Below are 55,218 nucleotides of genomic sequence, written 5' to 3'. Positions count from 1 at the left end.
CGGGTACGGGAGTTCCACTCCGCCCGGGTCGTTCGGTGACCTCCTCTCGACGACGTTCTCGGAGCGTGGCCAATCGTACAACGTCGTGTTCAAATACCGAACGAACGACTCGAATCGGACCGGGACGGTCCCGTTCGCGTACCGCGGTGAACCCTCGGACGACGCGGTGACCGCGACGTACACGGTGACGCTGTACGACAACATGACCCTCACGGCCCCGAACGCGACGGGCGTCGAAATCTGGCGGTACGACACGAACCAGACCAACAACGAGCGCGGCTACTACCCGATTCCCAACGCCATCGACGGTCCGGTGTACAACGTCGTGGAGGTGCGATTGACAGTATGGTGACCCCTGATACAGCCGCCGACGACTCGGACCGGGAACGCGGACAGCTCGTCCTCACTGCGGCCATCGGGATCGGACTCGTCATCGTCGGGCTCGTCGTCGTCATCAACACGGTGCTGGTGTCCGAGAACCTCTCGACCAGCGAGTCGCTCGAAAGCTCGGACGAGGTGACGAAGTTCAGCACGAGCGCGCAGCGGAACACGCGCTCGCTGGTCCTTCGTCTCAACCACTGGCAGCGCAACCAGACTGGACCGCAGATCGGCCGCAACGTCCGCCACAACGTCTCGAATTACAGCCGTGCGCTCGGCGAGAGCTACGCTGAAACCGGTATCTCCGTCGTGAACCTCTCGTACAACAACGACAGCTCGACGTGGGGGACCCGGATCGTCCAGACGAACGACAGTTGGATCACGGACGCCGCGAACGACTCCGACTGGACGCTCTTCGAGTCGAACGATCACGCTAACGCTCGCCGATTCGTCTTCAACCTGAACACGAGCCACACGTCGACGGACCAGTTCAACGTCACCTTCGACAACGGGACCGAGACCGTCGAGATCGGCATTCAGCGGAAACGCGAGTCGATCGCGGTGAGTTCGGAGCGCAGCCTCGGCGGGGACGTCCAGGACGTGATGTGTGATCCGTCCGGCAACCGCGTGCTGATCGATCTGATGACCGGCGAGGCGTTCACTGGTGACTGCGAGTTCAACGGCGTTCTCAATCGAACGGACCCTGAACGCACGCTCGAGCCACCGTACACTGTCTCCGTCGCCGACGGCGAGCACGGGTTCGGGAAGTTCAGCGTCGTCACGAACAGCTCGTTGGACACGTCCAGCGGGCCGTTCGGTCCCTGTGACCCACAGCAGGCTGACGATCTCGGGGTGAGCAGAACGAATCCCCACGACCCGTGTCGGTCGCCGATCGTCTGGCGTGCGAACATCACGACCACGTATCAGTCGACGTCGATCGACTACTGGCAGCAACACAACGTGAGTGTCTATCCATGAGCAGGCGCTTCCTCGACGACCGACGCGGCGTTTCGACGGTGGTGAGTCACACCCTGGCGATCGGTATCACGAGCATTCTGATCCTCGGACTGCTCTTTGCAGCCAACACGTATCTGGCCGACCAGGAGACGTTGGTGACCGAGGATTCCCTGGAGACGGTCGGGAACCGACTTGCCTCCGAACTGTCCCAGCTCGACCGGCTCAGTACCCGTCGTGCGAACGTGACGATGTGGGCCACCCACCAGGAACGCATCGCCGGGGCGTCCTACGACGTTCGGATAGATCACGGGCCAGAGTGCGACACGAACACGATCACTGCCGAGACCTGCCTCGTGGTGTACTCCGCCGAACTCGACGTCGAACGGCGCGTCCCGATCCAGAACGACAGCGATCTCGCGATCAATCAGACCAGTCCGGGACGGTTCCAACTCGTCGCGCTCGACACCGGGACGCGGTCCGGTCGGTCCTCACTCGCTGGCACGAGCGACCTCGTCGAGTCGAACATGCGAGTCGGGATCGGGGAAGACGTCAAGCGAGACAACATCGGAGAGGCGCGTGAACTCCAGAACATCCCACCGACGAACCTGTCGATCAGGATCGATCGGCGAACGTCCTCGGAGTACCCGCAGAACGGCGAGCCGATCGACTTCGTCGTCGAAGCGGACGACGCCGACGGGAAGATCGACACCTACAGCATCGAGTGGGGCGACGGCTCTGCCCAGTTCTCGCGCGATCCGGACCCCAACGTGACCGACCTGAAAGACGGCACGCCCACACACCAGTACGCGAGCGCCGGCGTGTACGGGCTCACGTTCACGGCGACCGACGACGACGGGGAATCAGCGACGATCACCGAACCCATCAACATCTCCGGTCTCCACTTGAACAGTCTCACGCGAGTGGGCTCGCCTTCTGGCTACGCCATTACGCTCGACGTGACGAACACGCACGATCGGGCCGTCGACGTCGAGAGTCTGTTCCTGAACCCCAGCGACGACGATACCGACAGAATCGACAACGACGCCGGTCCGGAGTTGGCGATCGACACCGACGATGACGGCGACTACGAACGGGCGTACTCCGCGGATGATCTCCCACAACGGAACGACATTCCCGAGACGGGGCTGTTCACTGGGACGAGTCTCGACGACGGAGACGATCCGGACGACCTGCCGACAATTCCCGCGAACGCGGACGCGAAGATCGCGTTCCGCGGCGTCGAATCGGGCGGTGACGACACCTACGACATCGGCGTCAACTACCTGCTCGACGAGCGGATCGTGACCAGTAAGTTCACCGACGTCGGTCCGGACGCTGGTCCGACGGTGTCGATCACCGGCTACTCCCCGTCGAACCCCGAGCCGTCAGATACGATCCAGTTCACGGCGAGTGCGTCTGATCCCGACGGGTCCATCACCAACTACGAATGGAACTTCGGTGACGGGGACACCGCCAGCGGACCGAGTCGGACCAACCCGTCGCACACGTACAGTTCCCCCGGCTGGTACACGGTCACGCTGACGGTCACTGACGACGCCGGCGCGACGTACACGACCACGGAAACGATTCGCGTCGCCCCAGATGCGAACGAAGTCGTCCAGCTCGACGGCAGTCCGGACGCCGGCTACGGATGGCTCCAGTTCGACCTCGAAAACACCGGCTCGGTCACCGTTTCCGTCGAGGACGTGACAGTGGACGTCACGAGCAGTAGCGACGCGACGGAGGTCGAGTGGGGAGCGTGGCGAGAGATCGAGTTCGACGAAGGGTGGCGAACCATCGGCCACTACTCGGACGACTTCGACCTGGGCACGCGTGTCGAACTCGATGACGCTGCCCAGATCGACGGCGGACACGAGACGGAAGTCACGGTGGCGTACGTCAGGGACGACGACGGTGACAGAGTCCACATGGACGACGAGACAATCGAGTTCACGGTCTACTTCAGCGACGGCACGCAGGAGACGTACACGCTCGACACATAGGACACGCAAACAATGGTTGACAAGAACCGAGTATCCGGCGCACACGAGTCCGAGACGGCCGACCAGGTCCCCGCCAGTTGGAGAGACGAACGTGGACTGAGCGATCTCGTCGGCTTCGTCCTCGCGTTTTTCGTCATTCTCGCGAGCGTGGGGTTCGTCTCGACGTTCGGCGTCGACGTGCTCGAAGACGTGCGGAACTCACAGCAGGAAAACAACGCCGAACAGGCGTTCAACGTGATGGCTAAGAACTTCGACGAGATCGAGCAGGCCCAGGCGCCGTCACGGACCGCCGAAATCGACCTGCGAGACGGGGACCTGTCGGTCAGGAACACCACGAAAGTAACGATCGAGGTGACCCACGACAACACCGGCTCGTTCGAGACGGCCGTGTATCCGCGGCAGATACGACTGCAGCCGAACCCGACCGATTCCACGGTTCTCCTCTACGAGAACGGAGCGACGATCCGGGGCACCAACCGGACCTCGCAAGGTATCGTCGACAACCCGCCGACGATGTCCTGCAGCGAGGACCAGGCGATCGTGTCGATCGTCCAGCTGAACACTTCGACCGACCGCCAGCTCGGGTCGGGAACGGTCAGAATCACTGGCTCCGAAAATCGAACGTCCCTCGTCTATCCGGTCAACCGGACCGGACAGAACAGTTCGACGAACGTCACTGATCTTCACCTCTCGTTCGAGTCGGAATTCAACACGGCGTGGGTCAGTTACCTCACCAAGAGTAGCGACGACGGGTGGGAGAAGGTGTCCGACACGGAAGTCCGCTGTCACGACATCGAACGAGTGTTCGTCCGGGAAACGGAAATCAACGTCCAGTTCGTGCGGTAACGGCTCGTCGCGTTCGGTTCGGTGACCGTCGCGAGGTCACGACCTGCCATCGTTCTTCGCGTCTCGTTACGCAGGGACTCGTCACCGTTGACAGGTGCGAGCGTGGCATCCAGGCTCACCGTCGGTCGGCTATCTGAAACCGAGCGCACGAGACCGGTCGTCCGTTCGTTCATTCTCTCGACGACGCGGTCGCGTGCTCAGCCAGCGTCACGCATCCGGACGTTCCGAACGCGGATGTTGATGATGTCCTCCGGTCGGGCTTCCTGTTCGGAGTGGCCGACTCGGTAGATGAGCGCCAGGCGGTTCCAGAGCGGGTCGTCTTCGCTCGCGACGCTATAGTTGTAGACGACGATCGCCTCGTTACTGGAGAGGTTCAGCCGGTAGTCCAGTCGGGTTCCGTTCACTTCTCGTTCGAGGTGCGACGAGAGCTGCATCGTCATGTTCTGCTCCCAGGGCGCGGATTCGTTCGCCAGGAGCGGCGTGGAACCTCTGATGTTCTCGAACTCCTGGGGATCGCCGCCGGGACCGCCAGACGGCGATCCCTTGTCGATGCCTGCCAGATACCCGTCAGTGTAGACGGTGATGTTCTCGTCGGAGATGTTGTTGGCGTTGTCCTCGTTGGGATCGTTACAGCGAACGACCTGGTGGCCGTTCTGGACCAGCGGCGTGACGGTCCAGTTGGGTTCGTCCTTGCCGTCCCCGTCGTCGTCGTGGTTGTCACCGCATCCGTACCAAGTTGCGTTGAGATACACCGTCTCGCCGTCGTCGACGGCGAACGCGTGTCTGAACGTCGAGGGCGCGAGGGGATCGTTGACGTTCAGGAACTCGCCGTTCCCCGTCGCCATCTCGTCCGTATCGCCTGCGACGAACGGCTCGAACACGCGCCCGCCCTCGATCGACGCGTTCGTCGAGACAGCGGTGCGCCGGATCTGCGTCCGAGTCACCGTCGTCGTCAGTGATTCCCTGAAGAACTCTCGGAGCTCCTCCGGATCACTCGTGTCCTTGTACTCGCCGCCGGTGATGTCGGCGATTTTCTTGAGCAACCCGTCCGCTGGGCCGCCGATTCTGACAGTGTAGACCGTGACGTTGCGAGCCGCGGCGCGTCTGGCGACGTCTTTCACGTCGCTGTTCGGATACACGTTGTTTTGCCCGTCCGTCAGGAGGACGACCGTCTGATTGCGGGTCTGGTTGCTGGCGGCGCTCAACGTGTGGAGCGCGCTGCTCAGTCCACAGTAGATACAGGTCGACCCCCCGTTGCCGACGGCGGCGATGCTCTCGTTGACGCCTGACGGAGACCATGACGTGATCCGGTCTCCCATATTACTCGTCAACAGGTGTTCGTTCCCGTGTTCGTCTTCCGGCCGGAGGATGCGCGCCGAAGCCGAATAGCCGACCACGCCGGCGCGGTCTGAGGTGTTGAGGACGGGCAACGACCCGGCTGCGGCCTCCTTTGCCTCCGACATTCTCGATCCACAGGAGTCACACAGATCGTTGCTGAGCATCGACCCGGACTCGTCGAGCACGAACACCGCGTCCGATGACACGCCGGTCTCTGCGAGCGACTGGACGACCTGGGTTTTGTTCGAGATCGAGAACGCCGTCGAGTTCGAGAGCGGCTGATACTGGACGGTGTAGGTGTTGGCTGCGCCTTTGTCGACGCTGATGTGTGCCGGCTTCGAGTCGGTGGCACTCGCACTGATCGTCGCCCCGGGACCGTTCTCGGTCATGTAGTCGGGCTGAGAACCGTCCGTAGTCAGGTTGACGACGTTGTTTTCGACGTCGTTTGCGACTTCCGAGAGTTCGTCCTGTCGGACGTACGTCAGCGCGGTCTGATTCTCCTCGAAGGTGCGTGCGTGTCCGACCTCGCTTTCGAGATAGTCGCCCCAGGCCTGATAGAAGATGCTGCCGTTGACTTTCAGCGTCACGTTGTCCGGACGGACGCAGGCCCCGCTGAGCACGCGGCCGGTCTTTCGAGCGGTCACTGTGGCCGAGGCAGTTTCGTTGAGGATCGCCTCGTTCGAGTTCTGGGTGATTCGACCCGAGAGATTGATCGCCGAGACGTCGAGCGTTCCGTTCTGGAACGTCACGTCGGGACTCGTCTGCATCACCGTGCCGCCGCCGGGATTCCCTCGCCAGACCCCACCGACCTCGTACCCCACGACCTGGTCCCGGTCCTCCTCGTACCGAATGGACGTGATGTTCACCGTGGTCTGACAATCTGGTCCCCCCGTGTGGCTGACGTTCCTGTTGACAGTGATGTTGATGACCCCGTCCCGCCTCACGCTCAAATCCCGCGGCGCCGTGTCACCGAGATCGAATCTGATCCGCGTGACGTCGGATAGCGACGAGAGCGTACTGAACCGCGAGTCGAGTTCCTGCAACACCAGCTGGGCGGACTGGTGGTTGACGTCGTTTTGCGCGTCGTCGATGAGGGTCGACCCGTTGACGGCGATGAGTAACACGGACGTGAGCACGATGCCCACCAGAATCACGTACCCGATCACCTCAGACGCACCACGGCGGTCACCCCGCAACCGAGATATGTCGCTCATGAACTTTCGGTTACACTTGATTGTTACACGATGGACATAAGATTGCCGCCTGTATTGACGTTCGTCACCGATTGCACAGCGCATGGCGACCACTACTTCACACGACAGGCTACGGTGGTCGCAGGAAGAATCTAAAGTGGCGTTCGGGTCGACGGCCTCGCGGTCACACCGGTACCGCTCAGAAGCCGTAGTCGTCGTCTTGCACGTCGTCGCTCAGGGCGGGATCGTGCTGATCGGCGACGGACTGCGTGAACAGGTCGCCACCGGTCTGTTCTTCCGGTTCCTCTGCCGGGCCGTACGCCGAGACGCCCCGTGCGAGGAGTTTTTCGACCGCTTCGTCCCAGTTGACGAACTCGCCTTGGGCCACCATCTGGTCGATGTCGGTTTCGATTCTGTCGGGCAACTCGATCTCGAGTTTGGCCATACCGACGTTCTGTGAGTTACCGGTATAACGTTTGGGCCTGCCAGTCAGACATCATCGATCGGCAACAGGTCGTCGTCGCGGGCACGACTCAGTTCCTGCTGTCGGGATACGTCTCTGCGAGCGCGTCGAGTGCTTCGTGCCGTTCGGTCGTGTGTGGGGCCGTGAGCGGTGAGACGCTGATCTTCCCGTCGACGACGGCGCGTCGGTCTGTGCCTTCCGGATCGGGGATGTCGCCCTCGGCCATCAGTTCCCAGATGCCGTCTTGGAGCGAGATCTCCTCGCCGTCCTTGACGGCGGTCATCAGATACGCAGTCGACGGTTCGGTGATCGCCATTTCCGGGCGGGTCCCATCGCTGTCGGGGTCCGGTACCGGGGCATTGACGTTCAGGTAATCGGCCTGGTCGAACACGCCCGCGTCGAGCGAGTGGTCGGCGAGGTATCGAGCCGCTTCGGCGGCGTAGTCGTAGGCTTCGTAGTCGACCTCGACGTCGGCGTAACTCGTGTCTTCGCCGACCGGCACGTACAGCGAGACTGCGATGGCGGGCACGTCGAAGAAGGCGGCTTCGACGGCCGCCGAGACCGTTCCGGAGCGGCCCAGCACGTACGCACCGAGGTTCGCGCCGCGGTTGCAGCCGGCGACCACCATGTCGGCGTCGGTGACGAGCGCCTCCATGCCGGCGACGACGCAGTCGGCCGGCGTGCCCTCGATGGCGTAGCCGAGTTCGTGCTCGCGCACTTCGACCGAGTGGGACATCGCTCGGCCGACGGCGCTCTTGTCGTCGGCGGGCGCGACGGCCGTGACGTCGGCGATCTCCGAGAGTGCATCGTAGAGGGCGCGAAAGCCGGGGCTCTCGATGCCGTCGTCGTTCGTCAACATGATCTGCAGGTCGGCCATGGCAATCACTCCGGACGGCCACCGCAAAAGTCCATTGCCTCCCCGCCCGGAAACTACCCGCCTGCAGGGACCCGGTCGATCACCGTCTCGCCGTCCACGACGAGGTTGTACGCTTCCTCGTCGTCGTTCCAGAGCGCCAGGATGTTCTCACAGAGCAACAGATCCCCGTAGTCAGCAGTTTCGAGGTCGCTGTTCAGTGCCGATTCCCGCGTCTGCACGGCGTAGTGGGCCACCTGCTCGCTGCCGTCTCCGATCTTGTACAGCGGGTTGGCGTCTTCGTCGTCGGTGAGGTCGTGGCTGAGTTTGATCGCGGCCACGTCGATGCGGTTCGAGACGTGGTTCTCCATGTTCTCCATCTTCGCCCACTGGCTGATGTCGGGCGTGAAATCGACGCGGCGCTTCTCGTCCGGTCGGAGGATGGAGTAGGCGTACTGGATGTCGACGCTGACGAACTCGCCGGGGTCGTGGTCAGGGGCGGTCGCGCCCTCGTCCAGGCGGCGCTGGAACACCGGCACGTCGATGTCGGGCTGCACGTCGAACGACCACCCCTCGTCCGCCGGTTGGTCACCCGGCCACAGGCGCACCGCCGGTGCGTAGACGCCGAGCCCGTCCTCGACGCGCCGCTCGACTTCCCGGAGGTTGATCGCCGTGTTGCGATCGGCCGGGGCGATGGCGACGACGCTCCCGTCGTCGGCCACCGAGTCGCGGTACCGTTCCACGACGGCTGCCGGATCGTCGAGTTCGCTCAGAACGTTGGCGAACAGCACCAGGTCGTACTCTCCGGACGGCTCGAACGCCTCGGCCGTCGTCTCGTGGATCGTCGTGCGGAAGTTCGGGCCCGTCTCCGCCAACATCGCGTCGAGCACGTCGGTGGCGCTGCTCGGCTCGACGGCGTGGTACTCGACCAGCGCGTCCTCGGGGAGGAGGTCGGAGAGACCCAGTGCCGGGCCGCCGACCCCCGCTCCCACGTCGAGGACGCGCAGCGTTCGGGGCAAGAGTCCGTCTTCGACCAGCACGGAGAGGACGTACTGGACCGTGGCGTAGTAATCGGGGAGGTGATAGAGCGCGTACGCCAGCGCCGTTTCGTGGTCGTACTCGACGTCGTTCTGCCAGAGGTAGTCGGTTTTGAGGTCCCGGATGCGTTCGCGGATGGCGTCGCCGGTTTCGCCGTCGGGCCAGCCGGCGCCGTACTCGGCGACGAGCAACTCCTCCAGCGCCATGGAGTAGTCCGCGGGAAACGCCTCCACGCCGCGGAACGGGGCCGCTACTGGCTCGTCTGGTATCGGTTCGAAGGTCCCGTCCTCGCGTTCGACCAGACCGAGATCGAACCCCTCCTCCCGGAGGACCTGCTTGACGGCGGCAGGGTGTGGTTGTCCCTCGACGTACTCGTGAATCTCGTCGGGATCGATCGGTCTGACTTCTCGGAGGTACTTGGCGTTCGAGCGTATCTGTTCGCGTTGTGATTCCTTCATAACTTCTCGTGCACCTGGCGGTAGAGCGTCTCGAACCGCGTCGAGTCGGCCGCTGCCAGTTCCTCGGCCGCTGCGGCCACGTCGTCGGCGCCCTCGAACGCGTCCTGGATGTCGGCGTACACGCGCGGGTCACCGCCGGTCACCTGCTCGACGAGGGCGAACAGTTCCTCCGAGATCGGGGTCTGGAACGCGTCTGGCACGTCCGCGGCCGCGAGCCCGAACGACAGCACGGCCGCGTGTGCCTGGGCCTGGACGGTCTCCATGGCCGTGTCGTGTTCGTCGGCGGTCGTCTCGAAGACGTCGTTCCCCTGGGCAGCCAGCGCGGCTCGGACGTCGTCGGTCACCGGCCCGGCTTCGTCGACGACGGCGGCGACGTTTCCGGGGGCGTTCTCCGGGGCGAACAGCGGGTGGAGGCTCAGCCGTTCGCGGTCCGGTGCGTGCTCGCGCATCGCAGCGACGGGCTCGGTGGCGACGCCAGTCACGTCGACGATGGCACGCGTCGCGCGCCCGGCGTGGGCCGCGATCGCCTCGGTCGCGACCGGAATGGGGACCGCGATACAGACGACTTCGAACCGATCGCTCGTATCGAGCGCCACCGTCCGGGCCTCCTGGACGCGGTCCGCAGCAGTCGCTGCGGCCGACGAATCGGCATCGGCGAACGCGATGTCGGGGTCGTCGGGGAGTCCGTCCGCCACTGCATCGGCGAACCACCGACCCATCGCCCCGGCACCGACGACGAGTAGTCTCATCGGCAACGGGTAGCCGGGCGGCTCTCAAAAGGGATTCGGGTCTCGACCGGACGGTACTCTTTTCTTTTCGGGCCGACAGGTCCGGATATGAACAGGCGACTGCTGCTGGTGGGTGCACTCGTCGCCACGGTCGCGTTCGCGGGGTGTTCGTGGGTGGCGGAGACGCCCGAGTCGACCCCGGCGTCGTCGGATACCGACTCGGCGGAGCACGCGATTCCGGTGTTCCGTCTCGACGGGCACGCCAGCGCGCTCGCGAACACGAGCTACGCGCTCGACATCGAAACACGGGCGTTGAAGGCACAGCAACGCGCGAACCGCACGATCACCGTCAGGAGTAACCGTTCGGCGAAGCGCTTCCTGCTCCACAACGAGATCGGGAACCGGTCGCTCACCCGGTACGTCAACGAGACCGCCATCTACTCTCGAGTCGTTCGCAACGGGACCACGAACTACACGGTCCAGTCACTCTCGGCGGTCCCAGTCAACTTCTCGCAGATCCATCGCAGGGCCATCCAGCGGGACCGGCTGACCACGGTCTACCGCGTCGCGAGCTTCGAGAAGACGGACAACGCTACTGAGGACGGGCGACGATACACCGAGTTCACGCTCGAAAATACGACCCTCTCGCCGAACGCGACGGTCGAGTCGTCCGCCGGACGGATCACGATCAGGGACGACGACGTGATCGACCGGGCGTTCGTCGACATCAGCGGCGGGGAGAGCGGAGCGCCGTTCCACATGCTCGTCGACTACCGGACGACGCGGACCGAGGACGTCAGCGTCGCGGCACCGACGTGGCTCGACGACGCCGTGGCCGCCAGCGCTGCCAATGCGACGGCCGGCACCACGACGGCCGCGAACTGACCACGCGCCCGCCTATTCGACGACCAGAGCTTCGGGATAGCTCGTGAAGTTCCGGTACCCGTCCTCGGTGACGACGACGATGTCTTCGATCCGGACGCCCCCGACCGCCGGGTCGTAGAGACCGGGTTCGATCGTGATGACGTGGCCGGGTTCGAGTTCACCGCCCCCCGGCCCGACGAGCGGTTGTTCGTGGACGTCCAGACCGACGCCGTGACCGGTGTTGTGGATGAAGCCCGTTTCGGTGGTCTCGTCGCTCCGCAGCGTCGGTTCGCCGGCGTCCTCGTAGACGTCGCAGACAGCGTCGTGGACGTCCGCGCCCGTGACGCCTGGCTCGACGAGGGCGAGCGCCGCTTCCTTGGCCGCCGCCGTGAGGTCGTACCACTCGCGGATCTCGTCGCTGGGGTCCCCTTTGCAGAACGTCCGGGTCATATCCGCGTGGTATTTCGTGGACTTGTCCCGCGGGAAGATGTCGACGATGATGGGCTCGCCGGCGGTGAGCGGCCCGCTCCCGCGGTCGTGTGGGTCCGCCGCGTTCGCGCCACACGCGACGATGGTCTCGTCCAGCGCACAGCCGTGGCGCAGGAGGGTCACCTCGATCTCCTCTTTGACGCGCTCGCTGGTCAGCGGTTCGCCCTCGTAGTGGAGTTCGTCGCCCTCGACGGTTGCCGCACGGACGAGGTCCTCGGCCGCTTCCATCGCGGCTTCGTTCGCCTCCTGCGCCGTGGCGACGTGCTCGATCTCTTCGTCGGTCTTCGTCGCGCGGATGGTCTCGATGACGTTGGCACCGCCGCGTCCGATCGGTGGGCTCTCGGGCGTCCGGACGTCGATTCCCTGCTCGCGGAGGCCGTCAGCGGTCGCCAGCGGGAAGCGTGCCGGAACCGCGACCGAGCCGACGTTCCGTTCGTCGAGGAACGACGCGAGGACGCGCCGACCGCCTTCGAGGCGGCCGTGGTCCTCGACGAGCGAGCGCATCTCGTAGTCGGCGTGGCGGTCGACCGTCGCCGCGTCGCTCTCCTTTTTCGCGCGGCCGTATTCGAGGCTGGAGACGAGCAGATGGACCTCGCCGTCGTAGAGCGTGTGGAACGGGTCGGGAGCGTCGAAGCCCGAGAGATACACCTGGTCGGAGTCGTCGCCGGCGGCGTCGATGAGGAAGCCGTCGACGCCGGCGTCGTCGAGGAAGGCGTCGAGCGCCGAGAAGTCGGAGTTCATGAGAACAGGGTGGCCCGGCGGCGACTAAACGGTACCGGGACCCTGACCCGCCGAGACACTCGCCGCGGTCGGTATCCTCATTGCACCCGCTTGCGAGGCATGGCACATGAACGTCGAAATCTCTCAGTCCGGGGTCCGCGGCGCTGCCCAGGCCCCGCCCTCGAAGAGCTACACCCACCGGGCCATCCTCGCGGCCGGGTACGCAGACGGCGCGCGAGTCACCGATCCGCTCGTGAGCGCGGACACGCGCGCGACCATGCGCGCGGTCGAAGCCTACGGCGGGTCCGTCGACCGGAGCGACGACGATTCTGTCCTCGTCATCGACGGCTTCGGCGGCCGTCCCTCGGTCCCGGCGGACGTCATCGACTGCGCGAACAGCGGGACGACGATGCGACTCGTGACCGCGACGGGTGCGCTCGCCGACGGTATCACCGTCCTCACCGGTGACGAGTCGCTGCGCTCGCGCCCGCAGGGACCACTGCTCGACGCCGTCGAGCAACTCGGCGGCCGGGCCGAGAGCACCCGCGGCAACGGTCAGGCGCCGCTGGTCGTGAAGGGACCGGTCGACGGTGACACCGTCTCGATCCCGGGCGACGTCTCCTCGCAGTACATCACCGCACTGCTGATGGCCGGGGCCGTGACCGACGAGGGGATCGACGTGGACCTTGAAACCGAACTGAAGTCCGCGCCGTACGTCCAGATCACGCTGGAAGTGCTCGAGGCGTTCGGCGTCGAGGCCGTCGAGACCGACGACGGATTCCGCGTCGACGGCGGCCAGTCCTACGAACCCGAGGGCGGCGAGTACGCGGTGCCCGGCGACTTCTCGTCGATGTCGTACTTGCTCGCGGCCGGCGCGCTGGCTGCGGACGACGAACTGCTGGTTCGCGGCGCACAACCCAGCGCACAGGGGGACTCGGCGATCGTCGACATCCTCGAACGGATGGGGGCCGACATCGAGTGGGACCGCGACGAGGGCGTCATCACCACGCGCCAGTCGTCGCTGTCGGGGATCGAGGTCGGCGTCGAGGACACGCCGGACCTCCTGCCGACCATCGCTGTTCTCGGTGCAGTCGCCGACGGCACGACCACCATTACGGACTGCGAGCACGTCCGATTCAAGGAGACTGACCGCGTGAGCGCGATGGCCGAGGAACTGACGAAGATGGGTGCGTCCGTCGAGGAAGAACAGGACACGCTCACCATCCACGGCGGCGAGACCGACCTGACGGGAGCCGAGGTCGACGGTCGGGCCGACCATCGCATCGTCATGTCGCTGGCCGTCGCCGGCCTCGTCGCCGACGGCACGACCACCATTGCGGGTGGCGAACACGTCGACGTCTCCTTCCCGAACTTCTTCGACGTGCTGTACGACATCGGCGCAGACGTGTCCCGGGACGACTGAGAGGCATCGACCGCTCGAGGGTCAGACGCCCCAGAAGAACGCGATGCCGGCCACGGTCACGACGGAGAGGATGAGCTGGAGGGGCAGGCCGACGCGGATGTAGTCGGTAAATCGGTAGCCGCCGGGGCCGTAGACGAAGAGATTCGTCTGGTAGCCGACGGGACCGAGAAACGACGTCGAGGCGGCGAACATCACGGCGAGAACGAACGCGAACACGTTCGCGCCGATCGCGCTCGCGGCCGCCGCTGCCACCGGGATCATGAGGACGACGCTGGCGTTGTTGCTGATGACCTCGGTGACGAGCCCGGTCGCGACGTAGAACACCCAGAGCACGGCGATCGCCGGGAGGAACTCACCCGTTGTAGCGACGGCGGCCCCGAGCAGCTGTGCCGCGCCGGTCTGTTCGAGCGCGATGCCGAGCGGAATGACGCCGGCCAGCAGGAAGATGACGTTCCACTCGACGGCGTCGTACAGTTCGTTGGCGTGGAGCACGCCGGTCAGCACCATGGCGACGACGCCTGCCAGGGCTGTGACGAGGATGTCCTGCTGGAGGGCGGCAAGGGGAGCCACGCCGGTCGCACCGGCCAGCGCTTCCCAGGGGAGGGCGGCGAACCCGACGACGCCGAGCATGATCGCGACGGCGTGGGGGATCTTTTCGGTCCGGTACTCCGGCCGCGATGCTTCCTGCGAGAGGATGAAATCGCCCGTCCGAGCCAGACGGTCGATGCTGTCGGTCGCCGCCTGGACGAGCAGCGTGTCGCCGGTCCTGAACGTCAGGTCGTCCAGTCGCTCGCGGATGATCTCACCGCGGCTGCGCACCGCGAGGACGTTCGCCTCGTAGCGCTGGCGGAACGCGGCCGTTCTGAGCGTCGCCCCCACGAGTGACGACTCTCGGGGGAGCACCACCTCGACGATGGTCTGCTCGGTCTCGGGCGCTGGTTCGAGCTCGGCGTCGGTGTCGAGGTGACCCATCATCGAGAGGTGGTCGAGGCGCGCCAGTTGGCGAAGCGTGTCTGCATCGGTCCGCAGCAACAGCACGTCGCCCGTGTGGACCTCTTTCTGTGCCAGCGGTTCGACGAACTGCTCGCCGTCCCGGATCACCTGGAGAACGTCGGCGTCGAAGGTGGCCGTGTCGATGGCTGCGTCGACCGTTCGGCCGACGAGCGGCGACCCCTCCCGGACGCGGACTTCGGTCAGGTACTCCCTGATTCCGTACTCCGCGATGTAGTCTTCTTCGGGCGGTACCCGCTCTGGGAGCAGCCGGTGACCGACCGTCAGCAGGTAGATGGAGCCGACGAGCAGTACGATGACGCCGAGTTTCGTGAACTCGAACATCGACAGCTCGTGAAGGCTCGGATAGGTACCCGACAGCCGCCTCGCGATGTCGGACGCGAGGAGGTTCGTCGAGGTGCCGATGAGCGTCAGCATGCCGCCCATCTGCGAGGCGTACGAGAGCGGGAGCAGTAGCTTCGACGGCGACGTGTTCCCGTTGTTGGCCACGTCGGAGATGACCGGGACGAGCACCGCGACGACCGGCGTGTTGTTGATGAATCCCGACACGGGGCCCGTTACGCCGACGGTCGCGAGCAACTGTCGCTGGAGATCGTCGCCCGCGAAGTTCGAGATCTTTCGGCCGAGTATCTGGACCATCCCCGTCCGGCTGATCCCCGCGCTCAGGATGAGCATGGCCAGAACGGTGATCGTTGCGGGATTCGAGAACCCGGAGATGCCTTCCTCCAGCGAGATCTGCGTCCACGGCTCCAGGACGATCAACAGCACCATGACGAGGATCGCCGTGACGTCGATGGCGACGGGCTCCGTCGTGAACAGGACGAGCGCCAGGAGAACGATGGCGAACACGACCAGCATCTCGACGGTGACGCCCGTGCCCGCGACTGATTGGAGGGGCGAAACTGCCACAGGGCGGCCCATAGGAAAGCGTCGGTCGATTTCGCAAAAAGGTTCACCCGACCCGTCCGTTCGCGGAGATGACGCGCTGGGTCCCGCCGGCGGGACGAGCAGTGGCCGGTATCTACAAGGTCTAAATGCCCGGGTCTCCCAGGGAGCAGTAATGAACGGCAATAGCTTCGGTCGGCTCTTTCAGCTGACCACTTACGGGGAGAGTCACGGGGAGGCCATGGGCTGTACCGTCTCCGGCGTTCCGGCCGGCGTCGAGCTCTCCGAAGAGGAGATCCAGAAGGAACTCGACCGCCGGAAGCCCGGCCAGTCGATGATCACCACCTCGCGCGGCGAACCGGACGAAGTCACGATCAACAGCGGCGTCCAGGACGGCTACACCACGGGCACCCCCGTCGGGATGGTCATCCAGAACAAGGACGCCCGCTCGGGGAAGTACGAACCGTTCGTGACGGCGCCGCGCCCGTCACACGGCGACTACACCTACTCGGCGAAGTTCGGGACGCGCAACTGGGGCGGCGGCGGTCGCTCTTCCGCCCGCGAGACCGTCAACTGGGTCGCCGCCGGCGCCGTCGCACAGCAGGTGCTCGACGCCTCCGAGTACGACGTCCAGATCAAGGCACACGTCAACCAACTCGGCGACATCGAGGCTCCGGAAGTCTCCTTCGAGGAGATGCTCGAACACACAGAGGAAAACGACGTCCGGTGTGCCCACCCCGAGACCGCCGAAGAGATGCGCGACCTCGCAGACGAGTACCAGCAGGAGGGCGACTCCATCGGCGGCTCGATCTACTTCGAGTGTCGCGGCGTGCCCCGCGGCCTCGGTGCACCGCGGTTCGACTCCGTTCCCGCACGCCTCGGGAAGGCGATGTTCGCCATCCCAGCGGTGACGGCCTTCGAGTACGGCCTGGGCCGCGACGCCCGGGACGTCGCCGGACTGGACCGCAACGAGAACTGGGAGTTCGACGACGGCGAGTCCCATCCGGAGACCGTCAGCGAGGAGGGCGACCCCGTGCCGGTCGGCAACGACCACGGCGGACTCCAGGGCGGCATCACCACAGGGGAGCCGCTCTACGGCGAGGTCACCTGGCACGCGCCCACGTCGATCCCGAGCACGCAGACGACAGTCGACTGGGAGACCGGCGAGGAAAAAGAGATCAAGGTCGTCGGTCGTCACGACCCCGTCCTGCCGCCGCGGGCGGTGCCGGTCGTCGAAGCCATGCTCGCCTGTACGGTGCTCGACTTCATGCTGCTCAGCGGTCGCATCAACCCCGACCGGATCGACGACCGGCCGGGACAGTACGACACCGAGTACCACCCGTCGAGCCCGCAGGACGACCCCGAGGACGCGGCGACGCGGGCCGAGCCGACCGACGACGAGTAGTCAGGGCGACAGCGAGATCCCTTCTTCGCGGAGCGTTCGCCAGTGTCGGCGAGCACACCGGCCGGTATCCACGAAGACGGCGAGGACGCCCAGCAGGCCGAGCCACTTGAGCAGTGGATACTGCGTGAACAGTGCCGTCGTCGCGTTCACCAGCGCGAATCCGATCAGGTATGCCAGCATGAACAGTCGTTTGACGTGCCCCATCGACTGACTCTCAGGACTCGTGATACGTCACGTTAGCGTTTGGTTTCACGCGGGGCGGTGCGAAACGACCGCGGCTGTTTTGCCCGGGCCGACCCTGGAACGGGTATGGACGCCAACCAGGAACGGGTCGCCAACCCCTACGGGATGGACGAGGAGTGCGAGAACTGCGACGTGCTGTGTGACACGCGCTCGCAGGTCGTCCACGGATACGGCGACGTCGACGCCGATTTCATGTTCATCGGCGAAGCGCCGGGCGAGGGTGCAGACCGCACCGGCCACCCGTTCACGGGCGACGGGGCCGGGGAACTGCTCCAGGACGTGCTCGGCGCACTCGGCTTCGCGAGTTCACCTCCGGACAGTCACACTCCGGAGCTGGACAACGTCTATCTGACCTACGTGACCCGATGTCGCCATCCCGATCGCCGGCCGAGCGACGAGGAGGTGCGCAACTGCGAGGGGTTCCTCACGGCGGAGATTCGGATGATCAATCCCGAGATCATCGTCCCGGTCGGCCAGCGACCGCTGGAGGCGCTGGCGTTCGAGTACACGACGACGAGTCCCGAGGAGTTCGACGTCGAGCGGGACCACGCGACGACAGTGCGTGGCCGTGGGTTCGAACTCGTGCCGATGGTTTCCCCGGAGGATCTCTTGGCTGAGCAACGAACGGCGTTCGAAAAACGGTTGTCGGACCTCATGGGTCGAGATTACAGACAGACGAAAGGACGACGGAGTCGGTGAGGACGGCGGTTACTTCGGCGACCAGTAGGGGTTCGAGACTCGCGGCCGGGACGTGATCGCCACGGCACTCGTCGCAGCCACCGCCAGGACGACGAGTCCCAGGACGACGGCCGAGCCGACCTGATACTGGGTCGAGGCGAGCGTCTGCATGACGAGTTCGATGCCGGCACCGACGACGAACAGCAGTGCGAGGAACGCACCCAGGAATCCGAGTGCCTGTTTCGTGACGACGTTCATATTCGCAAATTGATGTGCGACGACATAAATGGGAGGGCATTTCGGGCGACAGAAGCGGCGATTTCAAGGGTCGTCCGCGCCGAGGTCAGAGCATGACCACGGTCGCCGTTCTCGCAGACCCGCCACGCGATGGCCTCGTCCTCTCCGCGCTCGCCGAGGAGACGCCACTCACGCAGAGCGAAGCAACCGACCTCTACGCAGCCATGCTGCGTGACAGTTGCCGCGCCGTCGAGGCGAGCGGCGGCGAACTCCTCGTGAACTACCGCGCCGAGGAGGACATTTCCGACGAGTACGAGGGGTCGCAGGAATCAGAAGCCCAGGTACGGGCCGCCGTCCGGCCCGCGCTGGAGAACCCGGACGAGGCTCGCTTCGAGGTGCAGGTCGGGTCGACGTTCGCCGGCCGCGTCGGGAACACCGTCACGCACCTACTTGAACAGGAGGGCGTCAACACGGCGGCTGCCGTCGACCCGACGGGGCCGTTCCTGGCGCGACAGGTGATCGACAACGCGGCGATGAAGCTTCGCCGGCACGAAGTGGTGCTCGGTCCCGCCGACGCGGGTCGGGTGTACTACGCCGGGTTCGCCAATCCGATCGATTTCACCGACGCGTACGAGCCGCCGGCGGTCCGAACGTTGACAGAGCGTGGCGACGACGCCGGGCTGTCGGTCGACTTCCTGCCGATGCAGCCAGTGGTGGAGACGGCGTCGGACCTGGCGACGGTCCTGAGCCAGTTGCAGGCACGCGAGCGGGCCGGGCGCTGGGTGCCGGCACACACCGCGGAGTTCTTCGCGGAGTCGGGCCTGGACGTGGCCGCGTCTGACGAGGGCCTGACGCTCGTTCGGAACTGACCGACAAGTCTTAAAACCAGGGTGAGGAAGTAGGGGATGCAGGTGGGATAGCGAAGTGGCCTAACGCGACTGCCTTGAGAGCAGTTGTCCTCACGGACTCTGGGGTTCGAATCCCCATCCCACCGTATTTTGCCACGAGCAACTGGCGAGTGGCAAATTCGTTCGAGGAGATTCGAACCCTGCCAGTCGCAGCGCGAACGAAGTGAGCGACCGTCTGGCTCTGGTTCGAATCCCCATCCCACCGTATTTTGCCACGAGCAACTCGCGAATGGCAAATTCATTCGAGGAGATTCGAATCAGGGAGTGAGAGGTGAGCGAGCGATCGTGAGCGAACGGGAACGACCGTGGTTCGAATCCCCTTCCCACCGGATGTTGCCACGAGTAACTCGCGAGTGGTGAATTCGTTCGAGGAGATTCGAGGAAGACCAGTCACGCGAATCGCAGTCCCATCCCCCCGAGGGAGTGGACAAAGCGAGGGCGTGGTGGCTTTCGATGGTGTCGCGGTGGCAGGTTATGCGTCAGCCGTCTCGTCGGTCGCGTCGTCGTCGGCTTCGGCTGCCTCCTCGTCGGCTGCCTCGGCATCGGTGTCGACGGAGGCTTCGACGTCCTGGACGGCTTTCTCGGCGGCTTCCTGCACGTCGATGACGTTCTCCTCGACGTCTTCCTGGACGTCGTCGAAGCGGTCCTGGAGGGTGTCGAGTTGCTCCTGGTACCGGTCGAGCTGCGTGTCGAGTTGGTCTTCGAACTGTTCGGCCTGCTCGACGATGCGGTCGTCGATCTCGTCGGTGCGGTCTTCGATCTCGTCGACCAGGCTCTCGTACTGATCGATGATCTGCTCGAAGGCGTCCAGAGTCTGGTCTTCGAGTTCCTCGTTGCTCTCGATGACGGTGTCGAGCAGGTCTTCCAGCCCGTCGAGGGCGTCTTCCGTCGCGTCGCTGTAGGTGTCGATTCCCTCCCCGTACTGCTCGTCGACCGCGTCGAAGGCCTCGGCGTGCTGGTCGAGCAGCGTCTCGAACCCGTTGTTGACGGACTCGCGAATCTGATCGATTGTCTCGTCGTCGCTGGGCGTCGTCGACTCGACGGTGTCGAGCACGTTGTTGATGACGTCCTGCCCGAACTCGACGGTCCGCTGCTGGGCCGCTTTCTGGTCGTCGACCGTCCCCTGGATGGTCTCGTTGATCTCCGCCGGGACCTTCAGGGTCCGCTCGAGGACTTTCTCGCCGCTCTTGATCGTATCGCGCTGCAGTTTGAAGATCGTACTGATGGGTGACGTGTTGTCGTTACTCATTGTCATTTCCTTCCTTTCTGTCGAGTGGAACGATGATGGCCTGGACGATGTCGTTTTCCTCGATGCCCAGCACCTGTCGTTCCGCGTCGGGGATGCTGATCCGACCACTACTCTGCACTCGCGTCTTGAACGTCGCCGTCTCCTGGAGCGCTTCCAGCGGAAAGTCCGTCGGCGACTGTGCCTGTCCAAGCAGCTGTGCGAGCGCCTGCTGCTGCGTATCGATGGCACTCTCGCCCGCTTCTTGGAGCTTGTTTGCGAGCAGCGCTGGCAACAGCGCGCTCCCGTTGTGGTCGTCTGACATCCCTGTACGAGTTTATAGTTTCTCTGAGTATTTAGCTGTTGCCATTGAATCCCATCTGCTGCCATCTGATGACAACGGAGGGGTGTCCGCCGATGCCCGTGTGGAGTGGCCGATAGAACTCGTGTGAGGGAAGGTGGTCGTTCCGTACTGTCTGCTTGACCTGGCTCGTACTGCTGGACCTGGACGGGAGTGGACGACGAGCGCGGAGAGTAACGCTTTTGCGTGGTTCGTCCGCACAGACAGATATGAGCGACTGGCCGCACGACCCAGACGGCGACGAGGGCAGCGAGGGGCGGCGCAAATACGGACAGGCAATCGTTGCCAAGAAGATCGACGAAGACGAGGACTTCCCGCTGGCCCGCGACGAATTCGTCGAAGAGTACGGTGACGACCCGATCCGCATCGACTACGAAACGGTCGTGAGCCTGGAAGAGGTCTTCGACGGCATCGACCAGACCGAGTTCGAGGACTTCCCTGAACTCCACAAGGCTCTCGGTCAGAACATGCGCGAGAAGGGCTACTGGTTCTACGAGCTAGCCTGACTCCCGCGTTTCTCCGTTCCGCCACCCACCGGCGAGCCTGCAGTTCGGTCGTCGTTTCGATTGACTATTGTTAGCACGATACATACTTGTGCCTGGGGGTCGTAGTTCTCAGCCGAACCCATGGCTGTCCATCACTCACACACCGGCGTTGCGGGCGTCCCCAACGGACGGCAGGCGCTCCCAGCGAGCGTTATCGAGGACCTGCTCGCCGCGCCGCGCCGACGGGCACTGCTGGCGTGTCTCACCGAGCGTGACGAGCCGGTCGCGGTGGACGATCTGGCGTCGGTACTCCTCGATGCGGATCGGGTCGGAGCGTCGGATCGTCGGGAAGCGCGGACGGAAATCTACCAGGACGTGCTGCCGAAGCTGACCGCGACCGACGTGGTTCGCTTCGATTCGAAGCTCGGAACGGTGGAGTTCACCGGTCCGGAAGCGCTCGCGACGCGACTCACTGCCGTGACGAATCCCTGCGACGGAGCGTCGGATTCTGGAACCAAAGACAAATAGCAGGTCAGGGCTAATCGGCGAGTACAGTGACGAACACGCAGGTGACCCACATCCAGATCGACAACTACGGGCCGTGGACGGTCACCCCGGAACCGCGCCGCGAGGTCGACCTCCAGACGCTCCAATCGCGGCTGTTCGCGGACCTCTCACAGCTCTTCGGGAATCGAGATGGATACGTCTTCTTCTCGCGATTCGACAACATGATCGCCGTCTCGAACGGGCTCGACCTCGACGATCACCGGCTCATCCAGGAATCAGTCGGGAACCGCTATCCAGTGACGATGAGCCTCTCGGTCGCGACGGGAACGTCGCCGGTTCAGGCGCTCGGTGACGCGACGAGTCAGCTTCAGGAAGAAGGGAGCGCCCAGGACAAACACCGCCGGGAGATCCTCAAAGGCCGGACGATCGACGACGAGTTCCGAACCGCGGACGACGTGCAGATCGCACACTTCGACGTCAACGACGCGACCGGCAAGTACACCGATCAACTCAACGAGTTCGATACGTTCATTCACATCGAACAGGGGTACGCGGAACTGATGCGCTACATGCGTCAGGCACACGACTCCCTGTGCTTTTTCGTGGGCGGCGACAACGTCATCGGCGTCTGCCCAGATCTCGACGAAGCGGACTATCAGGACGCCGTCGACCACGTCCACGAAGCCGTCGACGTCGACCTCAAGGTCGGCGTCGGTCGCGGCCGGACGGCCCAGTCCGCCGGCATGGACGCCAAACACGCGCTCGAAGACTGCCGCGCGGCCGGGACTGACGTCGAGCTGTTGTTCTGACCGCCACCGTCCAAAAGCATTGTCAGCTGTGTTATCTATGGCGGCTTCGCTGCTTGCCTGCCGGACCTCCAAGCTACGGCTGCAACGGTCTTAAGCGTGGCGTAGGTAGCTTTTAGACCTCGTGTGTGAAAGGGTGGCACATGAACGGTGACGTCACAGTCAGGGAAGTGATGAGACGGGAGTACGTGGGGGCGAGCGAGGCGGACACCCTCGTCGATACAGCGGCCTTGATGCTGGAGGAAAACGTCGAGGCGGTCGTGGTGTTACGGGGGAGCGAACCCGTGGGGATCCTGACCCAGCGGGATCTCCTGCAGGCCGCCGTCGACCAGGGAGACCTCGAATCCATGCTCGTCAAACACGCGATGAAGGACGATCCCCCGACGGTATCTGCATCCGAGTCGCTCGCGACGGCGACGAACATGATGTCCGGGACGTCGGCGCGGCGACTGCTCGTCATGGAGAACGGCGAGCCGATCGGCGTCGTTTCCGAGCACGACATCGTCACTGCCGCGACGCTCACGCCGCAGGTCAACGGCGAGACCAGACAGGAGGTCAAAGCCGAGTCGGTCACGGCAGAGGCCGCGACGACGGCGGGTGAATCCACGACCTCGGAAGACGAGTACTCCAATCAGGGCATCTGCGAGATCTGCGGGTCGCTCACCCGGGACCTGTCCTCGTTCAACGGGCAGCTCGTCTGCAGCGACTGTAAGAACGTCTGATATATTGTCGCACCGCCCGCGAGTGCCCGTCGCCTCCTATATTGCTAACTATTCTCATCCAAATGTAACATTATGTTTTATAAACACCCGGAGTATACCTAACAAGGAACATGACACAAAAGGTTCGGCGACGGCGGGTTCTGCAAGGAATCGGTGCAGCAGGTGTTGCGAGCATTGCCGGCTGTACGACGTCCGATGAGGGCGACGGCGGCGGCACTGTCGATCTCGAAGACCGGTCGACGGCGGTCAAACTCGGCGTGCTGATGCCCGAAACGGGCGATCTTGCAGAGCTCGGGCAGCCAATTCGCGACGCGGCGTTGCTGCCGGCAAAACAGCTCAACGCTGCGGACCTGCCGGTCGATTTCGACACCCAGGTAGAGGACACGCAGACGAACCCGACGGCGGGAGTCAGTGCCGCCAACGCACTGGTCAATCAGGGCTATCCGATGGTGACTGGCCCGGCGTCGTCTGGCGTGAACATGCAGGTGTCCCGGGAAGTGTTGATTCCGAGTCAGATCGTCGGGTGTTCGCCGTCGAGCACGTCACCGTCCGTGACCGACCTGGACGACAACGACTACGTCTTCCGGACGGCACCGAGCGACGCACTCCAGGGGCAGGTGCTCGCACAGGTCGCCCGCGAGCGCCGCGACGCGAGCACGGCAGCGACGATGTTCGTCAACAACAGCTACGGGCAGTCGCTGTCCGAGAGCTTCGTCAGCGCCTTCGAGAACAACGGTGGGACCGTTCAGAACCAGGTGTCCTTCGAGAAAGAACAGCCCTCGTACACCTCGCGACTGAACAACGCGCTGAGCAACGATCCGGACATCCTGCTGGTGATCGGCTATCCGGCGAGCGGTGTCCAGATTTTCCGGGACTACTACTCGGACTTCTCCGCGGACCGAACCATCATGGTTACCGACGGTCTTCAGAGCGCGGACATGCCGAGCCAGGTCGGCAACGACATGGCGAACGTCATCGGGTCGGCGCCGCTGGCGTCCGGGCCGCAGGTCGACACGTTCAATACCCTCTATCAGGACGAATACGACTCCTCACCGGGCGTGTTCAACGCGCAGGCGTACGACGCCTCGGCAGTCATGATCCTGGCGAACGTCGCGGCCGGAGAGAACTCGGGGACGGCGGTCAAGAACAACCTGCGGAAAGTCGCGAACCCCGACGGTGAAACGGTGGGTCCGGACAACCTCGCTGAAGCCGTCGAGATGGTCGGTAACGGAACCGCTGTGAATTACGCCGGTGCCTCCTCGTCCGTCAACTTCGACGACAACGGCGACATGGCCGCGGTCAGTTACGAGGTCTGGCAGTTCGCACCCGACAGCGACAACGGGTTCGAGCAGCTCACGACTGTGGACTTCTCGGCCAACAACTGATCATCCGCCCAGGAACTCCTGGCGGACTTCCTCGTCGTTGAGAAGGGTGTCGCCGCTGCCGTCGAAGCGATTCTGCCCCTGGACGAGGACGTACCCGCGATCACAGCGACGGAGCGCTTCTTTCGCGTTCTGTTCGACCATCAACACTGCCGTTCCGGCGTCGTTGATGTCGTCGATCCGGTCGAACATCTCGTCGACCAGATCCGGAGCTAACCCCGCCGACGGCTCGTCGAGCATCAGGAGCTTCGGATCGAGCATCAGCGCCCGACCCATCGCGAGCATCTGCTGTTGTCCGCCGCTGAGCGTCCCCGCCTTTTGCGTTTTCCGCTCTTCCAGGATCGGGAACCGGTCGTAAATCGCCCGCAACTGGTCCTGCGGGACGGAATCGAGGATGTACGCGCCCATCTCGAGGTTCTCTTCGACCGTCAGCGAGCCGAAGACGTTGTCGGTCTGGGGGACGTAACTCATCCCCTTGTGGATGATGTCTTCGGGGTTCAGTCCCGTGATGTCCGCGCCATCGAAGGTGACTGTCCCGCCCATGTGAGTCGTCAGTCCGAAGACCGATTTCATGACCGTCGATTTGCCGGCCCCGTTCGGTCCGACGATGGTGACGTACTCGCCGTCGGCGACGGTCATGTCCACGTCGGTGAGAATCTGCAGATCGCCGTAGCCGGCGTCGAGATTCCGGACCTCCATGAGGCCGTCCGCAGAGTCGTCACCCGCGTCCGCGTCGGTGCGCTGTGACTCGCTCATACGTCCTCCCCCAGGTACGCCTCGATGACTTCCTCGTTCGAACGGATCTCCTCGGCGCTGCCCTCCGTCAGCACGCGCCCCTGGTGCATGACGATGATGTGGTCACAGTTGTTCATGATGACTTCCATGTCGTGCTCGACGAACAGGAACGTGTACCCGTCCGCTCGCAGGTCGTGGATGTGGTCGATGAGCTTGTTCTCGAGCGACGGGTTGACGCCGGCCAGTGGTTCGTCCAGCAGGACCATCTCCGGGTCGGTCATCAGGGCCCGCGCCATCTCGAGGAGTTTCCGCTGCCCGCCGGAGAGGTTGCCGGCGTACTCCTGTGCCAGGTGGTCGATCTCGAAGAACTCCAGCATCTCCCAGGCGCGGTCACGGACCGCGGCTTCCTGTTCGACGACGCTGCCGCGAACCCCCGGCGTGACTGCGCGCCAGAGCGACTCTCCACGCTGGTCGCGTGGCGCGAGCATCACGTTCTCCAGCACGGTCATCTCGTCGAGTTCTCGCGCAATCTGGAAGGTCCTGACGAGGCCGCGCTGGGCGATCTGATACGGTTCGAGGCCAGTGATGTCCTCGCCCTGGAACGTGACCGTCCCGTCCGTCGGCGTGTAAACCCCCGCGATGCAGTTGAACGTCGTCGACTTCCCGGCTCCGTTGGGACCGATGAGGCCAGTCAGTGACCCGGCCTCGACCTGGAACGTCGCGTCGTCGACGGCCGTGATGCCGCCGAACTCCTTTCGCAGTCCCTCGACCTGTAGCGGGAAGTCGCCGCCAGACCTTCTGGTCGCGCCAGTCGTCTGATCGGCAAGCTCGGCATCGCTCGACTCCGGTGGTGATTCGCTCACGTCTCGTCACCTCCGTCCCGGCGCGCAGAGAGGTCGATGGCTGCGGCCGGTTCTTTTCGGTGCCCGAGCAGCCCGTCGGGCCGGTTTTGCATCAGATATATAATGAGCAGTCCCAGGAAGATGAACCTGAGCGTCGAGATGTTCTGCAGCGAGTAGGCGATAAACGGCGACACGTCGAGCGAGGCCAGCGGTCCGACGGCCTCGATGAAGTTGTTCGGCGCGGCAGTGACCTCGATCCCGAACAGATCGTCGAGCAGGACTGGAATGATGCGGGCGAGTTGCGGCGGTCCCTCGAACAGGAGCGTCGCGAACACGATGCCGCCCAGGACGCTGCCCGTGTTCGATCCCGCACCGCCGATGATGAGCGCGAGGAAGACGTAGAACGTCTGGATGGGCATGTAGTCCGTGGGGATCGTAAAGCCGGTCGAGCCCCGCCAGAGGATGCCCGCCAGTCCCATCAGCGCACACCCGATCATGAACGTCTTTATCTTGAACAGCTGGGTGTTTTTCCCCAGCGAGTTCGCCACCATCTCGTCTTCGCGGATCGCCTTGAGAACCCGGCCGAACGGTGAGTTCCCGATCCGACTCAGCAGCCAGTAAAACCCGACGACGAACAGGGCGAGCACGATAGCGTACGTGATCCCGATGACCACTGACTTCCGGATCCCGACGCCCGAGATCAGGACCACCTCGAGTGAGCCCGTGATGTCGAATACGACTTCGCCGATCGGTGTTAGTCCGGCCGTCGCGTCCGTCGGATCGGTGTAGAAGATGGCTCGGATCGGGTTCTCCGGCGTGCTGATGCCCTGCCCACCGCCGGTCCCGACGGTCGTCCCGAACAGCGTCGTCTCGGCGAACACCTGTGAGTTCAGCGTCAACCGAATGATCTCGGAAAACGCGACGGTGACGATAGCCAGGTAGTCCGCATCGAGTCGGAGCGCCGGCAGCGCGGCGATCAGTCCGACGAGCGCAGACGCGAGGACGCCGCCGATAATCCCGAGCGGCAGTGGGAGTCCGAGGCCGAGTTCTGGGCCCGAGATAATTGCCATCGTGTAGACGCCGACCGCCATGAATCCGGCAACGCCAATGTTGAACAGGCCGGTGTACCCCCAGTGGAGGTTCAACGCGAGCACGAGCATCGCGTACACCGCCGAGAGGAACGTGATGCGCCGGAACGTGTTGATCAGGCCGTTCAACGGGAGTTCCAGGAACACGACCATCGCAATCCCGAACACGACGTAGAGTGCGAGCATGACGCCGATGATGAGCAACGCGTCATTCCGTGAATACCGCCACAACATGCCGACAGCGAACACGAGGCCAGCGTACACGGCAAGCACCATGACGAGTTCGCGGAGCGGCGGCACCATCCCGCCGACGCCACCCAGCGACAGCACCGAGAGGAGAATCCACAGGACTGCGAGTACTCCGAGCGCACGTGCAGCACCGCTCTCGCGGGTGTACTCGGCCAGGTCTTCGGTCGTGAACTGCCCGTGGGCGTCCGTCGTCCCAGTCATCTTCTCATCACCGTCCCGTGGCCGTCGGCTGCAGTGCCGAGCGCGATTCCAGTCATGCAGTTTTCACCCCGCCGAAGATGCCTTCCGGGCGGAACAGAAGGATGAGAATCATGATCAGGAATGCCGCGGCCAGGCTGAAGTCGGTCGGGAGCCAGAGCAGCGAGACGTTGCGGACGATTCCGATGATGACTCCGCCGATCATCGCGCCGTAGATGGAGCCGATACCGCCGAGAATGACCGCAGCGAAGATCAAAAGCAGCAGAACCCAGCCGAGGTTGAACCCCATCGACCCGCGTTTGAGGGCGATGAGATAGCCGGCCGAGCCGGCGAGGCCGGCGCCGATGATCCACGTCCACTGAATCACTCGTTCCGTCGGAATGCCGGTCACGCGCGCGAGGTCCTTGTTGTCGGACATTGCCCGCATGGCCTTTCCGAACTTCGTCCGCTGGAGCAGGACGTGAATCCCCAACATGAGAAGCACCGAACTGACGACGAGCGTGAGCTCGTGGGCGTCGATCGTGATGGCCCCGTCGACGATGGTGAGGCTGAATTTGGGGACGTCGCCCGCGGTCAGCCCTCTGAGGTTAGTTCCGTAGACGAACACGACGAGATATCGAAGCGCCAGTGCGACGCCGATACTCGCGATAAGTAGCGAGATGCCGTCCGCGTCACGCATGGGCTTGTACACGAAGCGGTCGATGCCAAGCGCCACGAGTACTGTCATTCCGATGGCGACGAGGAGACCGAAGACGACCGAGAGCGGCTCGGCCGCGACGTTGATGCCGATGTCACGCGGACTCACGTTCAACAGAAGCAGGTCGCCCAGCGACGCCGTGCCGAACCCGGCGACGAGATACGAGGCCGTCCATCCCGAAAACGCACCCGTCGTCAAGTAGTCGCCGTGCGAGAAGTTCGCGAAGTTCAGAATGCTGTACGTTAGCGACAGTCCGATTCCAGCGAGACCAATAATCAGTCCGATAACTGTACCATTCCACACATATCCGGCAACCGTCGAAATCAACGTTTGCCCTGCGACGATCTGTCGTACCAGGTCGATAACTAATAGCACTGCAACGGCCGTCACAGCGAACTGTCCCGGCCGTTCGACGAGAAGTCGTCGGCCCTGGTGGACTGTCTCACGTACCTCCATACTTTGGTACGGTATATCTCACCCCTATTAAGTATCACTACTCCGAAATAGATCCAGACGGCAGGCGTGGGGTTCTGGAACCGATCGAGTCGGCATCGTGTCACGTTGGCCGTTCGGTTGCGAACAAAACACCTTTGCTCGGTCCCAGTTGAACTGGGGGCATGGGGATACCGACGTTGGACGACCTTGCCGTCGACGGGACGACAGTGGGAATACGCGTTGACATCAACAGCCCGCTGTCCGATTCTGGGACGCTCGCTGACGACGCCCGGCTTCGTGCTCACGTCGACACGCTGAACGAGTTGCTCGACCGGGGTGGCCGAGTCGCCATCCTCGCCCACCAGGGGCGACCAGGCGGCGACGAGTTCGCCCGCCTCGAAGACCACGCCGCCCGCCTGAGTGACCTGCTCGACCATCCGGTCGAGTACTGCGACGCCACGTTCTCGGCCGACGCCCGAGCGGCGATCAACCTGCTCGAGGACGGCCAGGCAGTGTTGCTGGAGAACACCAGGTTCTACAGCGAGGAGTACATGGAGTTCCCGGCCGAGAAAGCCGCCGAGACGTTCCTCGTCGAACGGCTCGCGCCGGAACTGGACGCGTACGTCAACGACGCGTTCGCCGCGGCACACCGCTCACAGCCATCCATCGTTGGCTTCCCGTGTCGGGTCGACAGTTACGCCGGGCGGGTCATGGAACGGGAACTGGACGTGCTCAGCAACATCGAAGAGACACCGACCCCGCGCGTGTACGCGCTCGGTGGTGCAAAGATCGCCGACGCGCTGGACGTCGCCGAGAGCGTCCTCGATCGGGGCCTCGCCGACACCATCCTGACGAGCGGCATGACTGGCAACGCCTTCCTGGCTGCCAGCGGCGTCGACGTCGGCGAGCCGTCCGAGTCCGCGATTCTCGACCGCGACGCGACGGCCATCGACCAGGCCGCGGAGTTGCTGGACGAGTACGGCGAGAAGATCCACGTCCCAGACGACGTCGCGGTCTCGCGTGACGGCGACCGCGAGGAAGTCGACGTCGCGGACCTGCCGGTCGACGCACCGGCGCTCGACGTGGGCGAAGCGACGATTGCCGCCTACGCGGACGTGTTCGAGACCGCCGGGACGGCGATCCTGAACGGCCCACCGGGCGTCTTCGAGGAAGACGCGTTCGCACTCGGGACCCGGGAGATCTTCGGCGCTGCGGCCAGCGCGGAGTACAGTATCGTCGGTGGCGGGGACACGGCTGCGTCTCTCCGCCAGCTCGGAATCGACGGATTCGACCACGTCAGCACTGGCGGCGGTGCCGCGCTTCGACTGCTCACTGGCGGTACGCTCCCGGCCGTCGAGGTCCTCCGTCAGGATTCCGAAGCGTAACCGACCAGGCAGACCCCTCTCCCGTGTTCATCGAAGCTTCCGACATCGAAGCCGCGGACGCCCTCGCGGACCTCTGGGTCAGGCTCGCCGACGAGCAGCGCCAGCACGGGTCACAGCTCCGCACCGAGGCGAACCGCGAGACGATCCGCGAGTCGATCCTCCGCGCCATCGTCACCGAGGGGCTGTTCGTCGCACGCGCGGAGCCGGACGACGGGATCGACGCCGACGCCGGCACGATACTCGGGTTCGTGATGTTCAGTACGGAATCGAAGTCCTTCGAGACGACGGTGTCGCGGGGCACCATCCAGAACCTGTACGTCCGTCCCGAGTACCGGAATCGGGGAATCGGGAGCGAACTGCTCGACACGGCGACGGCGGCGCTCGAAGACCGGGGAATCGAGGTCGTCAAACTGGACGTGATGGCGGACAACGAGGCGGCCGCGCGATTCTACGAGCGACACGGCTTCGAACCCCACCGCGTCCAACTGGCAAAACGAGTGGAAAGCGATAATCACTCAAAGGACCGGGGGTAATCGGTTACTGTGCCAGGGGAGCTTGGGTGGTTCAAGCACCCGACTTGTAATCGGGAGTTCGAGGGTTCAAATCCCTCCCCTGGCTTTCTGCGACGAGTTTACGTGACGAGCGAAGGCCACATATGGGTTTGAACGAGAGGAGACGCGCAGCGAAGCGAGCAGTCTCCGCGTAGTTCAAATCCCTCCCCTGGCTTTCTGCTGCGAGTTTTCGCGAGGAGCGACGCTCACATCCCGTGAGCACCCCCATCGCGGACCGATCCCTGCGATGTCGAGTAGACAAATTGATACGTCAACACACCGCATTTCCGGTGAAACGCCGAACGCTGACTCGTTAGCGTCTGGTCTCTCCGATCCGTCAGACCACCTACTGGAACAGATATATCGTCCTGTGGAGTAGAAACCGAAATCGTCGGGCGGGTGGTGCAACGGGACACCGTCGCACAGGGAGTAGACGCGCCGGTTCGTTACTGGTCAGTCGTCCGTACGTCGATGGAGCCGTCGACGGAGACTGTCACGTCGTAGCCACAGTAGCGGAACGAAACGTGCCCCGACTGCCGGGGCACTTCGGAGATGGACTCACAGAACCGCGTGAGGGCGTCGGGATCAAGCACGTCGTGGAGGGGCGTGAGTTCCGACGGTGCGACCTCTTCCCGGGTTGCAACTGCCTTCGCGATCCTCTCAGAAAGCCGCTGGCAGTCGGATACCTCTGGGTCAGACACTGGATGAGCCATATATAATATGCATAATACACTCAATAATAAACCGGTTATGGTAGTCATAACAATCTGTTAGTGATTATTGTTAGATGGAAAGAACCTTGCATGCTTCCGATTTCGACTGGTGGCGTGTGTAGCGTCTGATCCCTTTTGGCGACGCAGCCTGAGGTGTTGTGTCGGTGTGGTAAAATACTGCCGTCTATTCACGGTGGGATGGTCGAGACGCTGGACTGATAGCGTTCGACCGAATAGGGCCTCTCGTGACCGACGACACCGACGATTGGGTCGAACAACTTCGAGCCAACCGGCGCGAGAAGGACCGATTCTTCGCCGAGCACCGCCAGTCCCCGATTCCGCCGGAAGAGCGTGCCGACTTCGACGGTCTCGATTACTTCGAACCGGACCCGGCGTATCGGGTCGAGGCGACCGTCGAGCGGCACGACGATCCCGACCCTGTCGAGATGGAGACGTCCGACGATCGAGCGGTTCGGTACCTGCGACTGGTCACCTTCTCGTTCGAAATCGATGGGGACTCGTACGTTCTCCACGGGTACCGCCAGGAGAGCGACGACTCGGCGACGCTCTTCGTTCCGTTCCGAGACAAGACGACCGGCCACCAGACGTACGACGGGGGACGCTACATGGAACTCGAACCCGAACGCGACCTCCGAGACGGTGACGAGGTGACCATCGATTTCAATCTCGCGTATTCGCCGTTCTGTGCGTTCAGCGACACCTTCTCCTGTCCGCTGCCGCCCGAAGAGAACTGGCTGGAAACGACGATCGAAGCCGGCGAACGCGCGCCGTAAGCCCCAACCGCCGGATTGCTGCGCCGTCCGCACGTCTCCTCTACATTTTCCCACGTGTTTGGCGTTTTATACAACCGCTGTGCGGTGCCGAATATATATACCATCTCAGTCGAAATCCTATGGTATGCCCCGCGACGAAGAGGAGTTCGCGCCGAAGCATTTTCAGTTCGATCCTACTGAGAACGAGCCGACGTACGTCATCGTTGAGACGATCGCCGACCTGGAGGGAGTCAGCTCAGACGAACTACCGTCTCTGTACGACACGATCGACCACGTGGTCGACCACTTGTTCGCTAACCCTCCCATTCCCGAAGCCCAGGTTCAGGTCACGTTCACCTACGCCGGCTACCGAATAACGCTGAGTCAAGACGGATCCGCGACCTTCCTGCGAATCCCGGCTCCGGATCGGTGAGCGTAGCGACTCGATTCACGCGGACTCGCTGAGCACTTTACTTACGGCAGTAGACAACGCGACGAGCGGCCTCACAGCGACGGAACTGCGAGTTCAGAAAAAAGCACGCGGACAGTGCCGGCGTTCGGCTGCTTGCTGTGGATTCGGGATGATTCTCCGAGTTCAGTCGTCAGCCGACAGGATGCCTCGCACGGTCATCTTCGCCGGGTCCAGCACGTCGTCGACTTCGTCTTCGTCGAGGTAGCCCTTCTCCAGGACGACTTCGCGGATGGTCTTGTCTTCCTTGAGCGCGGTCTTTGCGACCTCGCTGGCCTTGTCGTAGCCGATTGCCGGGTTGAGTGCCGTCGCCAGCGCCATGCTCTGTTCGACGCGTTCCTCGCAGTGTTCCTGGTCGGCTTCCAGTTTGGCGACGAACTTCTCGGCGAACACCTCGCTGGCGTTCGTCAACAGCTTCGCGGACTGGAGGAAGTTGTGCGCGAGCACGGGCTTGTAGAGGTTCAGGTCGATCTGGCCCTCGGCCGCGCCGTACTCGACGGCGGTGTCGTTACCGACGACCTGCTTGTGGGCCTGATTGACTGCCTCGGCGACGACCGGGTTGATCTTCCCGGGCATGATCGAGGAGCCGGGCTGGTTCTCCGGCTGGTCGATCTCGCCGAGCCCGTTGCGCGGGCCGGAGGCGAGCAGGCGCAGGTCGTTCGCCATCTTGTTCAGCGAGCCCGCGATGGTGCGGAGCTGGCCGTGGGCTTCGGCCATCGCGTCGTGGGCGGCCTGGGCCTCGAAGTGGTTGTCGGCCTCGCGGAACGCCAGACCGGTCTCCTCGCTGATGTACTCGGCGGCGAGTTCCGGGAAGTCCGGATGCGTGTTCAGGCCGGTCCCGACGGCGGTGCCGCCGAGGGCGAGTTCGCCGAGGTGCTCGCGCGTGCTCTCGGCGCGGACGATGCCCTTCTCGACCTGGGTGCGGTAGCCGCCGAACTCCTGGCCCAGAGTGACTGGCGTCGCGTCCTGCAGGTGGGTCCGACCGGTCTTGACGACGTCCGCGTACTCGTCTTCCTTCTCCGCGAGGGCTTCCTGGAGCGTCTCTAGCGCGGGGATGAGGTCCTTCTCGACGGCCTCCAGGGAGGCGATGTGCATCGCCGTGGGGATCACGTCGTTGCTGGACTGCCCGAAGTTGACGTGGTCGTTCGGGTGGATCTCGCGCGTGCCGATCTCGCCCCCGTAGATCTCGGTCGCCCGGTTGGCGATGACCTCGTTGGCGTTCATGTTCGAGGACGTGCCCGAGCCGGTCTGGAACACGTCGACGGGGAACTGGTCGTCGTGCTCGCCGGCGATGACTTCGTCGGCGGCCTCGATGATGCACTCGGCCTTGTCCTCGGGAACGAGTTCGAGTTCGAGGTTGGCCTGTGCGGCTCCTTTCTTGACGATCCCGAGCGCGCGGACGAACCGGCGCCCGAACGTGATCCCCGAGACGGGGAAGTTCTCCACGGCGCGCTGGGTCTGTGCGCCCCAGTACGCGTCCGCGGGCACCTGCATCTCGCCGAGACTGTCCCGCTCAGTGCGATAGTCGTCGTCAGACATGCTCGTCCGGACCTCCGACCGGAACGGTCCTAAAATGATGTGATATGCTGCTCGGGGGACGACCGCACCTACTCTCCGAGTCCGAGACTCGCCTGCAACCGGTCGCGATTGTGAGCGTACAGTCGCTGTGCGTCCTCGTCGTCGACGTCGTACGCCGTCGCGTCGCGCTGGCCGAGCAGCGACGAGGTGGCGGTGTCGGCGGTCAGATGCGCCAGGCCGAGCCGTCGCTGGAAGATCGACCGTTCACGGACGACCGTCTGCAGGCGATAGTACGGCACGACGCGGATGGTCTGGCGCCAGAACCCCGAGCGGACGACGAAGTACTCCTCGCCCGCGTCGTACCCGCGGTGTTTCCACTTGAGGTGGGCCGCCGGCGGGACCAGCACGACGAGCAGCAGCGGCGTGAACCACAGCGAGAAGTTGCCGACGACCCGCGCGATGACTGCGAAGACGCCCGTCAGCGCCAGGACGACCAAGAGATAGCGGACCGCGTACCGTCGCCGTGCGCGTTTCGGCGGTCGGGTGAACTCGAAGTCTTCGAACGGTTCCAGCGCGCGGGCGAGCGACAGCGTCCGGTCGCGCTCGGCCAGGGGGATCGCGGCCTGTGGGCCGCCCTGCCCGTTCTGCTGGCCCGGGCTGTAGCCCGCGGTCTCGACGCTCAGTCCCGCGTAGCCCAGCGTCCGCATCAGGACGTTCTCCTTGACGGTGAGCGTCTGTATCTTGTCGGTCGGGATCGACCCGCTGTAGCGCTGGAGGAGGCCCCGTTCGTACACCAGGTCTTCTCCCTGTCGACCCAGCGTGAAGTCGTAGTACTCGGTGAACGTCGCCAGCGCGCTCAGTACCCACGAGGCGACGATCGCGAGGACGATACCGACGATGCCGGCGATGAGCGCGAGATCTGGCGTCGACGTGACCGCACCGGGTGCGGGTTCGATGCCGGTGTACCGGGCGACAGTCCCGACGACGAAATCCTGGACGAGCGGAAAGCCCACGAGGAGGAAGACGATCGACGCAGACCGGAACGAGGCGGCGGCGAGCACCAACAGTTCGCCCGATCCGAGCGAGAAAAGCGCGGTGGGCTGGCCGGCGGTGTCTCTGGGTTCGGGTGCCGTCGTCTCGTCACCGGCTTCGGGTGTCGCGGGGGATTCTGCAGTCGTTTCCGCCGCAGCGTCTGCAGTTCGCGTCTCGCCCCGCGCCGCCGCTCGCCGCTTCCGAATCTCGGTCTGCAGTCGCCGCGCTTCGTCGGCCGCGACGAAGTTGAGTTCGGCTTCCGTCTCGGAGCCCCCGGCAGTTTCGACGCGGACGACCGCGACGCCGAACAGCCGATGGAAGATGCGCTCGGTGACGTCGACGTTCTGGACGCGGCGATAGGGGATCTCTCGCTCCGTTCGGCCGACGACGCCGCTGTTGATGTCGAGCGTGTCCGGCGTCAACTCGTACTCGAAGCGGTAGTAGTAGGCGACCTGGTAGCCCACGCCCAGGAGGAAGGCCACGGGGAGAAGCGCCAGAATGAGCCCGGTCCGCTGAGCAGCGCCGGGAACGGCGACGTTGGCCATGCCGAACAGGAAGAACACGAACGACGCCGCGAGCACCCCGCGCTGCAGCGAGCGCGTCACGGCGCTCAGCGGATGGAGTTTCATACCGCGTCCTCCGGCTCGCTCTCGATCGCGAGGTCACGCAATCGGTTCCGCAGTGCGCGTGCGTCCTCGACCGTGAGGCCGGGCACCGTCACGTCTGCACCGCGGGAGCCGGCGGTGTAGACGACGACCTTGCCGAGGCCGAGCGCGCGGTCGAGTGGGTCTCGCTGCGTGTCGACGTGCTGGACGCGGACGTAGGGCACTGCCGTTTCGACCTGGGTCACCACGCCGCGTTCCAGTTCGAGCGCGTCGGCCTGCAGTTCGTACCGCCATCGGCGATAGAGTGCCACGATGTACAGGACCGCGAGCACCAGGAGTATCGCGGCGACTCCGACGCCGAGCAGCGGTGTGATCGCGAGGACGAACCGGTCCAGTGCGGTCACGATCCCACCCAGAACCGCAACGAGGAGCAGCGCCAGGAGTCCCCACCGGAGTCGAACGCGGGGATGGAGGGCGTTCATACCCGTCACGAGTAGTCGAATCAGTGAAAAAATACCGGAACGTTACGTCCAGCGATCCAGGCCGGTCTGGACTGTCGCGTCCTCGATGCGTTCGAACCCGCGTTCCACCTCGTCGGCCGCGACGCCCCACTCGTCGACGACGTACTCGCGGGCCGCACTCAGTTGCGGTTCGATCTCGGTCTCGAAGCTCACGTCGTCCGTGACCGGCGGGTTCAAAAACAGGTCGCGGATGCGATCGGTGTGCTGGATGTGGACGTTGCGAGCCTCGAAGACGCCCCAGATGTCGCCGTGTTCTTTGACCGCTTTCACGGCGGTCTTGGGGCCGATCCCGGAGATGCCCTCGTTGAAGTCCGTCCCGCAGAGGATGCCGATGTCGACCAACTGCTCCCAGGTGACGTCGTGTTTGTCGAGAGTCGCGTCCAGTTCCATCAGCTCCGGGTTGCCGCTGGACGTGAGCTGTCGGAGGGTCAGGGGCGAACCGAAGAGCAACGCGTCGTAGTCTTCGGTCCCGGCGTAATCGACGCTCCCCGTGCGTGCCATGTGGGCCGCCTGGGCTTCCCCTTCTGCCGGCGCGTCGACGACTGGGATATCGAGCAGGCCGAGCAGTTCACGGGTCGTCTCGACGATGGTGTCGGTCAGCCGTTGCGTTCGGGATTCGAGCGTCGCGACGGTTTCTGCGTCCCCTTCCTCGCGGGCGGCTTCGAGCTGTTCTTCGTACCGTTCGCGCTGTTCTCGCCGCTTTTCGACCTCGTCTTCCTTGAGGTCGGTGACGCCGCCGTCGAAGACGAACACGGGCGTCACGTCGTGCTCGAGGAACTTCGGGAGGCCCTGGACGACGCCGATGAGGTTGGCCACTTCCTCGCCGTCGGTCGTCGTGTACGCCGACTCGCGCGTAAAGCGGACCGTCGTCGTCAGATACCGGTACAGCCAGTTGTGGGCGTCGACCGCGACGACCGACCCCGCCAGGTCGTCGTACGCCACGTCCTCGATGACCGCGATGTCCCGCAGATCTGCGTTTCCCATTGGCGTCCCGTACGAGCGGCCACCGTTTGAATCTCCCGACAGGACGCTACTGCGGGACGTCTACGACCCTCGGCGGCGTCGACTCGGTTCGCTCGGCCAGAAACGTCTCCTCGGCGTCCGAGAGGTCACGCTCGCGATACACGTCGAGTCCGGCCCGATACGCATCAGGAGATCGCGCGCTGGGGAACGCCAGTACGAGTTCCGCGACGCCCGTCTGCTCGCCGGTGTAGCCAAAGCCCGCGCGGTAGAGCGCCTCGAACGCGAAGGGGTTGTTCACCCCGATCTTGACGGTGTCGTAGCCGCGGTCCCGCGCACGCACGGCGACGAACCGGGCCAGCCGCGGGCCGATCCCCTCGCCGCGGTTGTCCTTGTGGACGGTGATGTAGCGGAGCCAGAGGGCGTCGGCGTCGGTGCGGTCCTCGTTGAACGCGACGGCGGCGACGAGGCGGTCCTCCCCGTCGACTCGCTCCCGTGCGACGGCCTTGCCGGTGTTGGTCATCACGAACTTCCCGGCGTAGCTGAACTGTTCGTGGTCGAGTCGCAGCTTCGGACCGTCGGGGGGCCACCCCAGGACCGCGTACTCCATACTGGTTCCTGTCGCCGCCGGCGCTTCAAGACTGTGACCCAGTACTGAAGGCGGTCCCGGCCGGTGTTCGGGTATGGCACAGCCCGAGAGAGGTGCGCCGTCTCGAACCGGCGACATCTCCGTGTTCGACCGGCTCTCGCCGCTGTACGACCAACTCCGGCCAGCGACGGACCCGTCGACGCTCGCGCCCGGCCTCGCACGCGCCGAGCGCGAGATCGAGCGCGTTCTGGACGTGGGTGGCGGCTCGGGGCAGGGCGTCCGGGCGCTCGACGTCCGGGAGGGAATCGTCGCCGACGCTGCCCCCGGCATGTTGCGACGGGCGAAACGACACGGCCTGGGGGCAGTCGCTGCTGACGCCAGTCGACTCCCCTTCGCGGCCGAGAGCGTCGACGCCGTGATCGTCCTCGACGCGCTCCACCACATGGCGAATCCGGAGTCCGTCGTGGCGGAAGCTGCTCGCGTCATCCGACCCGGCGGCGTGCTCGTGATTCAGGAGTTCGATCCGACGAGGCTTCTGGGGCGAGCGCTCGTCGCCGGCGAACACCTTCTGGGCATGGATTCGGTGTTCTTCGCGCCGGGCGACCTGGAGGCGATGGTACGGGGCGCGGGACTCGCGGCGACGATTCCACGCACGGGATTCGAGTACCTGGTCGCCGGGGTGAAGCCACGATAGACCTGGCACGCCGAAGGCGAGACACACAAGTTCCGTCGGTCCGAACGGCGAGCTATGAGTTCCGTGGCCGAGTGGATCAGAGACCGCGTCGACACCTCGCGGACGACGGTAGGACTGTTTGCTGGCGACGTGGCTGCGATCACGTTGTTCGTCGTTCTCGGCGAGCTCAGCCACGGGATCGATCCAACAGCTGTCCCCGGGTACGTCATCACGAACACGCTGTCGCCGTTTCTCGTCGGCTGGCTGCTGGTGTCGATCCCCGTTGGAATGTACGGCCCAGCGACGGACGACTCCCGCTCGAAACTTGCACTCCGCACCGCGGGGGCCTGGTTCCTCGCCGACGTCGTCGCGCAAGTGATCCGTGCGACTCCCTACATCAAGGGCGGCGCGAGTCTGGAGAACATCGTCGTGTTCGGTCTCGTCTCCTTCACCGTCGGCGGCACGCTGCTGGTGTTCTGGCGGGTCGGAACCGCAGTCGTCACGGCGCGGCGGCGGTCGACGGCGCTCGCGTGACGAGATACGCGCCGAGCCCCGAAGCACAGGCCGCCAGCCCGGCGAGCACGACGAACAACTGGTTCGCCGAGAAGTAGGTCAACATCGTCCCCGCGACGACGGCACCGAGGGCACCGACGCCGAACACGCCGAGGTACGTGAATCCGTAGGAGAGTCCGCGTGCGCCGGCGGGCGTGTATTCGGCGACGCTCGCCTGGTAGAACGGCTGGACGAAAAACAGGAAAAAGCCCAGCAGCGCTGCGACCGGAAGCAGGGCGAGCAGTCCGAACTCGGCGGCCGGGAGGAACATGAGCGCGACGACGGCCAGCGCGGCGAACCCTGCGAGGATGCCGTACTCCGGGCGCCCGCGGTCGGTGAGCTTGCCGGCGACGTACTGGCCGAGCACGCCGACCATCAGCAGTCCGACGTAGACGTAATCGCCCGGTTCGTAGGTCTGGCTGCCGATTTCGACGGGCGTCAGCGCGGGCACGTTGTGCAGGAGTTCCGGCAGGAACGTGAGTGCGCCGCGGTAGTAGAGCCCGGAGAAGAACGTGACGGCGAACACGACGGCGAAGGCGCTGGCGAACAGCGTGCGCGCAGTAGAGACGAACTCCCCCAGCGATTCGACGCCGCTCCCGGCGCGTTCGTCGCCGCCACCGTCAGTGGCCGCGACTGCGGCGCGCTCGTCGATGTCCACTCGGACGGCGAACGCGGCGGCGACGACTGCCGGAATCGTCAGCAGGCCCGCGACGAGCCGCCAGTCGAAGGTCACGAGCAGGAGGATCGTCAGGAGCGGGCCGACTGCGATGCCGACGTTGCCCGCCATCCCGTGGTAGGCGAAGGCGCTGCCGCGCTGTTCGACCCCGCGGCTGATGAGCGACAGGCCGGAGGGGTGATAGACGCTCGCTGCGACGCCCCAGATCGCCAGTGCGAGGCCGATGAACGCCGGCGTCGGCGCCACGGCGAGCACCAGGAACGACGTGCCCATCCCGAGGAGACAGGCCGTGATGAGCACTCTGGCGTCGATGCGGTCGACGAGGACGCCACTTGGGAGTGCGCCCAGACCGAACAGGCCGTACCCGACCGCGACGAGCGCACCGAGCGTCGCCTCGTTGACGGGGAACTGGACGAGTCCGAGGTCGATGACGGCGAACTCCGAGAGCCAGATGGGGACCAACACCGGGATCGACAGCTCGTAGGTGTGGACCATCGCGTGTGCAACCATGACGAGTCCGACGATGGACCGGTCGTTGCTGTTCACACCACGATGTTTACCGTTGGACCGCTTGAACGCGTCGGTTCAGCGGAAGAATAGCCGGTCCTATGGCACCAAACGAAGAAGCGACGGTCGATGCCTCGTCTCGAGGGAGTGACCTCAGAGAGGCTGATGGGCCGCTATTTCGGTGTGTTCACCGACGTCGGGTCCCCGTCTCAGCAGTGTTCCGTGATCGAGACGGCCACGCTCGTTTGAATCCACGCTTTGTGGTTTTCGCGGTCGTAGATTACGAACTCCTCTTCGCCGATGTTGAGTTCGGCGTATCGCTCGTCAGTGCTGGTGCCTGCAACGTCGTCGTGGTCCGTATTGTGGATGCTCATGGGTGAATGCTGCGGGTTGCGTGCCGCCTCGTTACCTCCGTGTAAACATGTCACACAATATTGTATAAAGGCAACTCCCCAATTATCATCGCAGAAAATAGAAGAACAGCCACTGTAACGGGTGCTGCCGGGACTTTCCACATATAATATTGTTGTGGTCAGTTCAGACTTCAAAACAGGGGCGCGGGGCACGCTCGCCTGAGTCGATTCAACGTTTTCATCGGGTCCGTCGGATCGAGATCGTCCCGCTAAGTGGGGATTCACCGTCGGAACGGGGTTGCGATAGCTGGGCTTACGATTCTTCGCCAGTACCCACCCGACTGCTGTCTGGCGGTTTCGATCTCATAACTTATGGAGATTATATCAGTATATCACTCAAAATCCTCAGAGTAAATATTCGGTGCCTACGCGAAATACTATACAGTGCCTATGGGAAACACTTATACCGATACCAATCGTATCTTCAGACACATTATGACGGGATATTATGACCTTATTCTCGGGCTCATTCCACTGGCGTTGGCAGGGATCACTGGCGCACTCAGTGTCGTGGGCCTGAGTCTGACGACCGCCGTTCCGCTCGCCTCCGTAGTTGCACTGGGCCTCGTCGGCCACGCGATGTTCGTGAACGCTCCCGTCAATACGCCGGTCGAGCCGCCGGTCGAATCGCCGAACAGACAAGACTCGACGTTCTCTGCGGATTAACTCCCTCACTTCTAAGATGCCTTCCGACGAATCGGAGGGCATGAGTGACGACGCTGCAGTCGAGGCACTATTCCTCAGAAGCGACGAACTAGCAGATCTCGCAACCCCCGCCGAATACGTCGACGCCGTCCGCGACGGTTACAGACAACGCGGCGAGGGTGCACCGGCCGAACCGCGGACGAAACTCCTCAACGAGGACCCCCCCGGATTCTTCACCAGTTACCTCGCCATCCTCCCCGAGACGGGGGCGATGGGGAGTTACACATACGGTGCCGGGTTCGGCGCTCGCGACGCGCACTTCATGCTCTCGCTGTACGACGCCGAGAGCGGCGAGCCGCTGGCCCTGCTGGACGGTGCGAGCCTGAACCCGTTCAAGACGGGTGCCGCCGGCGCCGTCGGCATCGACGCGCTCGCAAATCCCGAGGCTTCCTCGCTCGCGATCATCGGCAGCGGCGCACAGGCCCGTGGCCAGCTCCGGGCCGCGGTGACCGTTCGAGACCTCGACCGCATCGACGTCTACTCGCCGACGAAGGAGAGTCGCGAGTCGTTCGCCGCCGAGATGAACGAACAACTCGACCCGACCGTGGCCGCCGTCGCCTCAAGTGCGGCCGCCGTCGAGGGCGCGGACGTCGTCATTACGGCTACCAACGCGAGCGAACCGGTGTTCGACGGCGACCTGCTCGAAGACGGGGCCCACGTGACTGCGATGGGGCAGTACGACACACAGAAGCGCGAGGTCGACGCGACCACGATCGAACGCGCGAAGTACGTCCCCGACCTCCGTGACCGCATTCACCAGGACGCCGGCGCGTTCATGCAGGCCGTCGAAGAGGGCGTCGTCACTGAGGATCACGTCCACGCCGAACTCGGCGAAGTCGTCGCCGGACACGCCCCCGGTCGAGAACGCTCCGACGACGTCACGTTGTTCGACAGCGGCGGCACGGCCATCGAGACAGTGGCCGCAGCGTACATGCTCTACGAGAAAGCCGTCGAGCGAGGACTGGGGGAACCCCTGGCGTTCGCGCGGGCGAGCGACGCGCTGACCGGTCGCTGAGCCGACTGCTGCTTCTACAGATACGTCGCCAGGCCGATCGCTTCCAGCAGGGGAATCCCGCTGGCGAGCGCGCCGACGAGGTAGCCGGCGATCGTCCCGCCGTTGAGCAGCGGGAGTCCGGCGTGGGCAGTGCCTTTCAGCACCATCCACAGCAGGACGGCGAGACCGACGAGCGTTCCGAGCATCGCAGTCAGCGCCGGCAGCGTCACCGTCAGGCCGGCGAGCCCGAACGTCGGGATTCCTGCCGGCGAGAAGAACGCGGCGCTGGCGACGAGCACGGTGGGAATCACGGCGTCGCCGAGGCCGATGAACAGCGCGTCCCGGTCCATCGGGTCGGCCTCGATGTCGTCGGGAGCCGCGTCCGCGTCGGCTGCTGAATCCGTTTCGTCGGCTCGCTCGTCGCCGCCGTTCGCTGCCGCCTGGTCGCCTTCGTCCGCCGGGTCCGGCATGTCCGCCGACAGGAACGAGTACGACAGCGTGAGCGGAACGACGAGGACGATCGGCACCTTGAGGTCCATCACGCCGGAGGCGAGCGTGAGCATGTGCTCGGTCCCGTAGACGCTAATCGCGTCGTAGATCGCCAGGACGGTCAACAGGAGGATGGCGGGCAGGAGTCCGAAGCTGATGCCGAACAGCCCCGCGGCCCCGGCGCCCATCACGACGCCCGACGCGTCGATGACGTACCACTCGGGATAGGCGTAGAGGGCGACGCCCAGCAGGAGCGACGCGGCCACTGCCGCGACGTTCAGGCCCCCGTACGTGACCAGCGGCGGCACGACGACGCTGAACACGTACCACGAGAGGTAGACCCCGGACGCGACGATGAACGCCCGGATGAGCCGCTCGACGTTGTACCGGAAGATGAGGAGCATGAAGACCGTGGCGACGAGAATCGCACCGACGTAGACGAGACTGTTCGTCGGGTCCTGTGGGTTCTCGACCGCCTGATAGCCGGCCTGTTTGAACGGCTCGACGAGCGCCAGCGAACCGAGCTGGACGAGCAGAAAGATGACCCCGATAAACGCCGAGGCCAGGAGGGCTCGCGTGCGTTGATTCATACCTGCTTCTCTTCGCGGCTCTGATTTCAGGATTGCGAACCGGGAACCAAGCAGGGCTGGCGCTCGCTCACCGGGCGTACAGCGGTTTCCCGAACAACGTCGGCAACCGAACGTCCTCGTTCGGCGAGACGGCGACGAACGGTCGGTCGACTGGCCCGAACACGTCCACGACGCGGCCCACGTCGTTCAGGTTTTCGTCGACGACGTCCATGCCGAACGCCGGGTGGTCGTCGTCGGGGCAGCGCACCACGGCGAGGTTCTGGGCGGTGCGAACCACTTCACCGACGCGTTTCATGACCGGAGGACGTCGAGGTAGGCCGCGACGGCGCCGAGCAGGTCGCTCTTGGTCGCGTCGTCGGCGTCCTTGACGAGGACGCGCCCGCGTGGCTCCCACTCGCGCGGGTACTGCTTGTCGCGCTCGATCTTCGAGTCGTACCCCACCTGTTGGACGGCTTTGGCGATCTCGTCGACCGTCGGCTCCGATACCGCGAGGTTCTCGCTGACCCGCCGCCCCTCCGAGCGGGTCAGGTCCGCGTCCAGAAAGGCGGGCCAGATGACGTTTTCCACCATATGTGTCCCTCAACTGCCCGCGGCTTAAGGGGTTTTCTGGTCTGTCCGTCGATTACGACCGGCGTGCGAGCAGCGCGACGGCCAGCAGCGCGGTCAGGGCGACGCCGGCGCCGAAGCCGGGACCGCTGGAACTGGTCTGGGTCGTCCCCGTCTCGTTCGGCGTCGTCACGTTCGCCATCGTGACCGACTCGTTGGCTGCGGCCAGTTCGTTCGGATGCCACTGCTTCGCGAGGCGCGTCAGCGGCACCGTCACGCGCGGCCCGGGCTGGCTGATGTAGTCAGGGTTCAGCTCGACGATCTGCCCCTCCTGCATGGCCGTCGTCTCGTTGTAGGCGTTCGCCTCCGGGAGCGACGCGTGGCCCGGATAGACGAGCCACTCGGGGTTCTGATCGACGGCTACCTCGGGGCTGAGCTGCCCGTAGCCGGTGATTCCAACCTCGGTGGCGACGTTGTTCCCGCCGGCCGTCTCGACGACGTCGTCGATGTGCGTCTCGCTGCCGGCGGTCATCCCGAAGAAGTAGTACAGCACCGTGGGCCGCTGGTCGGCCTGCTCGGCGGCGTGCTCGACCGTCTCGACCTGGAGGCGGAACTCGTTGGCCCGTTCGGTGCCGGCGCTGCAACTCCCGACCAGTTCGCCGACGGTTTCGAGGTTCCCCGCGATCTCGTCGAGCGACTCGACTTGCTCGAAGTGATACACCGTGAGTCCCGCGCGCCGCAGTTCGCGAACCGTCGCGGGGTCCGTGATGTTCGACGCGAGCACGACGTCGGGCTGGAGGCCGACGACCTGCTCCGTGTTGACGCTCAGGTCCTCGTTTTTGACGTTCGTCTTCCCGCTCCGGTCGTCGAGATACGAGGTGTACTGGGTCTTGGGCATCCCGACGACGCGATCCTGCGCGCCGATCTCCCAGACGAGCTGTGCGTCGCTCGGCTGGAGGACGACGATACGTTCGGGTTTCGAGTCGATCGTCACCTCGGTCCCCGTCGCGTCCGTCGTCGAGACCGGGAAGGAGCAGTCGGACTGCGCGGGCGCCGTCGCCCCGAGTCGGTCTGCGGGCCCAGTGCTCGCGTCGGTCGCTGTGGCGATTCCACCTGCACTGACGCTCACGAGGAGGAGACAGATCGTGAGCGCTGTCGCGCGTATTGTCATCGGTCAGTAGCTCGGTTCGTATCCAATAAATATTTGCATACTGCAACCAAGGTTGTAAGTCGTGCACAGGGGTGTCCGGACGGCGCTGTTGTCGGGCGGCCTCCTGCTACTCGTGGTTGCCGTGATGCTCGGCAGCGCGACGGTGGGACCGGTAGCGATCGGACTACCAGTCGTCGCGAAGGCCGCACTCAACGCCCTCGGAATTCCCGCTGGACTGTCCGTTTCCATCGAGCCAGCCCGGACGCTCTGGGTGACATTGCCAGTTCCCGTTCCGGACGTCCACTACGTCTACCCGTTCTCGTTTGCCGTCCCGGGCGCGAGCGAGGTGATCGTTCGACAGGTCCGGCTGCCGCGCATCGCGCTGGCGGCGGTCGTCGGATTCGCGCTCGCCGGCGCCGGTGCGGTGATGCAGGGCTTCTTCCGGAATCCCATGGCGGACCCGTCGATCATCGGCGTCTCATCGGGGGCGGCCGTCGGTGCCGTCGCCACGATCGCGTTCCCGCTCGCAGTGCCAGTCGGCCTCCAGCCGGCCGCCTTTCTCGGCGCACTGGCCGCCGCGTTCGGCGTGTATCTCATCGCTAACGACGGTGGGCGAACGCCCGTCGCGACGCTGCTGCTGGCCGGCGTGGCGGTCCAGACGCTGCTCGGTGCTGCCGTCTCCTACATGCTGTTGCACGCCGGCGAGAGCATGCGACAGGCCGTCTACTGGCTGATGGGGCACCTCCACGCGTCGACCTGGGCGGAAGTCGAACTCACGTTCCCCCTGGCGGTGCTGGCGTTCGCCGTCCTGCTCGCGTACGCGCGGGATCTGAACGTCCTCCTGCTCGGCGAGGTCGACGCTCAGACGCTCGGCATCGACGTCGAGCGGACCAAGCGAATCCTGCTCGCGCTCTCCAGCGTCATGACCGCTGCGGCCGTCGCCGTGGCGGGAATCATCGGCTTCGTCGGGCTCATCGTGCCCCACGTGATGCGGCTGCTGGTCGGTCCCGACCATCGCGTCCTGTTGCCGACGAGCGCTCTCGCCGGCGCGGCGTTCCTCGTCGCCACCGACACGCTCGCGCGATCCGGGCCCGCCGAGGTCCCCGTCGGAATCGTCACGGCGGCGCTCGGGGCGCCCTTCTTCCTCTATCTCCTGCGGACCCGGGAGGTGCACGCGCTGTGATCGCCGTCGAGGACGTGACGGTCACACGCGGCGACCTCCCGGTGCTGGAGGGCGTCTCGCTTTCGGTGTCGGAAGGGGAGTTCGTCGGTGTGGTCGGTCCCAACGGCGCCGGCAAGACGACGCTCCTGCAGACCATCAACGGCGTCCTCACGCCCGACGCCGGCACTGTCACCGTCGGTGGACTGAACGTCCACGAAGAATCGGCTCGCGCCGTGAGCCGGCGTGTCGCGACAGTCCCGCAGGAGGCCACCGTCGGCTTCGAGTTCAGCGTCGCCGACATCGTCGAGATGGGGCGGACGCCCTACGCGTCGCGCTTCGGCAGCCCCGAGTACTTGACCGATCACAGATACGTCCAGCGCGCACTGGACCGCACCGACACTGCGCAGTTCGCGGACCGGTCCATCCGCGAGGTCAGCGGCGGAGAGCGCCAGCGAGTGCTCCTCGCCCGCGCGCTCGCGCAGGACGCTCCGACGCTCGTCCTCGACGAACCGACAGCGAGCCTGGACGTCAACCACCAGGTTCGCACCCTCTCGCTGGTGGCCGACCTGGTGGCTGAGGGGAAAACCGCCATAGCAGCGATTCACGACCTGGATCTCGCGGCCCGGTTCTGCGATCGGCTGCTGCTCCTGTCCGACGGCTCGCTCGTCGCCCGGGGCTCACCAGAGACGGTCCTCGACAGCGAGTACCTCGACGCCGCTTTCGAGACGACGACGGCAGTCGGGATCGACCCCGTCACCGGCACTCCTTCGGTCACGGCGATGGACGACTCGTGTGCGCGCGAGGGCCGCGTCCACGTCGTCGGGAGCGGTGCGATCGGTGCGCGCGTCCTGTCCCGGTTACACCAGGGCGGATTTGACCTCACCGCCGGACCGCTGCCGCGCGGTGATCTCGCACTCGAAACTGCACGCGGTCGGGACGTCGAGACGATCGCAGTGCGGCCGTTCGAGGCGCTCGAACCGGCGACCGAGCGCCGACTCGATTCGTTCGTCGACGAGGCCGCCGTCACCGTGGTCGCCGACCCGCCGCTGGATCCGAGTGGTGCGATCCTGGACGCAACAACCACCGCCAATACCTTGGTCGTGGTCGACCCAGAATCGGTCGTTTCGCCGATGGACGACGAGGATACCGCGCAGTACGATCGGTTGCGAGAGCGCGGCGTCGTGACTGATACAAAGTCAGTTCTCGAAACAGTGGTCACGGCGACGGCAGGGCAGGAAGTCTCTTCCGACGACTGACCCGGATCAGCCGGTTGTGCACTCGGTCTCCCTCAGGTGTCGGGATCGCAGCTCGTCGGAGGGGCCGTTCGAGTGGCCGGCAATTGCCCGAGCCAGCGGACTGGTCTCAGGTAAGCTGGACTTACCACAGTCGGGTGGAGTGAAGCGTCGAAGGTCGGTTTTGCGTGGCACGCGAAGGGAGAAGGCAATGTCCGGCAGCAATGGCAGGGGGCTTCTGTCAGGTAGCCACAGCAGACTCCTCGGGGCGGTGGTCACGGTGGTGGTTCTGGGCGTCGTTCTCATCGGGTCCGCGACGGCGATCGGCGTGCTCGGGATGCCGCGGGTAGCCGGTATCGACAATCACCTCGTCGGTGCGAACCAGACGACGACGACGGTCCAGTCGGACCTGACCGTCACCAACCCGAACCCGTTTCCCATCCCGCTCCGGCGGGCGGACGTCGCCTACACAGTGTACATGAACGGCATCCCGGTCGGTGACGGCCAGGAATCCGGCGTCTCGCTCCCGGCTGGTAACTCGACGGTCGAACTCCGGACTGGCCTGGAGAACGACCGGGTCGTCGAGTGGTGGCGCTCGCACGTCCGCCGCGGTGAACGGACCAACCTCACGGTCAGTGCGACGCTCCAATCGGCACGGCTGGACGAATCCCTGTCGCGCCGCGTCGCCGATCGCACGGTGCGGACCGACGTCATCGGCGCGTTCGAGACAAACGAGACGGTTCCGGTGAACGCCAGTCGCGAGGTCGTGTCCGATCCGGTCCTCTACGTGAACGAGACGAACGCACAGTGGGCCAACGTGACCCGGAACCGGACCGTCGTCCGGACTGAACTCCGAGTTTACAATCCGAAATCGTTCGCCGCCCCCGTCACCGGCGTGACGTACGACGTCGGGATGAACGGCGTCGCCGTCGCCAACGGCTCGACGGAGAACCTCACGGCGATTCCGGCCAAGTCACACCGGAACGTGACCGCTCGAGTGGTGATCGACAACGGCAAACTCGACGAGTGGTGGGTCACGCACGTCGAGCGCAACCAGACGACGACCGTCAGCGTCGATTACGCCGTCGGTCTCGACCTCTCTGCGTACGGCTACGGAAACCGGACGGTATCACCGGACCCGATCAACCGAACGTTCCACACCGACGTGTTCGGAAAGCAAAAGAACGGAACCACGCTCGCGTTCGACTGAGGGCGAGAACGGCGAGTCCGACTACTCCGCGAGTGCGGTTTCCAGTCGGTCGACGAGGTCCTCGTTGCCGACGTGGACCGGGACGCGCTGGTGGAGTTCCGTCGGCTCGACCTCCAGCAGCGACTGCGTTCCATCAGACGAGCGCCCGCCCGCGCATTCGATGATGTAGCCGATGGGGTTGCCCTCGAACTGGAGACGGAGCTTACCGTTCGGCGCTGACTCCAGCGCTGGATAGGCGAAGATACCGCCGTACTCCAGGACCTGGCTGACGTCGCCGATCATCGCCCCGCCGTACCGGAGCTTGAGTTCCTGTTCGACGTCGTCGACGTACGAAGCGAAGTCGTCGGGCCAGTCCGGTACCCGACCACCGAAGCCGTACACGACGGGGTCGTCGGGGAGTGTGACGTCGTCGTCGACGACGCGCCGTTCCGCGTCCGCTCGCGGGTCACTTCCCTCCCCGCTCGCGCTTTTCGAGGCGCTTCGCGCCTCGCTGTCGATCACGTACTCTTTGACTTCGCCGTCCCGTGCGACGACCATGTTCGTGATGGGGCCATAGAGGACGTACGCCGCGGCTTTCAGGTGTTTCCCGGCCGCAGGCAGCGGCTCGTCGTAGATAGCGACGATGGTCCCCATCACGTTGTTCGATTTGAGGTTCGAAGAGCCGTCGAGCGGGTCGCAGGCGACGTGCAGGTGTCCGCCATCGTCGGCCTCGACGATGTCGTCCCGTTCCTCGCTGGCGTAGCTCGCGACCGCGTCGATTGCGAGCAGTCGGTCCTCGATGAGTTGGTCGGCGTGGATGTCCGCCGCCAGCATCTGCTCGCCCGAGGGGTTCTCGTCGGTCTCGTACTCGCGACGACCGGTCAACCCGGCTCGCACGTCGGGAGCCGTCTCGGTCACCACGTCGAGAACCGCCGTGATGGCGTCGCTCATCACTCTGCTTCGGGTGCGGCTGCTTCGGCGGCGTCGAGCGCTTCCTCGACGGTGCTCTCCTCGAAGATGACCTTCTCCAGGGCGTCGAGGATGCGTTCGGGGTTCTCGCGCTGGAAGATGTTCCGACCGACGGCGAGGCCGGCCCCACCGGCGTCGATGACGGACTTGACGTTCGAGAGGAACTCCTCGTCGGAGCGCTTCGAACCGCCGGACATGACGACCTTGGTCTTGCCGGCCACGCGGACGGTCTCCTCCATGGCTTCCTTGCTGCCGGGGTACTTGACCTTCGCCACGTCGGCACCGAGTTCGAGGCCGAGGCGCGCGGAGTACGCGATGCTGTCGGGTGTGTTCGCGTTGCGCAGGCCCTGGCCGCGCGGGTAGGACCACATGACGCTGGCCATGCCGTAGTCGCGGGCTTTCTCCTGGGCCTCACGCCACTCCTCGACCATCTCGATTTCGTTGTTCGAGCCGCCGTAGACGGTGAAGCCGATGGAGTCGGCACCGACCTCGTGGGCGTAGTCGACCGACCAGTTGACCGCCGAGTCGGGTTCCCCGCGCCAGAGGTTGGACGTGCCGTTGAGCTTCGCCAGCAGATTCACGTCGTCCTCGTAGGAGGGATAGTAGGCTTCGGCGATGCCCTTCTGGACCGCGATGGAGGTGACTGCGTCGTGGGTCGCCACGTCGAAGACGTGTTCGGGGTTCGCACTTTCCGGGACGTCCTCGAAGTCGACCGGGCCGTGTTCGAGGCCGTGGTCGTACGCGAGAATAAGCACCTTCCCATCACGGGTCAGTGGACTGTCGTCGATAGGGATCATTACATCATTTGCTCCCCCACGTTCGCTAATAATCTTGTTGGACCCTCTCGGCGAGAAATGTATCCGGATCCGAGTTTCGAATCGGTGTGCCGACCTGTGGGCGGGCGAGGTGCTTCGATACCCAGGCGTGAGCGGAGTGGCTACACTGTTCTTGCGGGAACTGCAGGACGGACGCCAGGCTTACGCTACCGCGAGTGGTGAATCCATCCATGAACACGACCGACGACATCGATACGATCGGCGTAGTTGGCGCCGGGACGATGGGGCACGGCATCGCCCAGGTCGCCGCGACCAGCGGCTACGAGGTGGTGATGCGGGACGTAGAGCAGGACCTCGTCGACGAAGGGATGGCCGGAATCGTGGACAGCCTCTCGCGATTCGTCGACAAAGACGAACTCGGTCAGGACGAGGCCGACGCCGCCCGTGACCGAATCACGGGCACCACCGACCTCGACGCGCTCGCGGACTGTGAGTTCGTCGTCGAAGCAGTTCTGGAAGACATGGACGTCAAGCAGGACGTGTTCGCCGATCTGGACGAGATCACCCCAGACGACGTGGTCCTGGCGACCAACACGAGCACGCTTTCGATCACGTCGATCGCCAGCGTGACTGACCGTCCGGAGAACGTCGTCGGCCTGCACTTCATGAACCCCGTCCCGCTGATGGAGGGCGTCGAACTCGTCGTCGGGGAGCGAACCGATCCCGGGGTCGTCGAGTTGGCCCACGACCTCGCCGAATCGCTGGGGAAGACCACCTGGGAGTCCGACGACAAGCCCGGATTCGTCACGAACCGCATCCTGATGCCTTGGCTGGCAGAAGGCATCCGGGCGTTCGACGAAGGCGTCGCCTCCAAGGAAGACATCGACCGGGGGATGACCCTCGGGACGAACGTCCCCATGGGACCGCTGACGCTGGCCGACCACATCGGGCTGGACATCTGTCTCGACGCCATGGAGACGCTGCACGCGGAACTCGGCGACCGTTACCAGCCGCCCTATCTGCTCAAACGGAAGGTCGAGGCCGGCGACCTCGGGAAGAAAACCGGAAACGGATTCTACGACTACGAGGACTGATTATTTCGACTCAGCTCTCTGCCGACTCCTCGTCGGGTCGCGGGACTGGCGCAGGATGGGTCCACAGGTCGATGCCGACGGCGACCCACGCGGCGCCGACGGGCAGCGTCGCCACCAGCCCACCGACGTTTTCCAGCCCGATGTACGAGAAGTAGGGCGTCAAGATCGCTGCAGCGCCGAGCGCGTATCCCGGATACGGGCGAGCAGTCAAAACATACCCGACAACCAGCGCCACCAGCGATGGGACGAACACGAGCACGCCGATCCCGCCGGCGGCCAGCGAGAGCAGGTCGGCGGTCGCCCCTTCCGCCGCGCCCCGTCCGGTCGAGAGGTACGTGAGTCCCACGACGCTGAGAGCGGCAAACGTCAGTCCGATCACTGCGCCGACGCCGCCCCACCGTCGCCACCGACCGGCCACGGGGCGATCGCGGAGCACCAATCCGAGCAGGCCGGCGACCAGGCAGACGGTCGCGACGGCGGTCAATCCCGGTATCACAGCCCGCTGTATCCACAGAGGGGAGAACGGGTCGGGATGGAACACGTACGAGTCCGTCTGCGGAACCCCGTACCACCGACCGGGGACGGCGACCAGGACCGAGAGGACGCCGCCGAGGACGGCGACGAGACCGAACAGCCGAGTGCGCTGCTCGTTCACGGTCAGTCACCTCCACCGCTCGTCGACTGCGTGCCGACGGCTGCGACCGTTCCGCCTCTCGTGGTGGCGACCATCGCTCCGTCCAGGAGTGCCGGGGGCGTGGGCCACCCGCTCGGTTCGCGCTCCCCGTGCAGTGCCCACAGCGCGTCACCGAGGTCGCTGGTGAACGCGACGATGCTCTGCACCGAGGAGGGCCCGCCGCTGGTGGGGACGACACCGAACGCGAGGTCGCTGGTGGCAGCGACCACCGCGCCGCTGCCGACGTCCGAACACCACCGGGAACGCGGTTTCTTGCCGTCACGCCTGTCGAGCGCGAAGGTCGCCGCGCCAGCCTCGCCCGGTTGTTCCACTACGTAGATGCTGTCCGGCGTGACCACAGGGGTCTGGAGTTCCCGGTAGTCGCCCCGGCTGAACGTCCAGGCGATCTCACCGTTCGCGAGGTCGATCGCGTGGAGGCCACCGCTGCCGTTCCCGACGAAAGCAGTTCCGTCGGCGACGACCGCGTAGGTGTGGGCGTCGACCTCGGCTCGCCACCGCTGCTCGCCGCTGGCCGCGTCGACGCCGACAGTCGCGCCGTCGACTGGCAGCACCACAGTCCCGTCGCTCACCGCGGGCGGGTCCTGCGACGCCTGCCACGAGATGGACCGGCGCCAGCGTTCGCGGCCGTCGCTCGTCGCGAGCGCGACCAGCGTCTCCTCGCCGGCCGCGTACACCGTGTCACCTACGACCGTCGGCGATCCCGCACCCGAGAGCCCGTCGGTCCGCCAGCTGACGCGTCCGTCCGAGCCGTCTAACGCGAAGACGCCGTCGGTCGTGCCGACGTAGACGCTCCCGTCCGACCCGACGGCCGGCGTGGCCGTGTTCGCCTCGTATTCGTAGAGGGTGTCTCGGGTCGTCGGCGAGATCGAGGGACTTCGCCAGCGAGGCGTGCCGGTCGTGACGTCGAGTGCGTGGACGCGGGCGCTGTCGGCGACCGCCACGGTCCCGCCCCGGACGACCGGGCTGCTCGCCGAGAGTCCGCCCGCGTCCGTGTCCGGAAGCGGCAGGTCGGTCCGCCACCGGAGCCCAACCTCTTCGGTCGGGGGCCCCGTCTCGGTGTAGCCGCTGTTCGCGGAATCGGCGTGCAGCCCCGGCCAGGAACCGCTCGGGGCCCCACCGAACGGTCCCACTGGGGAGTCGCCGAGGTCGATTCGCTTCTCGGGTGTCGGGTAGCCAGAGTCCGGACACGACGAGGAACAGCCCGCGAGCAACGCGGACCCGGCGAGCGCCGCGCCACCAGTTTTGAGGACGTCTCGTCGGCGGAGGGACGGCATTGCGGAGACGCACTCGGTGCTCAGATAAAAAGACACCTGACTGAAGCAACGGTTCGAGCCGCGCCGTAGCGGGACCCCGTCGGCGAGTCCTGATCGCTACGCCTCTTCGAGGGCCTGTTCGAGTGTCCTGAGATCTGCCGCCAACGACTCGAACTCTTCGGTGACGTCGTCGCGATCGCCGAACTGCCGTTCGGCTCGCACGCGGGTTTCTTCGGCGTCGTCGCGCAGCGATTCGAGCTCTGCCTTGAGCGCGTCGCGGCGGTCGAGGAGTTCAGCGACCTGTTCCGCGAGTTCGTCGATGTCGGCATCGCCGACGAGGTCGTAGTCGTCGTAGAGGCCGTCGCCGATCGCACCGTGGCCTGCACCAGTAATCTCGTAGACATCGCCTTCGGACGCTTCGGGGCTGGTCACGAGACCGAGGGTATCGAGTTGTTGGCAACGATTTTCTGCTGCGTCCCGATCGAGTCCGGTGGTCTCGACGACGGTTTCGACCGTCGCACCGTCGGCCTCGTCGATGGCCTGGAGTGTGACGATGGCCTCCCAGTCGAGGACGTCCTGTAGTTCCGATAGCGTCGGTGACATTCGTATCGACGCCGAGGACTGCCGGCCGGGTAAGCGTTTTCGAGTCGGAACGATACATTGACGGGGCGGGTCTCAGTCGGTCACTGCTGGCTGCGTCTCCGAATCGTACATGAGCTCCCCGCTGACGAACGCCTCCGTGCGTGTATCGTTCGGGTCCTCGAACAACTGACTCGGCGGCCCGACCTCGACGACTTCGCCGTCGTACAGGAACGCCACGCGATCTGAAATCCGCTCGGCCTGGTGCATGTCGTGGGTCGCCACGATCACGCCGACTCCCCGGTCGCGCGCCCGGAGGACGGCGTCCTCGAGAACTGCCGTGTTCCGCGGATCGAGGTTCGACGTGGGCTCGTCGAGCAGCATGACGTCGGGATCGACGGCGAGCGCCCGCGCGAACGCGACTCGCTGGGCCTCACCGCCGGACAGCGACAGCGCGTTCTGGTCCGCCTTCTCCACGAGGCCGACGGTATCGAGCGGCTCCCGGATCGAATCCGGGAGCGATCCGTTCCGCGTCGATCCGAGGAGTTGGGCTTTGATTCGCTCGCGCCAGGATCGACGCACGTGCAGTCCGTATCGCACGTTCTTCGCGACCGGCGCGTTGAACAGACTCGGTTCCTGAAACACCATGCTCAGTCGGCGCCGAATTGACAGCCGGTCGTCCTCTGAGAGCGACCAGATGTCCCGATCGTTCCACTCTATCGTGCCACTGTCCGGCCGCTGGAACAGCGCCAGGAGTCGCAAAAGTGTCGTCTTCCCCGTTCCAGACGGTCCGACGACGGTGAGCACCTCGCCCGGAGTCACTTCCAGCGAGATGTCTCGTAGCACGGACTCGCCGCTGAAGCCGACTGCGACGTCGCGTGCGCGAAGACTCATGACGTCCCCCGTCCGCGACCCTGACTACGTATCCACGATCCAAGGCCGTTGACCCCCAGTACCAGGAGTAGCAGGATCGCTCCCAACACGAGCCCGATCTCGTAGCGACCCTGGC

General features: G+C 64.8%; 60 protein-coding genes and 2 tRNA genes (2 of these 62 running past the window's edge). 28 read left to right on the top strand and 34 right to left on the bottom strand.

Translation table 11 applies throughout. The features are described 5' to 3' along the window. The 4 genes in view from MU553_RS00905 to MU553_RS00890 are tightly spaced (at most 12 nt apart) and all read left to right on the top strand, a layout consistent with a single transcriptional unit that may run on beyond the window. Positions 1-352: the 3' portion of a DUF7288 family protein gene (locus MU553_RS00905; protein ID WP_247373408.1), read on the top strand. 290 nt of this gene lie to the left of the window's left edge; only the last 352 of its 642 coding nucleotides appear in the window; its start codon lies off the left edge, out of view; it ends in the stop codon at positions 350-352. Then, complete coding sequence (locus tag MU553_RS00900; protein WP_247373405.1) at positions 346-1,356, top strand: DUF7261 family protein; 1,011 nt, start codon at positions 346-348, stop codon at positions 1,354-1,356. The genes MU553_RS00905 and MU553_RS00900 overlap by 7 nt, the downstream gene beginning before the upstream one ends. Further along, complete coding sequence (locus MU553_RS00895) at positions 1,353-3,338, top strand: DUF7266 family protein (protein ID WP_247373403.1); 1,986 nt, start codon at positions 1,353-1,355, stop codon at positions 3,336-3,338. The genes MU553_RS00900 and MU553_RS00895 overlap by 4 nt, the downstream gene beginning before the upstream one ends. A 12-nt stretch (positions 3,339-3,350) precedes the next feature. Continuing rightward, positions 3,351-4,184 carry a DUF7289 family protein gene (locus MU553_RS00890; RefSeq protein ID WP_247373401.1) on the top strand — a complete coding sequence of 278 codons (834 nt, stop codon included), beginning with the start codon at positions 3,351-3,353 and terminating at the stop codon, positions 4,182-4,184. Between the two features lie 197 nt (positions 4,185-4,381). Here MU553_RS00890 and MU553_RS00885 read toward each other — a convergent pair whose 3' ends face one another. The 5 genes from MU553_RS00885 to MU553_RS00865 form a co-directional block, all read right to left on the bottom strand. Next, positions 4,382-6,736 (bottom strand): vWA domain-containing protein, encoded by a 2,355-nt coding sequence (locus tag MU553_RS00885; protein ID WP_247373399.1) that lies wholly within the window; start codon positions 6,734-6,736, stop codon positions 4,382-4,384. 178 nt (positions 6,737-6,914) lie between these two features. Continuing rightward, complete coding sequence (locus MU553_RS00880) at positions 6,915-7,160, bottom strand: DUF7120 family protein (protein WP_247373397.1); 246 nt, start codon at positions 7,158-7,160, stop codon at positions 6,915-6,917. Positions 7,161-7,248: 88 nt separating this feature from the next. After that, positions 7,249-8,055 carry a 5'/3'-nucleotidase SurE gene (gene surE / locus MU553_RS00875; RefSeq protein WP_247373395.1) on the bottom strand — a complete coding sequence of 269 codons (807 nt, stop codon included), beginning with the start codon at positions 8,053-8,055 and terminating at the stop codon, positions 7,249-7,251. Positions 8,056-8,108: 53 nt separating this feature from the next. Continuing rightward, complete coding sequence (locus MU553_RS00870) at positions 8,109-9,527, bottom strand: small ribosomal subunit Rsm22 family protein (protein WP_247373378.1); 1,419 nt, start codon at positions 9,525-9,527, stop codon at positions 8,109-8,111. After that, entirely contained in the window at positions 9,524-10,276 is a 753-nt protein-coding gene (locus MU553_RS00865) for a prephenate dehydrogenase/arogenate dehydrogenase family protein (protein WP_247373376.1), read from the bottom strand. The genes MU553_RS00870 and MU553_RS00865 overlap by 4 nt, the downstream gene beginning before the upstream one ends. 87 nt (positions 10,277-10,363) lie before the next feature. Here MU553_RS00865 and MU553_RS00860 point away from each other — a divergent pair, with 87 nt between their 5' ends. Next, positions 10,364-11,140, top strand: a complete 777-nt coding sequence (locus tag MU553_RS00860; RefSeq protein ID WP_247373374.1) for a hypothetical protein — start codon at positions 10,364-10,366, stop codon at positions 11,138-11,140. Between the two features lie 12 nt (positions 11,141-11,152). On the opposite strand, the gene MU553_RS00855 is transcribed toward MU553_RS00860, so the two are convergent. Next, a complete protein-coding gene (locus MU553_RS00855) occupies positions 11,153-12,349 on the bottom strand; it encodes a M24 family metallopeptidase (protein ID WP_247373372.1) in 1,197 nt (398 codons plus the stop codon). 106 nt (positions 12,350-12,455) lie between these two features. Between MU553_RS00855 and aroA the strand changes: the two genes are divergently transcribed. Beyond that, entirely contained in the window at positions 12,456-13,751 is a 1,296-nt protein-coding gene (gene aroA, locus MU553_RS00850; protein ID WP_247373369.1) for a 3-phosphoshikimate 1-carboxyvinyltransferase, read from the top strand. Positions 13,752-13,772: 21 nt separating this feature from the next. Here aroA and MU553_RS00845 read toward each other — a convergent pair whose 3' ends face one another. After that, positions 13,773-15,683 (bottom strand): SLC13 family permease, encoded by a 1,911-nt coding sequence (locus MU553_RS00845; RefSeq protein ID WP_282593991.1) that lies wholly within the window; start codon positions 15,681-15,683, stop codon positions 13,773-13,775. Between the two features lie 139 nt (positions 15,684-15,822). Here MU553_RS00845 and aroC point away from each other — a divergent pair, with 139 nt between their 5' ends. Next, positions 15,823-17,052, top strand: a complete 1,230-nt coding sequence (gene aroC / locus MU553_RS00840) for a chorismate synthase (protein WP_247373367.1) — start codon at positions 15,823-15,825, stop codon at positions 17,050-17,052. Here aroC and MU553_RS00835 read toward each other — a convergent pair whose 3' ends face one another. Next, entirely contained in the window at positions 17,053-17,256 is a 204-nt protein-coding gene (locus tag MU553_RS00835; RefSeq protein WP_247373354.1) for a hypothetical protein, read from the bottom strand. It lies immediately after the preceding gene. A 105-nt stretch (positions 17,257-17,361) separates the two neighbouring features. Between MU553_RS00835 and MU553_RS00830 the strand changes: the two genes are divergently transcribed. Next, entirely contained in the window at positions 17,362-17,994 is a 633-nt protein-coding gene (locus MU553_RS00830) for a uracil-DNA glycosylase (protein WP_247373352.1), read from the top strand. 9 nt (positions 17,995-18,003) lie between these two features. On the opposite strand, the gene MU553_RS00825 is transcribed toward MU553_RS00830, so the two are convergent. Then, on the bottom strand, positions 18,004-18,231 hold the full coding sequence (locus tag MU553_RS00825) for a hypothetical protein (RefSeq protein WP_247373350.1): 228 nt from the start codon (positions 18,229-18,231) through the stop codon (positions 18,004-18,006). Between the two features lie 92 nt (positions 18,232-18,323). Between MU553_RS00825 and MU553_RS00820 the strand changes: the two genes are divergently transcribed. Next, complete coding sequence (locus MU553_RS00820; RefSeq protein WP_247373348.1) at positions 18,324-19,079, top strand: hypothetical protein; 756 nt, start codon at positions 18,324-18,326, stop codon at positions 19,077-19,079. A 41-nt stretch (positions 19,080-19,120) separates the two neighbouring features. Then, positions 19,121-19,204: transfer RNA gene (locus MU553_RS00815), tRNA-Ser, on the top strand. A gap of 386 nt (positions 19,205-19,590) precedes the next feature. Here MU553_RS00815 and MU553_RS00810 read toward each other — a convergent pair. Both MU553_RS00810 and MU553_RS00805 read right to left on the bottom strand, forming a co-directional pair. Next, positions 19,591-20,367, bottom strand: coding sequence for a hypothetical protein (locus MU553_RS00810; RefSeq protein WP_247373346.1), 777 nt, complete (start codon positions 20,365-20,367; stop codon positions 19,591-19,593). Further along, positions 20,360-20,668, bottom strand: a complete 309-nt coding sequence (locus MU553_RS00805; RefSeq protein ID WP_247373344.1) for an AbrB/MazE/SpoVT family DNA-binding domain-containing protein — start codon at positions 20,666-20,668, stop codon at positions 20,360-20,362. Before MU553_RS00805 ends, MU553_RS00810 begins: the two co-directional genes overlap by 8 nt. Positions 20,669-20,913: 245 nt before the next feature. On the opposite strand from MU553_RS00805, the gene MU553_RS00800 reads away from it, so the two are divergent. The 5 genes from MU553_RS00800 to MU553_RS00780 all read left to right on the top strand — a co-directional run bounded on the left by MU553_RS00800 (position 20,914) and on the right by MU553_RS00780 (position 24,609). Continuing rightward, entirely contained in the window at positions 20,914-21,210 is a 297-nt protein-coding gene (locus MU553_RS00800) for a DUF5785 family protein (RefSeq protein ID WP_247373342.1), read from the top strand. A gap of 120 nt (positions 21,211-21,330) precedes the next feature. Then, positions 21,331-21,717 carry a DUF7344 domain-containing protein gene (locus MU553_RS00795; RefSeq protein WP_247373340.1) on the top strand — a complete coding sequence of 129 codons (387 nt, stop codon included), beginning with the start codon at positions 21,331-21,333 and terminating at the stop codon, positions 21,715-21,717. Between the two features lie 26 nt (positions 21,718-21,743). Further along, complete coding sequence (locus tag MU553_RS00790) at positions 21,744-22,505, top strand: GTP cyclohydrolase III (protein ID WP_247373338.1); 762 nt, start codon at positions 21,744-21,746, stop codon at positions 22,503-22,505. A gap of 140 nt (positions 22,506-22,645) precedes the next feature. After that, entirely contained in the window at positions 22,646-23,224 is a 579-nt protein-coding gene (locus tag MU553_RS00785; protein WP_247373324.1) for a CBS domain-containing protein, read from the top strand. 110 nt (positions 23,225-23,334) lie between these two features. Then, a complete protein-coding gene (locus MU553_RS00780; RefSeq protein ID WP_247373322.1) occupies positions 23,335-24,609 on the top strand; it encodes an ABC transporter substrate-binding protein in 1,275 nt (424 codons plus the stop codon). Here MU553_RS00780 and MU553_RS00775 read toward each other — a convergent pair whose 3' ends face one another. The 4 genes from MU553_RS00775 to MU553_RS00760 form a co-directional block, all read right to left on the bottom strand. Beyond that, positions 24,610-25,362, bottom strand: a complete 753-nt coding sequence (locus MU553_RS00775) for an ABC transporter ATP-binding protein (RefSeq protein ID WP_247373320.1) — start codon at positions 25,360-25,362, stop codon at positions 24,610-24,612. Continuing rightward, the gene (locus MU553_RS00770) at positions 25,359-26,204 is read right to left on the bottom strand and encodes an ABC transporter ATP-binding protein (protein WP_247373318.1); all 846 of its coding nucleotides are present in this window, start codon (positions 26,202-26,204) and stop codon (positions 25,359-25,361) included. Before MU553_RS00770 ends, MU553_RS00775 begins: the two co-directional genes overlap by 4 nt. Then, positions 26,201-27,505 carry a branched-chain amino acid ABC transporter permease gene (locus MU553_RS00765; protein WP_247376113.1) on the bottom strand — a complete coding sequence of 435 codons (1,305 nt, stop codon included), beginning with the start codon at positions 27,503-27,505 and terminating at the stop codon, positions 26,201-26,203. Before MU553_RS00765 ends, MU553_RS00770 begins: the two co-directional genes overlap by 4 nt. A gap of 268 nt (positions 27,506-27,773) precedes the next feature. Then, positions 27,774-28,871 (bottom strand): branched-chain amino acid ABC transporter permease, encoded by a 1,098-nt coding sequence (locus MU553_RS00760; RefSeq protein WP_247373316.1) that lies wholly within the window; start codon positions 28,869-28,871, stop codon positions 27,774-27,776. 161 nt (positions 28,872-29,032) lie between these two features. On the opposite strand from MU553_RS00760, the gene MU553_RS00755 reads away from it, so the two are divergent. The 3 genes from MU553_RS00755 (at position 29,033) to MU553_RS00745 (ending at position 30,853) form a co-directional block, all read left to right on the top strand. Beyond that, entirely contained in the window at positions 29,033-30,235 is a 1,203-nt protein-coding gene (locus MU553_RS00755; RefSeq protein WP_247373314.1) for a phosphoglycerate kinase, read from the top strand. 23 nt (positions 30,236-30,258) lie between these two features. Further along, positions 30,259-30,768, top strand: a complete 510-nt coding sequence (locus MU553_RS00750) for a GNAT family N-acetyltransferase (protein ID WP_247373312.1) — start codon at positions 30,259-30,261, stop codon at positions 30,766-30,768. An 11-nt stretch (positions 30,769-30,779) separates the two neighbouring features. After that, positions 30,780-30,853 (top strand) — tRNA-Thr (locus tag MU553_RS00745). A 379-nt stretch (positions 30,854-31,232) separates the two neighbouring features. On the opposite strand, the gene MU553_RS00740 is transcribed toward MU553_RS00745, so the two are convergent. After that, complete coding sequence (locus MU553_RS00740) at positions 31,233-31,487, bottom strand: HalOD1 output domain-containing protein (protein WP_247373309.1); 255 nt, start codon at positions 31,485-31,487, stop codon at positions 31,233-31,235. Between the two features lie 257 nt (positions 31,488-31,744). Between MU553_RS00740 and MU553_RS00735 the strand changes: the two genes are divergently transcribed. Together MU553_RS00735 and MU553_RS00730 are read left to right on the top strand one after the other, a co-directional pair. Next, a complete protein-coding gene (locus MU553_RS00735; RefSeq protein ID WP_247373307.1) occupies positions 31,745-32,293 on the top strand; it encodes a DUF1684 domain-containing protein in 549 nt (182 codons plus the stop codon). Positions 32,294-32,417: 124 nt separating this feature from the next. Beyond that, positions 32,418-32,705, top strand: a complete 288-nt coding sequence (locus MU553_RS00730) for a HalOD1 output domain-containing protein (RefSeq protein WP_247373304.1) — start codon at positions 32,418-32,420, stop codon at positions 32,703-32,705. Between the two features lie 162 nt (positions 32,706-32,867). On the opposite strand, the gene MU553_RS00725 is transcribed toward MU553_RS00730, so the two are convergent. From MU553_RS00725 to MU553_RS00705, 5 genes are all read right to left on the bottom strand, one after another. Continuing rightward, a complete protein-coding gene (locus MU553_RS00725; RefSeq protein ID WP_247373302.1) occupies positions 32,868-34,280 on the bottom strand; it encodes a class II fumarate hydratase in 1,413 nt (470 codons plus the stop codon). A 68-nt stretch (positions 34,281-34,348) separates the two neighbouring features. Beyond that, the gene (locus MU553_RS00720) at positions 34,349-35,920 is read right to left on the bottom strand and encodes a PH domain-containing protein (protein WP_247373300.1); all 1,572 of its coding nucleotides are present in this window, start codon (positions 35,918-35,920) and stop codon (positions 34,349-34,351) included. After that, the gene (locus tag MU553_RS00715) at positions 35,917-36,378 is read right to left on the bottom strand and encodes a PH domain-containing protein (RefSeq protein WP_247373287.1); all 462 of its coding nucleotides are present in this window, start codon (positions 36,376-36,378) and stop codon (positions 35,917-35,919) included. Before MU553_RS00715 ends, MU553_RS00720 begins: the two co-directional genes overlap by 4 nt. Positions 36,379-36,420: 42 nt before the next feature. Next, a complete protein-coding gene (gene fen / locus MU553_RS00710; protein ID WP_247373271.1) occupies positions 36,421-37,401 on the bottom strand; it encodes a flap endonuclease-1 in 981 nt (326 codons plus the stop codon). A gap of 46 nt (positions 37,402-37,447) precedes the next feature. Next, entirely contained in the window at positions 37,448-37,987 is a 540-nt protein-coding gene (locus MU553_RS00705; RefSeq protein ID WP_247373256.1) for a GNAT family N-acetyltransferase, read from the bottom strand. Positions 37,988-38,060: 73 nt separating this feature from the next. Between MU553_RS00705 and MU553_RS00700 the strand changes: the two genes are divergently transcribed. Together MU553_RS00700 and MU553_RS00695 are read left to right on the top strand one after the other, a co-directional pair. Beyond that, positions 38,061-38,660: a class I SAM-dependent methyltransferase gene (locus tag MU553_RS00700; RefSeq protein WP_247373254.1), complete on the top strand. Its 600-nt coding sequence runs from the start codon at positions 38,061-38,063 to the stop codon at positions 38,658-38,660. Positions 38,661-38,714: 54 nt separating this feature from the next. Further along, positions 38,715-39,173 carry a DUF3054 domain-containing protein gene (locus MU553_RS00695; protein WP_247373251.1) on the top strand — a complete coding sequence of 153 codons (459 nt, stop codon included), beginning with the start codon at positions 38,715-38,717 and terminating at the stop codon, positions 39,171-39,173. Here MU553_RS00695 and MU553_RS00690 read toward each other — a convergent pair. Both MU553_RS00690 and MU553_RS00685 read right to left on the bottom strand, forming a co-directional pair. Continuing rightward, positions 39,139-40,377: an MFS transporter gene (locus MU553_RS00690; protein WP_282594109.1), complete on the bottom strand. Its 1,239-nt coding sequence runs from the start codon at positions 40,375-40,377 to the stop codon at positions 39,139-39,141. The genes MU553_RS00695 and MU553_RS00690 overlap by 35 nt on opposite strands. Before the next feature lie 206 nt (positions 40,378-40,583). Next, positions 40,584-40,748 carry a DUF7331 family protein gene (locus MU553_RS00685; protein WP_247373240.1) on the bottom strand — a complete coding sequence of 55 codons (165 nt, stop codon included), beginning with the start codon at positions 40,746-40,748 and terminating at the stop codon, positions 40,584-40,586. A gap of 474 nt (positions 40,749-41,222) precedes the next feature. Between MU553_RS00685 and MU553_RS00680 the strand changes: the two genes are divergently transcribed. Together MU553_RS00680 and MU553_RS00675 are read left to right on the top strand one after the other, a co-directional pair. Then, positions 41,223-41,453 carry a DUF8015 family protein gene (locus tag MU553_RS00680; RefSeq protein WP_247373239.1) on the top strand — a complete coding sequence of 77 codons (231 nt, stop codon included), beginning with the start codon at positions 41,223-41,225 and terminating at the stop codon, positions 41,451-41,453. Positions 41,454-41,493: 40 nt separating this feature from the next. Further along, on the top strand, positions 41,494-42,507 hold the full coding sequence (locus tag MU553_RS00675) for an ornithine cyclodeaminase family protein (protein ID WP_247373238.1): 1,014 nt from the start codon (positions 41,494-41,496) through the stop codon (positions 42,505-42,507). Positions 42,508-42,521: 14 nt separating this feature from the next. Here MU553_RS00675 and MU553_RS00670 read toward each other — a convergent pair whose 3' ends face one another. The 4 genes from MU553_RS00670 to MU553_RS00655 form a co-directional block, all read right to left on the bottom strand. Beyond that, a complete protein-coding gene (locus MU553_RS00670; protein ID WP_247373237.1) occupies positions 42,522-43,565 on the bottom strand; it encodes a presenilin family intramembrane aspartyl protease PSH in 1,044 nt (347 codons plus the stop codon). A 67-nt stretch (positions 43,566-43,632) separates the two neighbouring features. Beyond that, positions 43,633-43,860 (bottom strand): H/ACA ribonucleoprotein complex subunit GAR1, encoded by a 228-nt coding sequence (locus MU553_RS00665; protein ID WP_247373232.1) that lies wholly within the window; start codon positions 43,858-43,860, stop codon positions 43,633-43,635. Beyond that, positions 43,857-44,135 (bottom strand): signal recognition particle subunit SRP19, encoded by a 279-nt coding sequence (srp19, locus tag MU553_RS00660; protein ID WP_247373230.1) that lies wholly within the window; start codon positions 44,133-44,135, stop codon positions 43,857-43,859. Before srp19 ends, MU553_RS00665 begins: the two co-directional genes overlap by 4 nt. A 52-nt stretch (positions 44,136-44,187) precedes the next feature. Beyond that, complete coding sequence (locus MU553_RS00655; protein ID WP_247373228.1) at positions 44,188-45,282, bottom strand: PGF-CTERM-anchored ABC transporter substrate-binding protein; 1,095 nt, start codon at positions 45,280-45,282, stop codon at positions 44,188-44,190. A 61-nt stretch (positions 45,283-45,343) separates the two neighbouring features. Between MU553_RS00655 and btuC the strand changes: the two genes are divergently transcribed. The 3 genes from btuC (at position 45,344) to MU553_RS00640 (ending at position 48,865) form a co-directional block, all read left to right on the top strand. Continuing rightward, entirely contained in the window at positions 45,344-46,444 is a 1,101-nt protein-coding gene (gene btuC / locus MU553_RS00650; protein ID WP_345893338.1) for a vitamin B12 ABC transporter permease BtuC, read from the top strand. Further along, the gene (locus MU553_RS00645) at positions 46,441-47,679 is read left to right on the top strand and encodes an ATP-binding cassette domain-containing protein (RefSeq protein ID WP_247373226.1); all 1,239 of its coding nucleotides are present in this window, start codon (positions 46,441-46,443) and stop codon (positions 47,677-47,679) included. Before btuC ends, MU553_RS00645 begins: the two co-directional genes overlap by 4 nt. 187 nt (positions 47,680-47,866) lie before the next feature. After that, entirely contained in the window at positions 47,867-48,865 is a 999-nt protein-coding gene (locus MU553_RS00640; RefSeq protein WP_247373212.1) for an LEA/WHy family protein, read from the top strand. 21 nt (positions 48,866-48,886) lie between these two features. On the opposite strand, the gene MU553_RS00635 is transcribed toward MU553_RS00640, so the two are convergent. Beyond that, positions 48,887-49,795 (bottom strand): class 1 fructose-bisphosphatase, encoded by a 909-nt coding sequence (locus tag MU553_RS00635; RefSeq protein ID WP_247373199.1) that lies wholly within the window; start codon positions 49,793-49,795, stop codon positions 48,887-48,889. After that, positions 49,795-50,610: a class I fructose-bisphosphate aldolase gene (locus tag MU553_RS00630; RefSeq protein ID WP_247373197.1), complete on the bottom strand. Its 816-nt coding sequence runs from the start codon at positions 50,608-50,610 to the stop codon at positions 49,795-49,797. The genes MU553_RS00635 and MU553_RS00630 overlap by 1 nt, the downstream gene beginning before the upstream one ends. A gap of 209 nt (positions 50,611-50,819) precedes the next feature. On the opposite strand from MU553_RS00630, the gene MU553_RS00625 reads away from it, so the two are divergent. Then, positions 50,820-51,683, top strand: a complete 864-nt coding sequence (locus MU553_RS00625; protein ID WP_247373195.1) for a 3-hydroxyacyl-CoA dehydrogenase family protein — start codon at positions 50,820-50,822, stop codon at positions 51,681-51,683. A 10-nt stretch (positions 51,684-51,693) separates the two neighbouring features. On the opposite strand, the gene MU553_RS00620 is transcribed toward MU553_RS00625, so the two are convergent. From MU553_RS00620 to MU553_RS00600, 5 genes are all read right to left on the bottom strand, one after another. Next, the gene (locus MU553_RS00620; RefSeq protein WP_247373180.1) at positions 51,694-52,338 is read right to left on the bottom strand and encodes a hypothetical protein; all 645 of its coding nucleotides are present in this window, start codon (positions 52,336-52,338) and stop codon (positions 51,694-51,696) included. A 2-nt stretch (positions 52,339-52,340) separates the two neighbouring features. After that, positions 52,341-53,651 (bottom strand): outer membrane protein assembly factor BamB family protein, encoded by a 1,311-nt coding sequence (locus MU553_RS00615; RefSeq protein ID WP_247373178.1) that lies wholly within the window; start codon positions 53,649-53,651, stop codon positions 52,341-52,343. Positions 53,652-53,747: 96 nt separating this feature from the next. Further along, complete coding sequence (locus tag MU553_RS00610; protein ID WP_247373166.1) at positions 53,748-54,233, bottom strand: hypothetical protein; 486 nt, start codon at positions 54,231-54,233, stop codon at positions 53,748-53,750. Positions 54,234-54,305: 72 nt separating this feature from the next. Next, positions 54,306-55,103: an amino acid ABC transporter ATP-binding protein gene (locus tag MU553_RS00605; protein ID WP_247373164.1), complete on the bottom strand. Its 798-nt coding sequence runs from the start codon at positions 55,101-55,103 to the stop codon at positions 54,306-54,308. Then, positions 55,100-55,218, bottom strand: partial view of an ABC transporter permease gene (locus MU553_RS00600; protein ID WP_247373162.1) — the end only. 583 nt of this gene lie beyond the right edge of the window; the window shows 119 of its 702 coding nt (coding positions 584-702); the start codon falls outside the window, past its right edge; its stop codon occupies positions 55,100-55,102. The genes MU553_RS00605 and MU553_RS00600 overlap by 4 nt, the downstream gene beginning before the upstream one ends.

The sequence above is a fragment of the Halorientalis brevis genome (genome assembly GCF_023077655.1).
This window is presented reverse-complemented; position numbering and strand designations above follow the sequence as displayed.

Bases quoted from the DNA above. Each gene is read 5' to 3' on its own strand.
- surE (WP_247373395.1), bottom strand. From the start codon at position 8,055: ATGGCCGACCTGCAGATCATGTTGACGAACGACGACGGCATCGAGAGC.
- MU553_RS00705 (WP_247373256.1), bottom strand. From the start codon at position 37,987: ATGGAGTACGCGGTCCTGGGGTGGCCCCCCGACGGTCCGAAGCTGCGA.
- MU553_RS00640 (WP_247373212.1), top strand. From the start codon at position 47,867: ATGTCCGGCAGCAATGGCAGGGGGCTTCTGTCAGGTAGCCACAGCAGA.
- MU553_RS00760 (WP_247373316.1), bottom strand. From the start codon at position 28,871: ATGGAGGTACGTGAGACAGTCCACCAGGGCCGACGACTTCTCGTCGAA.
- fen (WP_247373271.1), bottom strand. From the start codon at position 37,401: ATGGGAAACGCAGATCTGCGGGACATCGCGGTCATCGAGGACGTGGCG.
- MU553_RS00810 (WP_247373346.1), bottom strand. From the start codon at position 20,367: ATGAGTAACGACAACACGTCACCCATCAGTACGATCTTCAAACTGCAG.
- MU553_RS00655 (WP_247373228.1), bottom strand. From the start codon at position 45,282: ATGACAATACGCGCGACAGCGCTCACGATCTGTCTCCTCCTCGTGAGC.
- MU553_RS00610 (WP_247373166.1), bottom strand. From the start codon at position 54,233: ATGTCACCGACGCTATCGGAACTACAGGACGTCCTCGACTGGGAGGCC.
- MU553_RS00715 (WP_247373287.1), bottom strand. From the start codon at position 36,378: ATGAACGCCCTCCATCCCCGCGTTCGACTCCGGTGGGGACTCCTGGCG.
- MU553_RS00695 (WP_247373251.1), top strand. From the start codon at position 38,715: ATGAGTTCCGTGGCCGAGTGGATCAGAGACCGCGTCGACACCTCGCGG.
- MU553_RS00865 (WP_247373376.1), bottom strand. From the start codon at position 10,276: ATGAGACTACTCGTCGTCGGTGCCGGGGCGATGGGTCGGTGGTTCGCC.
- MU553_RS00820 (WP_247373348.1), top strand. From the start codon at position 18,324: ATGACCACGGTCGCCGTTCTCGCAGACCCGCCACGCGATGGCCTCGTC.
- MU553_RS00890 (WP_247373401.1), top strand. From the start codon at position 3,351: ATGGTTGACAAGAACCGAGTATCCGGCGCACACGAGTCCGAGACGGCC.
- MU553_RS00845 (WP_282593991.1), bottom strand. From the start codon at position 15,683: ATGGGCCGCCCTGTGGCAGTTTCGCCCCTCCAATCAGTCGCGGGCACG.
- MU553_RS00805 (WP_247373344.1), bottom strand. From the start codon at position 20,668: ATGTCAGACGACCACAACGGGAGCGCGCTGTTGCCAGCGCTGCTCGCA.
- MU553_RS00795 (WP_247373340.1), top strand. From the start codon at position 21,331: ATGGCTGTCCATCACTCACACACCGGCGTTGCGGGCGTCCCCAACGGA.
- MU553_RS00835 (WP_247373354.1), bottom strand. From the start codon at position 17,256: ATGGGGCACGTCAAACGACTGTTCATGCTGGCATACCTGATCGGATTC.
- MU553_RS00700 (WP_247373254.1), top strand. From the start codon at position 38,061: ATGGCACAGCCCGAGAGAGGTGCGCCGTCTCGAACCGGCGACATCTCC.
- MU553_RS00635 (WP_247373199.1), bottom strand. From the start codon at position 49,795: ATGAGCGACGCCATCACGGCGGTTCTCGACGTGGTGACCGAGACGGCT.
- MU553_RS00825 (WP_247373350.1), bottom strand. From the start codon at position 18,231: ATGAACGTCGTCACGAAACAGGCACTCGGATTCCTGGGTGCGTTCCTC.
- MU553_RS00690 (WP_282594109.1), bottom strand. From the start codon at position 40,377: ATGGTTGCACACGCGATGGTCCACACCTACGAGCTGTCGATCCCGGTG.
- MU553_RS00720 (WP_247373300.1), bottom strand. From the start codon at position 35,920: ATGAAACTCCATCCGCTGAGCGCCGTGACGCGCTCGCTGCAGCGCGGG.
- MU553_RS00860 (WP_247373374.1), top strand. From the start codon at position 10,364: ATGAACAGGCGACTGCTGCTGGTGGGTGCACTCGTCGCCACGGTCGCG.
- MU553_RS00880 (WP_247373397.1), bottom strand. From the start codon at position 7,160: ATGGCCAAACTCGAGATCGAGTTGCCCGACAGAATCGAAACCGACATC.
- MU553_RS00755 (WP_247373314.1), top strand. From the start codon at position 29,033: ATGGGGATACCGACGTTGGACGACCTTGCCGTCGACGGGACGACAGTG.
- MU553_RS00775 (WP_247373320.1), bottom strand. From the start codon at position 25,362: ATGAGCGAGTCACAGCGCACCGACGCGGACGCGGGTGACGACTCTGCG.
- MU553_RS00780 (WP_247373322.1), top strand. From the start codon at position 23,335: ATGACACAAAAGGTTCGGCGACGGCGGGTTCTGCAAGGAATCGGTGCA.
- MU553_RS00605 (WP_247373164.1), bottom strand. From the start codon at position 55,103: ATGAGTCTTCGCGCACGCGACGTCGCAGTCGGCTTCAGCGGCGAGTCC.
- MU553_RS00725 (WP_247373302.1), bottom strand. From the start codon at position 34,280: ATGTCTGACGACGACTATCGCACTGAGCGGGACAGTCTCGGCGAGATG.
- MU553_RS00685 (WP_247373240.1), bottom strand. From the start codon at position 40,748: ATGAGCATCCACAATACGGACCACGACGACGTTGCAGGCACCAGCACT.
- MU553_RS00630 (WP_247373197.1), bottom strand. From the start codon at position 50,610: ATGATCCCTATCGACGACAGTCCACTGACCCGTGATGGGAAGGTGCTT.
- MU553_RS00800 (WP_247373342.1), top strand. From the start codon at position 20,914: ATGAGCGACTGGCCGCACGACCCAGACGGCGACGAGGGCAGCGAGGGG.
- MU553_RS00670 (WP_247373237.1), bottom strand. From the start codon at position 43,565: ATGAATCAACGCACGCGAGCCCTCCTGGCCTCGGCGTTTATCGGGGTC.
- MU553_RS00900 (WP_247373405.1), top strand. From the start codon at position 346: ATGGTGACCCCTGATACAGCCGCCGACGACTCGGACCGGGAACGCGGA.
- MU553_RS00885 (WP_247373399.1), bottom strand. From the start codon at position 6,736: ATGAGCGACATATCTCGGTTGCGGGGTGACCGCCGTGGTGCGTCTGAG.
- MU553_RS00625 (WP_247373195.1), top strand. From the start codon at position 50,820: ATGAACACGACCGACGACATCGATACGATCGGCGTAGTTGGCGCCGGG.
- MU553_RS00830 (WP_247373352.1), top strand. From the start codon at position 17,362: ATGGACGCCAACCAGGAACGGGTCGCCAACCCCTACGGGATGGACGAG.
- srp19 (WP_247373230.1), bottom strand. From the start codon at position 44,135: ATGGTGGAAAACGTCATCTGGCCCGCCTTTCTGGACGCGGACCTGACC.
- aroC (WP_247373367.1), top strand. From the start codon at position 15,823: ATGAACGGCAATAGCTTCGGTCGGCTCTTTCAGCTGACCACTTACGGG.
- MU553_RS00870 (WP_247373378.1), bottom strand. From the start codon at position 9,527: ATGAAGGAATCACAACGCGAACAGATACGCTCGAACGCCAAGTACCTC.
- MU553_RS00895 (WP_247373403.1), top strand. From the start codon at position 1,353: ATGAGCAGGCGCTTCCTCGACGACCGACGCGGCGTTTCGACGGTGGTG.
- MU553_RS00730 (WP_247373304.1), top strand. From the start codon at position 32,418: ATGCCCCGCGACGAAGAGGAGTTCGCGCCGAAGCATTTTCAGTTCGAT.
- MU553_RS00615 (WP_247373178.1), bottom strand. From the start codon at position 53,651: ATGCCGTCCCTCCGCCGACGAGACGTCCTCAAAACTGGTGGCGCGGCG.
- MU553_RS00765 (WP_247376113.1), bottom strand. From the start codon at position 27,505: ATGTTGTGGCGGTATTCACGGAATGACGCGTTGCTCATCATCGGCGTC.
- MU553_RS00680 (WP_247373239.1), top strand. From the start codon at position 41,223: ATGACGGGATATTATGACCTTATTCTCGGGCTCATTCCACTGGCGTTG.
- MU553_RS00665 (WP_247373232.1), bottom strand. From the start codon at position 43,860: ATGAAACGCGTCGGTGAAGTGGTTCGCACCGCCCAGAACCTCGCCGTG.
- MU553_RS00675 (WP_247373238.1), top strand. From the start codon at position 41,494: ATGAGTGACGACGCTGCAGTCGAGGCACTATTCCTCAGAAGCGACGAA.
- aroA (WP_247373369.1), top strand. From the start codon at position 12,456: ATGAACGTCGAAATCTCTCAGTCCGGGGTCCGCGGCGCTGCCCAGGCC.
- MU553_RS00785 (WP_247373324.1), top strand. From the start codon at position 22,646: ATGAACGGTGACGTCACAGTCAGGGAAGTGATGAGACGGGAGTACGTG.
- MU553_RS00855 (WP_247373372.1), bottom strand. From the start codon at position 12,349: ATGAACTCCGACTTCTCGGCGCTCGACGCCTTCCTCGACGACGCCGGC.